This is a genomic window from Chitinivibrionales bacterium, from assembly GCA_035516255.1.
GTDB lineage: Bacteria > Fibrobacterota > Chitinivibrionia > Chitinivibrionales > FEN-1185 > FEN-1185.
The window spans coordinates 1-57,671 of the sequence record DATJAL010000018.1 but is presented as its reverse complement, the minus strand read 5'-3'; the positions used below and the strand labels follow the sequence as shown (position 1 = coordinate 57,671).

At 54.3% G+C, this 57,671-nt stretch carries 40 protein-coding genes (1 of these 40 running past the window's edge); 19 read left to right on the top strand and 21 right to left on the bottom strand.

Going from position 1 to position 57,671, the window contains the following annotated elements; translation table 11 throughout:
- The 8 genes from VLX68_06325 to VLX68_06290 form a co-directional block, all read left to right on the top strand.
- A protein-coding gene (locus tag VLX68_06325) for a DUF362 domain-containing protein (protein ID HUI91849.1) crosses the window boundary here: on the top strand, positions 1–1,419 show its 3' portion. The gene continues 72 nt to the left of window position 1, outside the view; 1,419 of the gene's 1,491 nt are visible here — the last part of the coding sequence; its start codon lies off the left edge, out of view; the stop codon is at positions 1,417–1,419.
- Entirely contained in the window at positions 1,416–1,973 is a 558-nt protein-coding gene (locus VLX68_06320) for a hypothetical protein (GenBank protein HUI91848.1), read from the top strand. Before VLX68_06325 ends, VLX68_06320 begins: the two co-directional genes overlap by 4 nt.
- Before the next feature lie 131 nt (positions 1,974–2,104).
- Positions 2,105–3,010, top strand: a complete 906-nt coding sequence (locus tag VLX68_06315) for a DUF362 domain-containing protein (GenBank protein ID HUI91847.1) — start codon at positions 2,105–2,107, stop codon at positions 3,008–3,010.
- A 296-nt stretch (positions 3,011–3,306) separates the two neighbouring features.
- On the top strand, positions 3,307–5,010 hold the full coding sequence (locus tag VLX68_06310) for a 4Fe-4S dicluster domain-containing protein (GenBank protein ID HUI91846.1): 1,704 nt from the start codon (positions 3,307–3,309) through the stop codon (positions 5,008–5,010).
- A 188-nt stretch (positions 5,011–5,198) separates the two neighbouring features.
- Positions 5,199–5,789: a hypothetical protein gene (locus VLX68_06305; GenBank protein ID HUI91845.1), complete on the top strand. Its 591-nt coding sequence runs from the start codon at positions 5,199–5,201 to the stop codon at positions 5,787–5,789.
- A gap of 241 nt (positions 5,790–6,030) precedes the next feature.
- The gene (locus VLX68_06300; GenBank protein ID HUI91844.1) at positions 6,031–6,615 is read left to right on the top strand and encodes a hypothetical protein; all 585 of its coding nucleotides are present in this window, start codon (positions 6,031–6,033) and stop codon (positions 6,613–6,615) included.
- A gap of 46 nt (positions 6,616–6,661) precedes the next feature.
- Complete coding sequence (locus VLX68_06295) at positions 6,662–8,203, top strand: twin-arginine translocation signal domain-containing protein (protein ID HUI91843.1); 1,542 nt, start codon at positions 6,662–6,664, stop codon at positions 8,201–8,203.
- Between the two features lie 160 nt (positions 8,204–8,363).
- Positions 8,364–9,176, top strand: coding sequence for a hypothetical protein (locus VLX68_06290; protein HUI91842.1), 813 nt, complete (start codon positions 8,364–8,366; stop codon positions 9,174–9,176).
- Between the two features lie 317 nt (positions 9,177–9,493).
- On the opposite strand, the gene VLX68_06285 is transcribed toward VLX68_06290, so the two are convergent.
- The 9 genes from VLX68_06285 to VLX68_06245 form a co-directional block, all read right to left on the bottom strand.
- On the bottom strand, positions 9,494–12,727 hold the full coding sequence (locus tag VLX68_06285) for an immunoglobulin domain-containing protein (protein HUI91841.1): 3,234 nt from the start codon (positions 12,725–12,727) through the stop codon (positions 9,494–9,496).
- A 382-nt stretch (positions 12,728–13,109) separates the two neighbouring features.
- Positions 13,110–14,087 (bottom strand): MoxR family ATPase, encoded by a 978-nt coding sequence (locus VLX68_06280; GenBank protein HUI91840.1) that lies wholly within the window; start codon positions 14,085–14,087, stop codon positions 13,110–13,112.
- The gene (locus tag VLX68_06275; protein ID HUI91839.1) at positions 14,084–15,127 is read right to left on the bottom strand and encodes a lysylphosphatidylglycerol synthase transmembrane domain-containing protein; all 1,044 of its coding nucleotides are present in this window, start codon (positions 15,125–15,127) and stop codon (positions 14,084–14,086) included. Before VLX68_06275 ends, VLX68_06280 begins: the two co-directional genes overlap by 4 nt.
- Positions 15,124–16,431 carry a DUF1015 domain-containing protein gene (locus VLX68_06270; GenBank protein HUI91838.1) on the bottom strand — a complete coding sequence of 436 codons (1,308 nt, stop codon included), beginning with the start codon at positions 16,429–16,431 and terminating at the stop codon, positions 15,124–15,126. The genes VLX68_06275 and VLX68_06270 overlap by 4 nt, the downstream gene beginning before the upstream one ends.
- Positions 16,432–16,435: 4 nt before the next feature.
- Complete coding sequence (locus VLX68_06265; GenBank protein HUI91837.1) at positions 16,436–16,804, bottom strand: STAS domain-containing protein; 369 nt, start codon at positions 16,802–16,804, stop codon at positions 16,436–16,438.
- Positions 16,801–17,478 (bottom strand): ribonuclease HII, encoded by a 678-nt coding sequence (locus VLX68_06260; GenBank protein HUI91836.1) that lies wholly within the window; start codon positions 17,476–17,478, stop codon positions 16,801–16,803. The genes VLX68_06265 and VLX68_06260 overlap by 4 nt, the downstream gene beginning before the upstream one ends.
- Positions 17,465–18,082 carry a phosphoribosylglycinamide formyltransferase gene (purN, locus tag VLX68_06255; GenBank protein HUI91835.1) on the bottom strand — a complete coding sequence of 206 codons (618 nt, stop codon included), beginning with the start codon at positions 18,080–18,082 and terminating at the stop codon, positions 17,465–17,467. The genes VLX68_06260 and purN overlap by 14 nt, the downstream gene beginning before the upstream one ends.
- 1 nt (position 18,083) lies before the next feature.
- Positions 18,084–19,298 carry a glycosyltransferase family 2 protein gene (locus tag VLX68_06250; GenBank protein HUI91834.1) on the bottom strand — a complete coding sequence of 405 codons (1,215 nt, stop codon included), beginning with the start codon at positions 19,296–19,298 and terminating at the stop codon, positions 18,084–18,086.
- A 184-nt stretch (positions 19,299–19,482) separates the two neighbouring features.
- On the bottom strand, positions 19,483–22,455 hold the full coding sequence (locus VLX68_06245; GenBank protein ID HUI91833.1) for an SUMF1/EgtB/PvdO family nonheme iron enzyme: 2,973 nt from the start codon (positions 22,453–22,455) through the stop codon (positions 19,483–19,485).
- Positions 22,456–22,769: 314 nt separating this feature from the next.
- Between VLX68_06245 and VLX68_06240 the strand changes: the two genes are divergently transcribed.
- Complete coding sequence (locus VLX68_06240; protein HUI91832.1) at positions 22,770–24,221, top strand: oligosaccharide flippase family protein; 1,452 nt, start codon at positions 22,770–22,772, stop codon at positions 24,219–24,221.
- Positions 24,222–24,278: 57 nt separating this feature from the next.
- Here VLX68_06240 and VLX68_06235 read toward each other — a convergent pair whose 3' ends face one another.
- Positions 24,279–27,248, bottom strand: coding sequence for a hypothetical protein (locus tag VLX68_06235; GenBank protein ID HUI91831.1), 2,970 nt, complete (start codon positions 27,246–27,248; stop codon positions 24,279–24,281).
- Positions 27,249–27,565: 317 nt separating this feature from the next.
- Between VLX68_06235 and VLX68_06230 the strand changes: the two genes are divergently transcribed.
- A complete protein-coding gene (locus VLX68_06230; protein ID HUI91830.1) occupies positions 27,566–29,803 on the top strand; it encodes a T9SS type A sorting domain-containing protein in 2,238 nt (745 codons plus the stop codon).
- Between the two features lie 66 nt (positions 29,804–29,869).
- On the opposite strand, the gene VLX68_06225 is transcribed toward VLX68_06230, so the two are convergent.
- The 4 genes from VLX68_06225 to VLX68_06210 all read right to left on the bottom strand — a co-directional run bounded on the left by VLX68_06225 (position 29,870) and on the right by VLX68_06210 (position 37,753).
- On the bottom strand, positions 29,870–30,970 hold the full coding sequence (locus tag VLX68_06225) for a glycosyltransferase (protein HUI91829.1): 1,101 nt from the start codon (positions 30,968–30,970) through the stop codon (positions 29,870–29,872).
- Between the two features lie 8 nt (positions 30,971–30,978).
- Entirely contained in the window at positions 30,979–32,145 is a 1,167-nt protein-coding gene (locus VLX68_06220) for a glycosyltransferase (GenBank protein ID HUI91828.1), read from the bottom strand.
- A gap of 150 nt (positions 32,146–32,295) precedes the next feature.
- Positions 32,296–33,045 (bottom strand): hypothetical protein, encoded by a 750-nt coding sequence (locus VLX68_06215; protein ID HUI91827.1) that lies wholly within the window; start codon positions 33,043–33,045, stop codon positions 32,296–32,298.
- Positions 33,046–33,661: 616 nt separating this feature from the next.
- Positions 33,662–37,753: a C25 family cysteine peptidase gene (locus VLX68_06210; protein HUI91826.1), complete on the bottom strand. Its 4,092-nt coding sequence runs from the start codon at positions 37,751–37,753 to the stop codon at positions 33,662–33,664.
- Between the two features lie 242 nt (positions 37,754–37,995).
- Here VLX68_06210 and VLX68_06205 point away from each other — a divergent pair, with 242 nt between their 5' ends.
- Positions 37,996–39,186: a hypothetical protein gene (locus VLX68_06205; GenBank protein ID HUI91825.1), complete on the top strand. Its 1,191-nt coding sequence runs from the start codon at positions 37,996–37,998 to the stop codon at positions 39,184–39,186.
- Positions 39,187–39,190: 4 nt separating this feature from the next.
- Here VLX68_06205 and VLX68_06200 read toward each other — a convergent pair whose 3' ends face one another.
- Positions 39,191–39,457, bottom strand: coding sequence for a hypothetical protein (locus tag VLX68_06200; GenBank protein HUI91824.1), 267 nt, complete (start codon positions 39,455–39,457; stop codon positions 39,191–39,193).
- A gap of 170 nt (positions 39,458–39,627) precedes the next feature.
- A complete protein-coding gene (locus VLX68_06195) occupies positions 39,628–40,017 on the bottom strand; it encodes a desulfoferrodoxin family protein (GenBank protein ID HUI91823.1) in 390 nt (129 codons plus the stop codon).
- A gap of 314 nt (positions 40,018–40,331) precedes the next feature.
- Between VLX68_06195 and folK the strand changes: the two genes are divergently transcribed.
- The 6 genes from folK (at position 40,332) to VLX68_06165 (ending at position 45,548) form a co-directional block, all read left to right on the top strand.
- Positions 40,332–40,730, top strand: a complete 399-nt coding sequence (folK, locus tag VLX68_06190) for a 2-amino-4-hydroxy-6-hydroxymethyldihydropteridine diphosphokinase (GenBank protein HUI91822.1) — start codon at positions 40,332–40,334, stop codon at positions 40,728–40,730.
- 94 nt (positions 40,731–40,824) lie between these two features.
- Positions 40,825–41,565, top strand: a complete 741-nt coding sequence (locus VLX68_06185; GenBank protein ID HUI91821.1) for a nucleoside-diphosphate kinase — start codon at positions 40,825–40,827, stop codon at positions 41,563–41,565.
- 368 nt (positions 41,566–41,933) lie between these two features.
- Positions 41,934–42,818: a TIGR02147 family protein gene (locus VLX68_06180; protein ID HUI91820.1), complete on the top strand. Its 885-nt coding sequence runs from the start codon at positions 41,934–41,936 to the stop codon at positions 42,816–42,818.
- Positions 42,815–43,489, top strand: a complete 675-nt coding sequence (locus VLX68_06175) for a hypothetical protein (protein HUI91819.1) — start codon at positions 42,815–42,817, stop codon at positions 43,487–43,489. Before VLX68_06180 ends, VLX68_06175 begins: the two co-directional genes overlap by 4 nt.
- A gap of 32 nt (positions 43,490–43,521) precedes the next feature.
- The gene (locus VLX68_06170) at positions 43,522–44,109 is read left to right on the top strand and encodes a hypothetical protein (GenBank protein ID HUI91818.1); all 588 of its coding nucleotides are present in this window, start codon (positions 43,522–43,524) and stop codon (positions 44,107–44,109) included.
- Positions 44,110–44,171: 62 nt separating this feature from the next.
- Positions 44,172–45,548, top strand: coding sequence for a carboxypeptidase-like regulatory domain-containing protein (locus VLX68_06165; GenBank protein HUI91817.1), 1,377 nt, complete (start codon positions 44,172–44,174; stop codon positions 45,546–45,548).
- A gap of 172 nt (positions 45,549–45,720) precedes the next feature.
- On the opposite strand, the gene VLX68_06160 is transcribed toward VLX68_06165, so the two are convergent.
- The 5 genes from VLX68_06160 to VLX68_06140 all read right to left on the bottom strand — a co-directional run bounded on the left by VLX68_06160 (position 45,721) and on the right by VLX68_06140 (position 55,418).
- Positions 45,721–46,026 (bottom strand): hypothetical protein, encoded by a 306-nt coding sequence (locus VLX68_06160; protein ID HUI91816.1) that lies wholly within the window; start codon positions 46,024–46,026, stop codon positions 45,721–45,723.
- A 73-nt stretch (positions 46,027–46,099) separates the two neighbouring features.
- Positions 46,100–47,560 carry a T9SS type A sorting domain-containing protein gene (locus tag VLX68_06155; GenBank protein HUI91815.1) on the bottom strand — a complete coding sequence of 487 codons (1,461 nt, stop codon included), beginning with the start codon at positions 47,558–47,560 and terminating at the stop codon, positions 46,100–46,102.
- Positions 47,561–47,705: 145 nt separating this feature from the next.
- A complete protein-coding gene (locus VLX68_06150; protein HUI91814.1) occupies positions 47,706–49,187 on the bottom strand; it encodes a beta-galactosidase in 1,482 nt (493 codons plus the stop codon).
- A 421-nt stretch (positions 49,188–49,608) separates the two neighbouring features.
- Entirely contained in the window at positions 49,609–52,440 is a 2,832-nt protein-coding gene (locus tag VLX68_06145) for a DUF4982 domain-containing protein (GenBank protein ID HUI91813.1), read from the bottom strand.
- Between the two features lie 353 nt (positions 52,441–52,793).
- The gene (locus VLX68_06140) at positions 52,794–55,418 is read right to left on the bottom strand and encodes a sigma 54-interacting transcriptional regulator (protein HUI91812.1); all 2,625 of its coding nucleotides are present in this window, start codon (positions 55,416–55,418) and stop codon (positions 52,794–52,796) included.
- Positions 55,419–55,562: 144 nt separating this feature from the next.
- Between VLX68_06140 and VLX68_06135 the strand changes: the two genes are divergently transcribed.
- Both VLX68_06135 and VLX68_06130 read left to right on the top strand, forming a co-directional pair.
- Positions 55,563–56,081: a hypothetical protein gene (locus tag VLX68_06135; GenBank protein ID HUI91811.1), complete on the top strand. Its 519-nt coding sequence runs from the start codon at positions 55,563–55,565 to the stop codon at positions 56,079–56,081.
- 340 nt (positions 56,082–56,421) lie between these two features.
- The gene (locus VLX68_06130; GenBank protein HUI91810.1) at positions 56,422–57,492 is read left to right on the top strand and encodes an SPASM domain-containing protein; all 1,071 of its coding nucleotides are present in this window, start codon (positions 56,422–56,424) and stop codon (positions 57,490–57,492) included.
- Positions 57,493–57,671: the final 179 nt, after the last annotated feature.

Genomic DNA, 57,671 nt, shown 5'->3' with positions numbered 1-57,671 from the left:
CTCGCAAGCTGCGATAAGCGAACAGTCGTTGAGCCGGATATCCGGCTGCCGGCCGCGCCGACAGGTTTGTCTTACAACTTGGCCACAAGCGATTCCGGAGCCGTCGATTCGGTCATGATCACCTGGGACAGGCCCCTTACCGATGTTACGGGAGCAAAGTTGTGGACTGGAATCCGTGCGTATGATGTGTACCGCGACGACACCCTGCTTGCACAGGTAACCAATCCGGGTTTCGTGGATGCCAGTGGGTTTGCCGTAGGCAGTACCTGCGCTTACACAGTGAGGGCAGTCGACTCCAGTCCCGTTACCGGGCCAAATGGCCAGATGGGAAACCAAAGCCCGCCGTCCGATCGTCTGCTTGTTCCAATTCAGAAGCCGTCGCATGTGTATCCTGTCACCAATGCCACCGTCAACACGGGCACCATTGGAAAACCGAATATTCAGGCGACCCTGTTGAAGTCGATGATTGACGCGGCGGTCGCACAGATGCAGATTGACAACGGCGCAATTCCCTCGGGAAGCACCCAGGATCCGGCGGTCGCAACGGCCGCGTGGGAATCGCTGTTCCCGGGGTTGACTGCATCTTCGCTTATAGGAATCAAAGTCAACACCCTCGGCGGGTCAAATGTGAGTACGAGGCCAGAGGTTGTAACCGCCATCGTAAGCAGTTTGACAGCAATGCTTGGCGGAACGTTCCCGGCGTACCAAATCATTATTTTCGACGACAGGGCTCCGGGCTCTCAGATGGCGGCGGCCGGGTTTCCCTTGCGAAACGTGAAAGGAACCAGCCGGATCGCGTCGGCCAGCTTCAACACCACGCTCAATGATGGTGTTCCTGTAAGTCAGCAGGAGCCGGGTTCCGCTTTGTGGGGATCCACCGTCAACATCGCCGGCACAGACAAAAGGCTAACCGCCATATTCGAAGCCGTTGACTTTCTGATCAACGTTCCGGTGCTCAAGGATCATGCGCAGTCCGGAATATCATTCTCGATGAAGAACCTTTACGGCATTACCGACATTTGGAACGGCCCGGCGACGCTCCATGACACGATGTGCAGTCCGTCGATCCCTGCCCTGTATCAAGCCGTTAGAGCAATACCGAATGCAAGAACCGGCGCATCCAAGCTTGCTCTCATTGTCGGAGACGCGCTCCAGGGATGCTTTTCGGGAGGGCCAGACGGGCCGCCCACATGCCAACCAAATTCTATTGTCGTAGGCACTGATCCGGTGGCGATAGATACATGGGCTTTGAAAACAATTAATGCATTACGGGCCAAATACGCGCCCACCCTTCCGGAAATCTCCTGGACGCAAAGCACTAACCCGAATCAGTCCGATGCGCGGCACATCTTGGATGCCGCCATTCAATACAATCTTGGATCCACCAATTTCGTTTCGGGGAAGGTTTCCCTCGTATGAACGCGTTTGGCTTTACAAGTTTCAGATCTCCCGTTTACCGTATCGCAATAATTGCGCTTCCACTGATATTTCTCTCCCAATGCCGCATCAGCAAGGATCCCGGCGCAGGGGCCGACCCGGCCGACTATCTGCCCATCGACAACGACATAAGCGGATTTGTCAAGAAAGGCAGCGTCTCCACCATGACCGACGAGCAGTCGATTTATGCCGCCATCGACGGCGCGGCGCAGACTTACATCACCTACGGGTTCCAGGAGGGCGTGGTGCAGCTGTACAGCAACGGCAGCATCGACATCAACGTGGCGATTTTCAATCAGGGCACCGAGCAAAACGCGCTTGACCTTTTCAACTTCTTCTACCCCACCTCGCCCGATCTGATAAGCACGAAGAACCCCATCGTCGTGGTGGACCTTTCCCAGGCAACCTCGTACACCATCCAGTACGCCAAACAGAGCATATTCCTCAGGATATCCACCACCGAGAAATCCGACTTCGCGCTCAACATGGCAAAGCAGTTTTACTGGAACATTGACAAGAAAATCGGAGTCGAATGAGCAATAATAATTTTGATTGACAATTGATTCGCGCCTTGTGTTGTCGGATTAGTTTGAGTATGGTCAAAGGATGTATATTTATCAATTCATGGGTAAAAAAGCGTCATTACTTATAAACAAGGAGTGATACCGTGATATCGCGCAGAGATTTTCTCAAAACAGGAAGCGCGGCAGCCGCGGGCGCCGCATTGGCGTCTGTTCCCGTGCTGGCCCAAGACAATAAAAAGCCGCTTGTCGCGGTTGCAAAGGGCAAGCCCGAAGAGCTGGTGAAGAAAGCGGTCGATGCGCTCGGCGGAATGAAGAAATTCGTGAAACTGGGCGACCGCGTGGTGCTCAAGGCCAACATGGGCTTCCCCAACCCGCCCGAATGGGGTACTACCACGCACCCGGAAATCGTCAAGGCAACCGCCCAGCTCTGCCTCGACGCGGGAGCGCAGCGCGTGATCGTGATCGACCATCCCCTGCGCGACGGGAAAGTCTGCAAGGAAAAAAGCGGCATCGGAGCAGCGGTTGAAAGCCTCAAAGGCGTGGTGGTGGCGCTTCTCGAAGACCAGAAGTTCTACCAGGACACCCCCATTCCGAACGGCAAGCAGCTCAAGACCACGGCCATTGCCAAGGAGGTGCTGCGCGCGAACTGCCTCATCAACGTTCCCACGGCAAAATCGCATGACGCAACCGGCGTGAGCCTGGGCATCAAAAACCTCATGGGATTGGTGTGGGACCGCCAGTTCATGCACGAGCAGGTGGAGCTCAACCAGGCCATTGCCGACCTTTTGCTCGTTATCAAGCCGACGTTAACTATTGTCAACGCCGTATACGCGCTGGTCACCAACGGTCCGAGCGGCCCGGGAAAAACCGACGAGCTCAATACGGTAGTGGCAAGCGCAGACCCGGTTGCCGCGGATTCCTACACCGTGGGCATTGCACGCTGGTACAACAAGGAATTCAAGGGCAACCAGGTCAAGCACATTAAGAACGCCTACGCCATGGGTCTCGGCGAAATCGACGTGGAAAAAATGGACGTGAAGATAGTATAAATTCAAAAATAAAAATTTCCTGGTGGGGAAAAGTATCTCCCCTGGGGTGCAGCTTCCTCCCGCCAAAAAACAAAAAGGCGGGAGGTGATCTGTCATTTTTATTCACCTTGGTAATGTATCGGTGCTTCGCACCATGTTGCTATGTCTTTTGCCAAGTGCACCCGCACCCCTCTCAGCGGGGGTTCCACCCCGCAACGCTCCCGGGAGAGAATTGATTTCTTTGATTGTAGATTATAAAAATTTAGCGTAGAATCACATTTTACATTTTATTCATCAAATAATAGGTTTTGAAATCCATGAAACTCTCGACCTTCCGCCGCGTCACGCAAGCCGTTTTCTTCGGCATTTTCATTCTGCTGTTTATTTTCACCATGTACCCCTATGCCGCGAAATTTCCGGTGGACGCCTTTTTGCGGCTCGATCCGCTCGTGGCGACCGTTGCCATGATCGGTTCGCGCGCAGTGATCGCCACCATGCTGTGGGCCGGGGTGCTGCTCGTTCTCACCATCGTGTTGGGCAGGTTTTTCTGCGGCTACGTGTGCCCGCTTGGCACCCTCATTGACGTTTCGGATTTTCTCATTCACGGAAAAAAACACAAAAAGGAGTCCGTTGAACCCAAGCCCAACCGGAGGATAAAATATTACGTCCTCATCGGCGTCCTGTTCAGCTCCCTGCTGGGCGCGAACCTCCTCGCTTTCTTGAGCCCCATGTCCATTGCGCCGCGGTCCTTTGCCTTGGTACTGTATCCTCCCATGATATGGCTCTTCAACGGCGCGATTGATCTTGTCCGCCCCATGCTGCTTGCCATGGGGTTCGACTCCTTTACCCAGTTCAGTTTCCACCGGTATTTTTTCTCAACAGGCGTGGCCTCATTTGTGTTCCTTGCCGCGATCATTGCGGCGAATTTCTGGCGCAAGCGCTTCTGGTGCAGGTACGTGTGCCCCACGGGTGCGTTCCTATCGCTGTTCTCCCGTTTCGGCATCATCAAACGCAAGGTGAACGATGAGCGGTGCATTGATTGCAAGGTCTGCGCCGCGAAATGCGACATGCGCGCCGTTGACCTCAACCCGCGGCACACCGTGCTGTCCGAATGCGTGCTGTGCGGCGACTGCATTGACGGATGCAAGAAAAACGCCATTACCGTTGGGTTTGCCTCATTCGGCGCCGGAACGGGGAACGCCTCGCTCAGCATCGAGCGCCGCGGGTTCATCCAGTCCGCGTTCGCCGGCCTTGTGCTGGCCGCCACGGCAAAAGCCGGCCTCAACGCCCCGCGCAACATCAACGGCCGTTTCATCCGGCCGCCCGGCTCCCTGCCCGAACACGAGTTCCTTGCGCGCTGCATTCGCTGCGGCGAATGCATGAAGACCTGCAAGACCAACGGCCTCCAGCCCGCCGACCTCGAATGCGGGTTCGACGGCCTGTGGACGCCGCACCTGGTGCCGCGCAAGGGCCCGTGCGAGGACAAATGCAACATGTGCGGTCACGTGTGCCCCACGCAGGCCATCCGCGCCCTGCCCCTTCCCGAAAAACAGTTTGTCAAGCTCGGCACCGCCGTGATCGACCGCCACCGCTGCATAGCGTGGGAGCAGGAAAAGCTCTGCCTCATCTGCGCCGAAATCTGCCCCATCCATGCGATCGACTCCATGGTGGTGGACAATTTCAAGGGGCCGTTCAAGCGACCGTTCGTGATGGACGACAAGTGCATCGGCTGCGGATATTGCGAAAAAGCTTGCCCGGTGTACGGCCGGGCCGCGATCGAAGTGTATTCAATCGGTGAAGACAGAAAAAAGAACGGTTCTTACATCACGGAGAAAAGGAAAGTCCTCCGGGAGATCAAGGAATCTGCCGCCGAAAACCAGATCAGCGCCGAGACCATGGGATCGGGCGGCGAGGCAGGAGGCACGGTCAAATCCCGCGGCTCGGAAAACCAGGCCACGCCCAAACCGCAGAACGCCATTCCTTCTTCCGGGGAAGAGCTGCCAAAGGGATTTACTGAATAGCGGGGTTTGGTCCAGCTGATTTTATGCTGTTATAAGCCCCCCTTAAAATCCCCCCGAAGGGGGGGATACGAGAAAAGAAACTTGACAGGTGCTTTTTGAAATTTTCGCCGGACACGACTGATCCGCATTTATCCGTTACTCCTTAAAATTTTCAAAACAAGAATAGGCTGTTTACCAGATGAGGCCCAATGAATAATTCTCGAAAAATCCAGTATTGGGGCGGAATTACAATATTTATTATTGTCTGCGTTGCTCTGGTATGGAATTGCGGCGATAAAGGAACAAATCCGCAGACCAAGCTGCAAGACCTTTATTTTACTTCACAAATATCAGGCTGGGTCCCGGATTCGAGTAGCCATTTTGTCCAATATCCTCCCGAAAGCCTCTTTAACTACATCGATGGCCCGGCCCAGGTGTATAAAGACTCTGGTCTTGTCTCATGGTTCCATGAAAAAATGAATGGGGGGCCAACTGCTTCACCGCTCAATGGTGATTATGCATTCAACGGATATGTCCATAACTATGGCACAACGGCAAAAGCCAAGGCCTTGTATGACGCACAAGTCGCGGTAAATATTACAACTAAGGTCACCCTTGGCCAATATTCCGATAATGAAGCACAGGCATCAGTGGTCGGCGGAGGCATCCATGTATACGCCACATTCGGCGCATTATATTTTGAATTTTATGTCATGGGTTTTACGGTTTCTCAAATTTCCACCATTGCTGTTCCAGAGGCCTTGAAGTTTTTGGATACATACAAGGCAATTGTCCAATAAAAAAAGGCCTTTGATTTTTTAAGAAAAATATGCTCAATTTTGACAGTAAGTGATTATTTTAATCTATATTAATTGTTGAAATAGTTTGGCTGGGGTTGCAATATCGACCACAATATTCTCGAAATATCTCATGCAACCTGATAGAGCAAAGCCGTGTTTTGGTGATTTATCTGAAAAAATCGCTTAAATTCCTTATATTTGTTACAAGAGACAGTATTTTAACAAAAAGGGGGTCGTGTTCATGAAACGAAGGTTATTAAAAGGTCTTTTCCTGGCTCTTTTCGGTACAACCTGCTTTTTAGGACTTAACTTCTCCCTGTGCGGGCCGACCTCGCCTGGAACTACCTCAGTCCCTTTATCGAGTCTTATTATAACAAATCAAATAGCAGGGTGGGTATCCGACAGCATGGACAATTTTGTTGACACATCAATTTACAACTATGTGGATGGCGGTAGCAGTACCTACTGCGGCACATGCCTTAACAGCACTCTTAAAGAAGGATTTCAAAGGTTCATGTTCAAGGCCATGTCAGCAACGGATACCGGGCGTGTCAAGATGCTAGTAATTGAATATGGAACCGCCGCAAATTCCCAGACGATATTTGCCGGAAAGGTGCAGGGCAGTTCATGGGAACCGGAATCCGCTTTGGCGCCCTACTTAATTTCCGATGCGTTTTACACAAATAATGGTTCTTCGATTTACGCATACGGTCATTTCAGCAATTTTTATATTGAGATGCAATTTACAAAGTATACTTCCAGCGGTCTTGCGTTACCGGATGCCAGCGCATTCATGAATTACTTTCATTCGATAATAGTGCAATAGAAAAAACTGTTTATAAATATTAAAACTTTATCTGGAGGGGAAAGATATGAGCAAGAAAACCTTGGAAAGTAGGAGAAACTTCTTGAAGGCATCGGCTGCCAGTGCGGTCGGCTTGGCCATGATTGGACCTGGCGCGAAAAAGGCCGCTGCGGCACCTATCAACACCACCCTAGTGAACCTCAGCACGACGCCGATCAATCAGGATATCGACAATCTTCGCGTCGCGTGGATAACGGACCAAGCCGTGATGAATGCCAACCACCATTGGCCGCAGTGGGATGGATTCAATAATCCCAGTCCAGCCGCAAATACAACTGATGCGGTGGTGAATTACTCAGTCGTCGCAACAGACATGGACAAGCTGGCATGCGCGCTTGCAAATACGCATGACATTACTACCGCATGGAACACAATTTTCAAGATTCCGTCCAGTAAAACGTGGGCAACGGCAAAAGCTGCGATAAAGGTGAATACTTTTTCCGGTCTTTTTCCGTCTGTTGCCGTTGTGGCAAAAGTATGCAACGTGCTTATCGGCAAGGGTATGCTGCCGGCAAACATCTGTATTTATGACGGTGGTAACGCCGGTCCTTTCAACAAGTCGACTTATGTCGGCGCAGGCAAACCCATCCCGACAGGCGTTGTTTTCGGGGGAGGTACGGGCGGCGTGACAGTGCAGTTTCCGGCCGGTCTTCCTAATTTCACGGGCAATCTGAATAACGCCTCTGGAACATCAAGCATCAACGGAGTCGACATCTTAGTGAACTGCGCCGTTAACAAGGGCCATGACCGCTATTGGGAGTACAGCGGCGTTACGATGTGCCAGAAGAATAACAAGCAGACAATCGACTTCGGGCACACAGGTGGAGATCCCAGTAACTCTGATAGTCCTGCCGCCGATCTCGGGATTTGGGCGCTCATGTACGTCAACTCCTGCGACTACGTCGTTGGAAATATTCCCACTTCCTATCCTGCAAAAGCACAGCTCTGCATAGTGGACTGTATGTGGGCGGGCGACCCGGGGCAGTGGAGCGGCAGTGTCAGCGATGGCGCTGACCAGCGTTCCATTGTGATGGGTACCTTTGCGGGCGCCGTTGATCATGCTGCAACAATTAAGATCAGGGATCAAAAATATCATTCGGGTAGTGCGTATCCCGCATGGAATACGGCCATAGTTGATAAGTTCGTAACCATCTACGGCTACACGGCGGCGGACATAACCACGCTTATGACCGCGCAAACCGGCGCCGGAAAAGGGCTTGTTGACGCCTCTACTTGGCCAATTTCGACTGAAGTCAGGGAGAATCCGCATCTTTCCCGCCAAGGCATAGTTCAAGTCTCTGTTTCCGGCAGCGGAATCAGGTCTATCACCACTTCGATAAATCTTTCTGAAGGAGAAACCGTGCAGCATGCCGAGGTCTTCAACGTTATGGGAAGAAGTGTCTGCAAGCTTGCCGTCAATCCGGGTAGCAACCACATCGTCTGGGACGGCAGGACCAATTCTGGAAGCCTTGTTCAAGCTGGCAATTACATTGTGAGGATCAAGGGACAGAAGACCGTGACGTCCGGAGAGTTGGTACTCAGCAGGTAGGAGTAAGATTTCTTGAAATGCGTGTAAAGGCCTTCTCTATGAAGAGAGGGCCTTTTTTGTTTAGCTGTTTCTTAGAATATTTACCAAGTATATATTTATCGTCAGTAGGGATTGTTATGGGAAACACACCTGTTTTTCTGCTAGCAGAGTACCAGGAAAAATGATGAGCGCATCTTCTTTATTACAATTCAAAAACGCGTTAAAAGCTGAATTTAAACAACAAGTCACTTATTTTAAAAAATGGATCAGGCAGCATCCGGATAAAGTTATCCCAGCCCTGAATAATGGGTTTCCCAATAATGAGTTTATGGATTTAATTGCTCCAGGCATAAAGGCTGCAACCTTGTTTAAACAGACTTTGATAAATGCTTTTAGGGGACGGGCGTTACCTGATCCTGAAAACACGACAGCTTTAGTTGTAGCGTGCGGCAGCGGGAGCGATTTACAGGTTATTCATGATTTTGCCCATCATATTTATGCCTTTGATCGCATGCCGATAGCTAATGCTCAAGGTGTAAATAATGGCAAAACCACCATTCATTTGGCGCAATTTGATGGAAAGGGGCCCTATCCGGAGGCTTTCGAACGGACGTATGAAATAATCATTATGCGACATCCTGAAGTTTTTATGCATTATAACATTTCTGATTCTGAGGCTGCCAACACCCCCGTTTCTTTTTCCTGGCAAAATATTTTTGTGCAGGCACTAAGGCATTTACATGAAAACGGTTGTTTGCTCATTACCACTTACTATGAACCTGAAGCTATTGCAATAAAACAATATTTGGCCGATATTGGCATACAAGTGGAGTATCGATTAAATCCGCATAACATGCCGATGCCAAGAAATGCTTTTCTTGAAGCAGTAGCGGATTCTGGCTTTGGGAATTTAATTAATGGGGGGCCTAAAATGAGGAATCAAAGGCGGGATCATTATACGATACTATTCGATTGGGAATTATATACGCTTTAATGAGAACCAATCATAAATGTGTTTTGTCGGCCAAAGACGGAACGAGAACAAGCAATTTACGAAGGCCAATGTAGAATCAAAGGCCAGAAGACCGTTGCATCTGGAGATCTGGTGCTCAGCAGGTAAACGACCGTGTTTCGTTTTATTTGATTGGAAAAAGGCCCTTTCTGGTTTGAGAGGGTCTTTTTTTCAGCAGTAAATCATGCAGAAGTCAAGTAAAGATTTACCAAGAAGAAAGTGCAGGGACTATTTCACACATGCCTCCAAAGCAACCCCGGTTGTCAAGATTATAGTTGTTTTGGTCGCTAACGATTCTCTTATTGCTTAACGTATTTCATCAAAGAAATTACCCCGGAACTTTGGTCCCTTCCCGCAGCATACACGATTCCATTGCCAACTTCAACCCAGGAGTAATTGAAAGTGCCTGCGATAGCGAGTCCATCAGGACTTACTTCAGGCACATTTTTAAGGGAGCCATTAACGATTTTTTTAACATAAACAGGACCGCCAGTATAGTCCGGGTAACTGGCATACGAAACATAACACGTATCTCCGAGGGCAGCTAAGCACGGCTGCACGGACCCACTGGAAGTAATTGTCCCGAGATTGGTCCAACTACCGGCTTTCAGGTTATACACGGTCGGGTTTGCACCATCACTTGAAACCAGAACAAACAGGTTATTGTTTGAAAAGACAGTTTGTAACGGTGCGGAGTAAGCAACATCGAAAATACTGTCCGCGGCGGTTGCGCCGGCGCCAATCCACGATGTTCCCGGCTTCTTTTTTATGGTGAATCCGCCTGGTCCGCGATATGTAATATATGGGGTTCCATCGGAAGCAAAAGCAAGGACATGGTAATCTTTTTCCGTTTGATAGTAATTTCGGTAAATGCCGCCGCTTAGAGTATCTGTCGGCACCATTTGGCCGCTAACCGTATTGTATTTCATCAGGGAAGTAATAACTGGGTTGCTGTTATTTGAGAGATCATTCACCAAATAAATTCCCCCGGTTGGAGAAATTTCCACATCAGCGAAATTTGACCACGTGTAATCATACTGGGATGTAAAAATTGTCTGCCAGGTACCGCCCTGTAACCTGGAGACTATTGTCGCTTTATTGGTTTGAGTGGATACATACCCTATATACGGTGTTGTTCCATCTGACGAAACCGCCAGAGACACCATATTCGCCTCTAATGCGTCGACCGCCCCCCCGCCAACTAAATCCCAGCTATTACCATTGAGTTTCTTCACATACGTTTTGATATCACTATTATCGACATAGGCAATATACAGGTTATTGTTCACCAATTTCATTGCAAATCCATCATAACTATTAATAGTAATTCCGGTATTATTCACCAATTCCCACCCCACAACCCTTACCGTTCTCATCTTTACTGTTGCCGCATTTCCTGCCGTGTCGGAAACGTTGTAGGCCAGTGTGAATTTTCCCGAAGCGGATACAGCAACCGGTCCTCCTGTTACCTTGATCTTGTTCGTAATCACCCCGTCCCTGTCATCCCACGCGGAATCGCCAGGCTCGGTCCAGGTTGAGCCGATCGCGATTGTGGTGTCCAGAGATCCTTTAAGGATAATCACGGGCGGCGTCACATCCTTCACCGCAACCACGGTGCTTGACGTATCGGTCCCCGCCGCATTCGTGGCCATCACCTTGTAGGTTCCCGAATCCGCATATTGCCACGTTTTGGAGTAGGAGCTTGAAGCGGCGCCAGAGATTTGATTTCCATTGAAATACCATTGGTACGTGATCGGCGCCGTTCCCGTCGCGGTGACGCTCAGTTGGCCGGACGAACCCTGGTTAAAACTGGTCTTCGCGCCGAGCCGCGGCGAAATCACCACCCCCACATTCAGGGTAGTATGAGAAGAGTCGCTTCCTGCCGCATTGCCGACTATCACTTTGTAAACTCCGCCGTCGGTTGCCCCCCACGTTTTTGAGTATGCACTCAGGGTCGCGCCGGAAATTGATACATCGTTGAGATACCACTGGTAACTCAACGGTGCGGTTCCGGTTGCGGACACTGAAAGAGCCGTATTGCCGCCCTGCGACATGTTCGTCGTCGCGCCCAGCGTACTCGTTATCACCGGGGCAACGATCAATTGGGTGGACGAAGAATCCTTGCCGATGCCGTTGGTCACCACGATCTTATATATTCCGCCGTCTCCGGCCCCCCAGGTTTTCGAATAAGAAGCGCTTGTCGCCCCGATGATGACAACGTTATTGTAGTACCATTGATACGTTATTGGCGGCGTTCCCGTCGCCACAACCGACAGGGCGAAGCTGCTGCCCTGTTTGACGCCGGTTATCCCGGGCAGCGGGGTCGTGATCGAGGAATTTATGGTAACCGCGGTTTCCGACGAGTCGCTTCCTGCGCCGTTGGAAACTATCACTTTGTAAACTCCGCCGTCGCTTGCGGCCCAGGTCTTGGAATAGCTGCCCGTGGTGGCGCCGGAAATAGCGGTGTCGTTGCGGTACCATTGATACGACATTGGCGGTGTGCCGGCGGCGGTCACGGAAAGCGCCGTGGCGCTGTTTATCGCGATGCTGGTGCTTGGCCCCAGTCCCGCGGTTATGCGAGGGCAAACCGTGACCTGGGTAGTTGATGAGTCCTTCCCCTTGGCGTTGCTCACCACTATTTTATAGTACCCACCATCACTTGCCCCCCATGTCTTTGAATAGCTATTGCCGGTCGCGCCGCCGATTGCCGCCCCATTATAATACCACTGGTATGAAATCGGCGCGGTGCCGGACACGGCGACCGTCAAGGCGGTGCTTCCCCCCTGAGCAACATTGGTGGCCGCCGGCAGCGGAGCGGTTATCTGAAGGGACAGGGACTCGCTCACGGTAATGTACTCGGTCGCCGTGTCCGACAGGGGCGGCGCGCCGTTGTCCGTGACGGAAAACACGGCCGAGTCGGTGCCGGTAAAACCTGCGGGCGGCGTCCATCTGAAGATTGAGTCGGTGAAGGTCGCACCCTTCGGGCCCTTGACAAGAGTAAATAGGTGCGTCTGCCCCGTGTCGGAGTCCCGCACTGAAAGCGACAAAGAGCAAGTCTGTGCGGTGGTGATATTGAGCAGGCCGGTGACCACCAGCGCCGGACGATGGTTGGGCACCGGTTTTGCCGCAATGTCAATTGAGACCGTTGACGTTTTTTCGGTGCCGCCCGCGAAAACAATGATGGTGACGGTACGGGTCCCCGCCGTTCTGAAAATAATGTTGACAATCTGTGTATCGGTCCAGACCGTGCCCTTGTTAAAAACACGGACCGTATCGGTGTCGGCCGTGGTTGTGTTGGCAACAATCACTTTCACGGAATCGATATATGAGGGAAGATAGGCCAAAAGGATGATCTTCACCGGCTTTCCGACACTGTCGGAAATGGTGGTTCCGCTCTGTCCGGCAGAATTTTCAAGTTCAGGCGTCACTGTTGCATCGGAGGGCTTGAACGGATTCTCTTGCCCGGTGCAGGTAAGGAAGACAAGCGAGGCAAAAGAAACGGCAAGTAACGATAAAGACCTGATAGTGCGCATCTGAAAGTCCCCTAAAAAAGTGAACGAACAGACTCTTAATATAACAGTTCGTCTGGATAAAAAAATACATTGTTGTTTTTCCACGTATTGTGATTGCGGTCACATTAGCGAAACGGAATGTGGTCGCAACGCAGTTTAGCTTCTCTATCTGAGGACTATTAAGCTGATAGATTTCCCTTGCGTAAATCGTGGATTGTCGCAATTCGAAAGAAATGCGGCTCTTGACAAAACGACCTTTCGGTGGTATAATAAAACCTGCGGTTTAATAGCGATTGCAGCGTATCTTCGAGAGGCCCCCTTCTTACTACAGAAGGCCAGACGCGAGCGTCCGGCCTTCTTGTATTTTATCATTATAAAATTCAAACAGTTACAGCGATAAAAATCACGGGTTTTCTAGTAATTTACGCACAATTTCGTTCGTGCTTACCCCTTCTGTTTCCGCATGGAAAGAACGCACGATCCGGTGCCTTAAAACGCACGGCGCGGCGCGCTTTACATCACTCGTATCGGGCGTCGGCCTGGCATCAAGTACGGCATAAGCTTTGGCCGCAAGAACAAGGTATTGCGAGGCGCGCGGCCCTGCCCCCCAGGTGATGAACTCCTGCATGGCTTTTGGGCATTCCGGGCCGTCCGGCCTGGTTGACCGTGCGAGCTTTACGGCGTGCTGCACCACCGAGTCGGCGACCGGCACGCGCAGCACGAGCTCGCGGACCGCCTCCACCTGCGCCGTGTCAAGCACCGGTGAAATCGCCGCAGCGCGCGACATGGTGGTGGTGCGGACTATTTCCACCTCTTCTGCAAGGGTGGGATAATCGATCTCCACCGAGAACATGAACCTATCCAGCTGCGCCTCGGGCAGCGGGTAAGTGCCTTCCTGCTCAATGGGGTTCTGGGTGGCGAGCACCCAGAAGGGCCTGGGCAGGGGGAACGTCACGCCCGATGAGGTCACCTCGTGTTCCTGCATGGCCTGCAAAAGGGCGGACTGCGTTTTAGGCGGCGTACGGTTGATCTCGTCGGCAAGCACGATGTTGGAGAATACCGGACCGTTTACAAACCTGAATTCACGAAGGCCGGTGGCACGGTCTTCATGGAGAATCTCCGAGCCGGTGATGTCGGACGGCATGAGGTCGGGCGTGAACTGGATGCGGTTGAACTTGAGGGAAAGGCACTGGCCCAGGCTCCTGATGAGCGTGGTTTTCGCAAGGCCTGGAACGCCGATGAGAAGGCAGTGGCCGCCGGCGATGAGGCAGGCGAGAAGATCGTTGATCACCTCGCGCTGTCCAACGATTTGTTTTGACAGCTCTTTCCTGATGTTCCCCACGGCCTGCTGAAAGCCGGACAATAATTCTTTATCGTTCATTGTTCTTCCTCTTTTTCAATCGTCTTTTCGGCTTCGGAAATGTCTTTGAATGAAATATTCATGCTGAAAAAATAATACAGTCCCAACAGAGTCGCCGTGATATACGATACCGCGTGAAACAGGATGGTGATGGCCTGGGCCTTGTCGTGCGCCATGCCGCACAGAGCAAGGCCCTCGAGCATCATCGCGTGGAGCGTTCCCACGTACCCCGGCGCCAGCGGGATAGCGGCGCCAAGCGCCGCGAACGCCTGGGAAAAAAGGCCGAATAAAAATCCGAATTTCCCGGGTCCGGCAAGAAAAACGATCATGAGTGCGTAACACGACACGATCATGCAGGAAAAAAAGAGCACCGCCAGCCACTTTTTGACCGAGAATGTCCAGTCGAGCGAGGAAATCACGTCGCGGCCGATGCGCTTGAGGCGGGGATGCATCTTGACAGGAAGCAATTTCAGGCATTTTCCGCCCAACCATGCAACGGCCTGCGGCGCGCGGGAATAGGCAAATAGCAGCGCCAGCGACACTGCTACGCCGGCCGCCAGGATCACCGCAAAGGTGTGCAGCGTCGCCGTTTTGTAACCCGACTCCGATGCCAGGCCGCCGCCCGGGCTGAAAATAGGCGCCAGAAACACGGGCATAAAAAAGCATGCGCTGAACATGAGAAGGTCGATCCCCCGCTCCATGATGAGGGTGCCGATGCTTACCGCGATGCCGTATCCGTTCCTCTTCCATAACAGGACGACCCGCGCCGCCTCACCCATGCGTGCGGGAAGGATGTTGTTGATCATGAACGCGACGGAGACAATGGAGAACAACCGTTTTTTATGCGCTGCCTGTTTTGCGGGAAGCAAAACGCGCCACCGCAGCGCCCTGAACCACAGCGTGAACACCGTTAACAAGGCGCAGAGGAGGATAACAAAAAGGTTGGTGTGGAGCAGCTGCTCGGCCAGCCGGTGCGGCTCGACATTCCTGAAAAAAATCAAAAGACCCGCGGCCGCGAGGCCGGCGCCCAACACCCACTGGATGGCGCGGGACAGTCTCACCCGTTCTCCATGCGGTTGAAAACAAGGCCCGAAAAGAACTTCGGAAAAAAATTGGTCGACTTCTGCGGCATGCGCTCGCCGCCGGACACGATCGCGTTGACCGTTTCGATGTCGAGCGGCCGGATGAAAAACGCGCCGCGGTACGCGTTGGCGTCGCGCATGGCCTCGTCATAGGCGGCTTCGGGGTCGTTGAGATAATCGATGAGGTCGTGGAGCACGGTGCCGTCGAGCGGGAGTGACAGGATCTTGTTGACAACAATGGAATTTATCTTCGAGACGTCGAGGAGGTTCCACCGTTTCGACATGCCGTGCGGGTTCTTTGAGAGGTACTCGCCGCCGGCCCGGCTCAGCGTGAGCCCGTAGAGCCGTTGGTCCGACGAATCGAGAAAAAGTATTTCGGGCAGCGCGCGTTTCTCAAGAAATTTCTGCACCGCACCGAACGCCGCGGGGCCGAGGTCCTTTACATCGAAGAACTGCTTCAGCGCTTGCATGAGGGGCACGTCGAGCGAGCCCGGCGATGAGCGGACGAGACGGTGAAAGGGCCGTATCACGAGGCCTGGGTCGGCCATGGAAACGAGCGCCATGACCACGTAGGCATGCTCGGGGTTGGCCGTGTCTTTGAAAAATGTGAGCGCGGTTTCGTAGCGGTGGTGTCCGTCTGCGATGAGCACTTTTTTTCCCGCAAGGGCGTCGGTGAGCCGTTTAATGGCGGCGCCGTCCGCGATGCGGAACAGGGAATGCCGCACTCCTCCATCGGACTCGAACGACCCCACTACAGGTCCGGTTGCGCATGAGGTTATCACCTTGTAAAGCAGCCCCTCGTCGGGCACGATACCGAAGATGAGCTCGGAGTGGGTCCGCGTTGCGGACAAAAGCTCGTAACGGTCTATCTTGGGACCCGAAAGTGTGTATTCGTGCGGCAGGATGAGCCTTTTTTCATAGTCAACGAGCTTCACCAGCGCGATCACCGACGTGCGCTTGTACGAAACGGTTTTGCTCCCCTGCCGCACCGCGAACTCATGGCGGTACACGTACAGCGATGGCTCCGCGTCCTTTTTAAGCACGCCGGAGGAGATCCATTCATTGAGGAACGCTGCCGCCCGGTGGTGACGGTCGCGGTTTTCGGTGTCGGACCTCTCCTTTTTGTTCTGGATCACCCGCACCACGTTGGCCGCGTCTTTCTCGTACAGCCTCGCTACCATGGCAGTGTCGATCATATCGTACGGCGGGGCCACGAACCTTCCCAAATCTTCCGGTTTGTCAAGTGCGTACCGATAACCGTTAAAGGGCCTGGCGTCGGGCATTGTCTTATCCTTGTCCTTCCGGGTGCTTTTGCTTCCGGCGCCATGCCTCCTCGGAGTCGAATATCTCGGCGAGACGGTCGAGGCCGAGCAGGGCGAGCCAGCTGTAAACATCGGGGTGCGATACGAGCACGCTCACGCGGTCAACGCCGGTCATGCGCACCGTCTGGACGAGCACCGTGATGAGCGAGCTGTCTATGGTGTCAAGCGCGCTCAGGTCGAACAGGATCCGCGCACCTTTCTTTTCCGCGAGCACGGTCTTTATCCGCGCCAGCACGCTGTCGAGCTGGGGAAAGAACGTGGAAGGCGTCCAGGTATTTTTTTCGAGGACCTTGAACCGGTACCACGTCCCCTCTTCGGTGACCTGAAGGTTCATTGCGGTTCCTTCCCCGGAGACGGCGCCGTTATGGCCAGGTCCATGGCGGTCTGCGATACAAGATTAGCGCAGAAGCTCTTACGGTGTATCTCGCACAGACCGAGTTGCCTGATCCTCTCGCGGTGCAGCGCCGTGCCGTATCCCTTGTGCAGGGAGAATTCGTACGCCGGATACCGGCCGTGCCAGGACGCCATGATCCTGTCGCGGGTCACCTTTGCGATGATCGAGGCCGCCGCTATGGACGCGCTTTTGCCGTCGCCTCCCACCACGGTGAGCTGGCGGCCGTTGTCAAGGTCCGGGATGCCGCGGTTGCCGTCGACCAGCGCAAGCGACCAGGGGCGGGACATCGCGTCGAGCGCCCGTTTCATGGCAAGGAGGCTCGCCTGCAGGATGTTGTGTTTGTCAATTTCCTCCACCGACGCCTCCCCGACCGCCCAGGCGGCGGCGCCGGCAATGATGAGGCCGTACAGTTCGTCCCTTTTTTTCGCGGAAAGCTTTTTCGAATCGTTGACCCCGGGGATCGGCCTGCCGAGGTCGAGCATCACCGCGGCGGCGACCACGGGTCCAGCCAGGGGGCCGCGGCCCGCCTCGTCAAGCCCAGCAACGCGGCAGCCGAGCCCGGCCTCGATGCGAAGGTCGAAATCGTACAGCAACTGCGTGTCACACCGCGCCATACACCCTGCGGCCTTTTACCGAAATGCGCCCCTGCGTGAGGGCCTCGAGAACCCGCCAGTAGCTCGCGTGCTCAACCTTGAGCACGCGCTCCGCGAGGGTGTGGCTGTCGTCGCTGTCAAGCACCTTCACCGTGTCCTGGAAAATGATCGGGCCGTGATCGTATTCTTCATCGACGAAATGAATCGTGATGCCGGAAATTTTCGCCCCGTAATCGAGAACCGCCTGATGCACCTTCTCCCCGTAGAGCCCCTTGCCGCCGAATCCGGGCAGGAGTCCCGGATGGATATTGATGATTTTTTGCGGATAGGTGGTGATGACGGAATGGGGAATTTTTTTCATGTATCCCGCAAGCGCGATGACATCGATGCGGTATTCCCTGAGCACGGCAAGCAGTGCCTCTGCGTAGCTCTGCTCATTTGTAAAATGCGACGGCGCGATGTGGCGCGTTGGTATGCCATGCTTTTTTGCCCGTTCAAAGGCAAACGCGGCGCTGTTGTTGCCGACGCATAACGCCAAGGTGCAATGGAGATCGCCGGCCTCCGCCCGGTCGATGAGCGCCTGAAAATTGCTTCCGCCGCCCGACGCGAACACCGCGACGTTCATGTTACAGCCTTTCCAGGCGGATGACTTTTCCCGAAAACGAGAGATAATATTTTATGCCGCTCCACACGATGGTTCTTCTGAAGGTGGTCCGTATGCAGCTGAAGAGAAACACGCACAGCGCCGCCGGCTGAAAGAACATGAAAGAGCCCAGCCGCGGTATAGTCCCCAGGAGGGGGTACATCAGGTCGGAGATGAATTTCCCTAAAAGCAACATGAGCGAGGACCCGCCCGCCACGGCGTAAAAAGAGCGGGAGGTGCAAAGTCCCACGGCAGCGGCGCACGGAAGCCACACCAGCGTGACAAAGGTGATGATAATGACCGGCATGGCAGCGATCCACAGGCTCTTCTGATACAGCTTGAGGAACATCATCTGCCGCTCGAACCAACGCGTGGCGTCCCGCACGCTGTCGATGAGGTCGTCGGTGTGGGTGATGCACGTGGGCACGAGAATGGATTTTTTCCGGTGCTTCTTGATGAGCTGCGAAAGGCTGCTGTCGTCCACCACGGTCTCGGACCAGCGGCCGGCCACGTTAAGCTCGTCAAAATCTTTCTTGCGTATGGCCATGGAGCCGCCCCACAACCCCACGCTGCCGACAAACGACGCGGTGCTGTAGAGCGTGTACAGGAATGAGTTCATGTAAAAATGCGCTTGCTGGCCGAGCGTGCCGCGCTCCGCGTTAAGCCACCGGAAGCCCGTGGTCACGGAGATTTTCGGGTTGGAAAGCGGCAGGATGATCTCCGCAAGCCATTGCGGCCGGGGCGAGATGTCGACGTCGGCGAACACGTACACGTCGGGGTCGTTCGCCCGCGCCACTGCCGCAAGCTGGTTGAAGTTCTTCTGCGCGCATTTTGTTGAAAGTCCTGCAATAACGAGCGACGCTTTCGGATTGCCTGCGATCACCTTTCGTATTTTCGGAACCGCTCCGTCGCTTTCGCTCTCCACCGCGAACAGCACTTCGTAGCTGTCGTAGTCGAGCCGCAGAAACGACATCAGGTTTTCCTCGAAATTTTTTGGGGAGCCGCCCTTGCAGGGCACGATCACGGAGCATCGCGGATGAAAGGATGGGTCGTATTTCGAACGGTAGTACTTTTTATAGAAAAGCCGCTGGTACAACACGGTGAAGAAGGTGCTGAGAAACACGCCCGCAACCACCAGGCTGCAAAACACGAAGAGCGCCCGCGTCCAGAAAAAGGGGCCCGCCATCCCATGCAGCATTATACTTTCTCCCCTGAAGAGCAATTAACGAGGATAATCAATTTCCGCGATTACAATCGGCGCCATCATTTTTTATCAGCGTAATCCTGGTTAAAAATACGTTGTAGCGCCGGGGTATCAAAGCAATGAGACTGTGAAAAAATGCCGGAAGGGCTATCTTAAAAAGACCGCGTTCAAGCACGAATTATTTGACGTACATTTTAAGGAGGCTGTCAAGCCTCGGGCTCAATTTGCGCGCGCCGAGATAGTTCAGGTGGTTGGCGTCCTCGGCCTCCGAATCGGCGTAATCGTGGTTTCCGTAGTTGTTCGCGTCGTAGAAATGGAAGAAGGGGTTTGCCTGTGAAAGGCTGTCGAGCCATTGAGCAAGCAGGCCAAAGGTCTGCCGCGACGGGCCGTAGCGGCCGATGGAGGTGGTTGTTTTGTACGCCGGGTTTTCAGGGTACTGCACCATGAGCACCTGAATGGAATGCGAGGCGAACGTGTCCGCCAGGGCGGCAAGGTGTTTCAGGTTCACCTGCACGAAGGTGTCCGTAATCGCGTAATCCCCTTTGTCAATTTCAGGCTGGCCCCAGGACCCCGAAATCCGTTCAACGGTGTAGCCGGTGGAATCAAACCCGTCCCATGACGCCGGGCCGAAGCCGTTGATCTTCGACGCCACCGGCGCCGGAACGCCCGCCCTCCAGAAATTGTTGCTCTTGTCAAAACGGTATCCTTCCGAATCGTAAAGCCCGTTGAGGAACGGGTCCGCCCAGTGGGAATCGAGGTTGAGAAAACCGGGGTCGAGCCCCAGCAGCACGGCTTTCAGGTTCGGATCATGTATTAAGGCATACTGCATCGACAGCACCTCGGAAAGCAGCATCTCGTCCATGAACACGGCCATATTGACGGCCGAGAACGAGGGCATGTACGACGGGTCGACGCCGTAGTAGGCGGGCGAGCTCCCGCATACCGCCACGTTGAAGGCGGTGCACCGCTTCCAGAACAGTTTGAGCTTCTTGGTGATCTGGAGCTGGGAGCCGTAGTTGACCTCCATGGGCACATCGTACTGCGCGAAATCGGCGTAGGGATCGGGCACCTCCGAAACCTCAGCAGGATCGATCCAGCAGTAGGGGTCGCACAGCCCGTCGCCGTCCGCCACCCGCAAGTACGAAGAATCCTTGAGATTGATGATGAACAGCGACGATGCGCTCCCGCTGCCCGACGGCTTCGCCGCCGCGGCGGCGAAGTCCGGGTGGTTCGACCATTTTACGCAGTCCCATTCGTCAAATCCGGCAGGCACTTCGTACCACCGCTGCACGTGCGTGTTGCAGAGCACGCACGAGTTGCAGATGAAGATGATGGAATGGAACCGGTAGGGCTTTCCCACCACGGTACTTGCCTTTAACGGGTAGCCGAAGTCAAGGAACATGATCTCGTCGGGACGGGCAATGCCCGGCGTTATGGACACGTTGCACACCTGGGCGGTGTCGTCGCGTCCGGAATACGGCGGAAGGAAATATCTGATCCGGTTGTTGAGCCGGACGTCGCAGAGATAGGCGTTCGGATACCCCGTGGCGGCGAAAAAGCCGTTTTTCGACGCCCCACCGTGGTACGATCCGGTGATGCCGACCGCTTCGGCCGGTCCGGCAAACGAAAGTCCGCTCATGCGAAGCCGCATGGTGCGTTCCGAAAGCCACTGCGGCAGATTGTTCATGGACGCGCCTTCGGCATAGATGACGCAGGTGTCAAGCGTTGCCGGGTCCACCCACCACGACGGCAGGTAGGCCGCGCTGCCGGCCGGCGTGCGCACGCAGGTGGACGTCGCGTTGTTCAGGAGGCGCACCGTGGTCTGGGACGGCGAGAAAAAACCGATACTCTGCGACCCGTACGCCACAGAGGCGCCGTTGGGCGACAGCGCCGGGCCGTATGCCGGCAGCGAGTCCGCGATGGCGCGCACTGCAGCGTCCGTCGCGGAGAAATCGATGTAGCACAGCCTGCGGCGCACGTTGTCTTCCTTGACGAAAGCAATTTTCACCTTCGACGTGCCGATAAGCGAGATGAGATCCGATTTGGCGCAGGTCACCGTGACGCCGAGCGTGTCGCTTTCATGCACGTTGACGCGGACTCCCGTGTCCGCGAAAAACACGCCGAGCACGGTACGGAACCCGGTGTGCGGGCCGGCAATGAACGCCGGCGCCGGATACGGTTCGGAACGGCAAGCCGACCTGAGGAACTCAGGGCCGAGACTGTAGCAGCCGCCGCGCACGGGCCGGTTCCATTTAGCCTCATACTGCTCGAGGGTGAGGCCGGTCGGGCCGATGGGGTTGACGGCAAGGGAATCGCCGTACGTGCCCAGCCAATCTCCCACGAACTCCGAGACGTTGCCGGTCATGTCGTACAGCCCGAACGGGTTCGGTTGCGTCGTGCCGACGGGATGGCTGGTATAGTTGGAATTGCCGCTATACCAGGCGTATTTCTGCGCCTGGGCGCCAGCGCTATCGCCCCAGAAATACTCGGACGAACTGCCGGCCCTACATGCGTATTCCCATTCCGCCTCGGTGGGCAGGCGGTATCCCCTGCGGTCGTAATGCGCAGTGAGATTTTCGAGGACATAGGGACATTGCGTGCCGGAGGCGCACACCGCCGTGTAGGAGTACACCGTGTCGTATCCGTCAATTTTACTTCTGCGGTTGCAGTACAGGGCCGCGTCGTAGAAGCTCACATAATACACGGGAAACGAATCACCGACCCCGAAAGTGCCCTGTGTTGCGTTGTCCACCGCAGGGTTGACGCCCATTGCCGCGCGGTATGCGCCCTGCGTCACTTCGCATTTGTCCATAAAATAGTCGTAGGTGAACGACACGAGGTGCGGCGGCCGCTCGTTGACCTGCGAAGGCGCGGCGCTGGATCCCATGGTGAAGGTCACGCCCGCCGACCGTATTTTCGCCATGCGCGAGGAGTCCGGCAGCTTTACAAAACGGGCGGTGTCGGCAATGTTCTCGGTTACAAAAAGGTGCAGCGGATTTGTGGTGGAGCGCAAATCTCCGAAAAACCCGGCAAACACATATCCGGCGTTTGCTTCCGCCGTAATATATACCTCGCTGCCCGAAGACATCTTTCCGCCGCGGGGCACGATGGACACGGTCCCGTTGCCGTCGCTGACCACGGAAAGGTTCACGTAGGTAAGCTTGCGAGGAAAAAAGGGATCAAAGGCGCAAGTAAACAGCATCAATACTGGAAGTAAAACGATACACCTGCGGTATATACGCTTTATTTGATGATCAAGGGTCATAGCAATACTACGGCTAAAATCCACTTTCATTTACATGGCCGACAACATTTTATCCAGTAAAATATATTGCAGAAAGCTAAAATATATCGCCGGACAAGTGCCTGGTAAAAAGTATTCCCCTTAAAACCGCCTGAAAATCCGTTAATCCGTAATAATATATTTTAATTCAATGCGTACCTTGTAAAGCCCTGGACCTTACCATGGATGAGCATAAAAAACTAAACCTGATGTACCTTTTCAAGGGAAGCGCCCTGTACGGCGCGGCGGACGTTTTTACCGCCGCGGTGCGGTTTGTCCTCATCGCGGTTTACACGCGAATCCTTGCGCCCGCCGATTTCGGCGTTTATTCACTTATCACCGCCACGCTCTCGCTGCTGTGTGTGATGGTTCCTCTTGGCCTGCCGTCCGCGATAATGATGAGTTTCAAACCCAATGATCCTTTGGGGAATACGTCGCTTAAAAACACCGCCTTTTGGCTTTTATTCAGAATGTGCGCAGGCGGCGGTATCGTGTTTTATCTGTGCGGCCTTTTCTTTTTCAAACAGAACATAGCAGGCCAGATCTCGTTGTGGCTTATTGTGCAGGCCGCATCCGAAATGGTGAGCATGGTGCCCAAGTCCTCTCTAAGGTTCAACCAGAAAATCGTGCAAAGCGGCCTTGGCAGGGTGCTTCGGGTCATTATCATGGTTGCAGTGCTCCTCACGCTCCTTTGGAACCACAGGACCGGATTAAAGGCAATTTTCATCTCAGAGGCAATTGCCGCGGCGGCGGAATTTCTGTTATGCTGCGCTTTTGACAAGTTTGTCCCTTCATTCGCCCCAAAGACCGCCATCGCCCCGCTTCTCGGCATCGGCCTGCCGGTTACCGCAATGTCAATCGGAATTATTCTCAACGATCTTTCCAACCGGTACGTGGTGTTTTTCATGCTCGGCGAACAGGCAACCGGCTACTTTGCCGCCGCGGCCAAAGTTGCGATTATCGGCTCCTTTTTCGCCGAGGCACTCAATGCCATGTGGTTTCCGTATTATTTCATGCTCAGCCGCCAAAAAGAATTGCCCGAGGATGAAATCAGGGATTTTTCGCGGAAAATCGTTCTATTGTCATCTCTGCTTATTTCGCTTCTCGCAATATGCCTGCCGCAGCTTGTGGCATTCCATGCGTTCGGCAAATACTTCATCGCCCCGCAATATCACGCGGTGGCCGTGCTTGTCGCGCCGCTTGTCCTTGCCTATTTTTTCAAAATGACGCTTTTTACGGCGACGCCGGTCATGAGCTTCCAGAACAGGATCTGGCGGCTCGCCCTTATCATTACCGTTGCCGCAATTGTCAACATTGCCGGGACCATCGTTTGCGCCCGGCTGCTTGGAACAACAGACCTTTTTCTCACGCTGTTTGCAATCGCGCTCATGACATCGGCTTCATACTGCCTGTGCATGGCGTGGGCGTCACGTGAGGCGGGATTGTTTCCCTTGCCCTCGTGGGTTTTTTCCGGATGGGCGGTGTTTTCGATTGCCGCGCTGGCAACGGCGTTTTTGCCCGTGGGTGTTATTTATAAATTGGGAGGGTGGGTGGTGGTTGCGGGGGTGGTGTATTGGAGATATTTTCTGAGGAGTAATGTTTGGGTGAGATTGTTTAGCGTAGGGGTTAAATGAAAATGCTGATGAATGAGTTATTGGGTCTATCGCCATGGATCACGACCGTCTCTCATCTCATTTAAATATCCTCGTATTCGCCCTTATCACCTGCGTAATCTTTGTCCCCATCAGGTCGTACCCCTTCTGGTTCGGATGGAAGAAATCCGAGAAGTAAACTGGGTTGTACACCGAATCCGCCGGCAGCATCGACATGGGCGTAAACACATCCACCAGCCACACACCCCCCTCTTGACTTCCCAGCCAGGTCTGGCGCCGATCGGTGACGACCGAATCGAGCATGCGGTTGAAAGTATTGAGGTTCTGGCGGAACACCGAATCTATGGTGTAAACGCCGTCCGTCGTGTCATGCGGCATGGGAAGGTTGTTCAGCACGTAAATTTCACCCTTGGGGTTTCTGGCGTGCATGAAATCTATTGTGGACATTGTGTAATACCATCCGTAATAGGAATACCCATCGTTGGCGCCCATCATGTACACCCATGCGTCAGCGTTTAAAGACGGATGATTGAACAGGGAATCAAAAATATCAACGGCCTTTCTTCCACCTTCGGCAAGGGAGGAATCGTCCTCGGGCGGCTGAAGCAGGTGGGAACACAACGGGCCGACAATCCGCAGCAATTTTTTTGACGGACAAAGACTTCGTAGCGTGTCAATGACCATGCGCCGGAAACCGCCGGAATCAGGGCTGCCCAACATGCCCGTGACTATGGAATGGCCGATGAAGCAGAGCTGCCGCTGCCATACGCCGACGACCGAATCCAGGATCTGTGCGCTGTCGTTGTGCGAGCTCACGGCAATGATCCTGAAATAACTCCTGCCCGTGTCGAACGCCGGCACCATGACCGCGGTGTCGTTTCCGGAATAACGTGAGACCAGCTCAGCTGCGGATTTTCCGCACGAAATATCATAGGTAAAGGTGGCCGGAACGGCGTCCTTGCGCCGCGCCGAAAATACAAAATCGGCCTTTCCAAGGGGCAGATCAGCGCTGTACAAGTTCAACGTATCGCGCCATAGGGGGCGCGTCAGCGAAATGCTGCAGGCGACCGCCGTAAAAGAAATCCTGAACGAGTCCGTGGCGATGTTCCCGTCGTCGTCGCGCGCGCCGAAAGCAACGGTCACGACCGAATGCACGGCCGTGGTGATGGGGTGAGAAGGAGAGTCGCTGCTGTCGGTCCATTCTTTTCCGCCGGTGCCCCAGTAATATTTTTTGATCGTGCCGTTGGTATCGCTCGCGACAATGGTGGCCATCACCGTGTCGCCGCGCACCACGGAGGTGTCGGCCTTGTGCTTGACAACAGGCATGCCGAGCCGCACGGTGACGGTCATGGAATCGGGCGGCGACGCGAGCGTATCGTCGTCGATGGCGATCACCTTCACCTGGTGCCTCCCGACGCCCGCTTTTCCCCACACCGCTTTCAGTACGCCGGCGACGGTCGTGTCGCTGAATGCCGCCCCGTCAAGCGCCCATGCATACGCAACCACCCTGCCGTTCGTGTCTGTGCCCGCGGCGTGCAGGAACACCGTGTCGTTGATAAAAACAACTGTATCCTGCATGACGCGCACCTTGGGCGGGCCGAGCGCCACGGTGATGACCACGGAATCGGCGGGCGATTCCAGGGTGTCCCGGTCCACGGCCTTCACCTTGACCGTGTGCTTTCCCACGCTGTTCCGGGGAAAACGGAGCGCGAGGCTCGATGCTGTTGTCGTGTCGCCGAACGGACCGCTGTCCTTTGCCCACACATAGAAAACGATGGGGCTCTTGCTCGCACTCTCCGAACCTGTGGCATGCACCATTACGGTATCGTTGATGAACACCGAGGTGTCTTTCATGCACTTGACCGAGGGCGGCAGTTTCATGCGTATGGTAAGCCGGACCGAATCCGGGGCCGACTGGAGCGTGTCGTCGTCAACGGCAATTACCTTTATAACCTGCAAGCCCGTGTCTGCCCTGGTGAAATGCAACGATAGGTCTCCCGACTTGGTCGTGTCGAGAAACGCGCTGCCGCTCCGGAACCATACGTACGACACGATACGGCCGTTGGTATCCGACCCTGTGGCATGCAGAATGATGGTGTCGTTGATCGCAACCGCAGTGTCGTGAATAATCGTGACAAGCGGGCGGTACAGATGAACCGTTATCCGGACCGTATCGACATTCGATACGAGCCGCCGGTTGTCTACGGCCTTCACGAGCACCTGCCTGCTGCCAGCCGAAAGCCTGTCGAAAACGACGGGGAACGTACCGGTGGCTGTTGTGTCAAGAAAATCCCGGCCGTTCTTGGCCCACACATATCGCACTATGGTGGCAAAGGTGTCGGTCCTTTCCGCCATAATACGCAAGGTGTCATTGATGGCCACTGCGGTGTCCGGCATTGCCCGTATGGCTGGCGGCGTCACGCGCACCGTCACTAGCACAGACTCCGGCGGCGACAGGATGCTGTCGTCGTCCATGGCTTTTGCACGCACTACATGCACGCCGCCCTGTTCGCCCCATCCGACCATAAGCGTCGCCGAATCCGTGGCAAGGGTGTATCCTGTGGTGTCGACCGACCACAGGTAGCGAACGACACTGCCATTTTTATCCGAGGCGGACGCGCGGATAGCCAGGGAATCATTCGCGAAAATGACGGTATCGCGGGTAAGCAGAAAAAGCGTTGGCGGGTTCAGCAAGACGGTGACTTGGACCGTCACCGGATCAGATGATACGCCGCGGTCGCTGTAGCCGGTGACGGTTATCGAATGTTTCCCGGTGTCCTGAATGCCAAAATACAAAACACAAACGCTGTCCGTGTCGCGGAGAACGGCGCTGCCGTCCAGCCGCCATTTGAAAAAAACTGCCTGGCCGCCATCTGCCCAAACTCGCACATGGAGGCGAATGGTGTCTTTGACAGAAACCGTGGTGTCCGCGGAAATAAGCAGGCGCGGTTTTCTGTCCCTGTCGTTCTCCGGATTAGTGCAGTGTAAACCACCGGCAATCAGCGAAATGACCAGGGTAAAAAAGACGCAACGGTATAAAACTCTCATGACAGCAGCTCTTTGGCTTGTTGACAAGGTCTATGAATATAATACTATCGAAATGAGGTTAAAGCAGGATTTTTTATGAATTCACCTGCCGTTTTTTCAATAATTTATAAAAATAAACACCAAAAGGTTTTTCTTAAACGTAGTAATCCTTGTGGTTAACAAGCAAATCCGAGGTATTGAATTCCTTTTAGGGGAGAGCACAAATTAATTTATCGTTTCTTTAATAGGGTGACTTCCCTTTACACATTTTAAACAGCTTCATGAAAAAAAACTGGCCATTACGGACCTCTCTAAGAGCCCTATGCATTGGGGTGGTGATGTGTGCCGTCACCCCCGGCCATTCCGGTATCATTCTCAAGCAATTCGCCTCTTTCAAAGCGGTCAATGCGATTATTGACGGCGGCAGCGTGCTGTGGCTGGCGACGTCGGGAGGCGTCGTCCGTTACGATAAATCAAGCAAAACCATGAAAACGTACACCGAGATGTCCGATCTTCCCGACCTCAACCTTACCGCTGGGGAAAAAGACGCATCCGGTGACCTGTGGTTCGGCAGCGCCGACGGGTACCTTGTCAACCTCCATCCCCAGACCGGCGCCTTCACCTCATTCAACGCGCTGCAGGCGACGGGATGGAACATCGAATGTATATTCAGGTCCGGCAACAGCCTTTTCATCGGGACATCCAAGGGGCTCAGCGTTTTTTCCCTCACGCAGAAAAATTTTCAAAATGTCAAGAAATTCGGCTCGTTTTCGAGCACCGACGTTTCCGCTATCCATGTATTCGGCGACACCATTGCAATCGTGTCAACAGATGGGGTCGCCACCGCCGTCATCCCGGACATCAAAACGGCGAACTTTTCCGATCCCTCCATCTGGACCTGCAATTCCGGCAGCGGCATTCTTGGTATCATCAAACAGGCCGACACCTTGGTGTTTGCAAACGAGAAAATATCACAAATCGGCGCTACCACCTGGCAATACGGCGGCGTAGACACGGTGGTGATTGGCGGCAAGCCCTATTATCTTCCAAGCGGACGGCTCTTTGCCAACAGCGGCCTTGCTCACCAGTTTCCTTCCCCGGTCACGTGTGTGGAGCCCTTCACCGGGCCATGGGTGGTCGTGGGGACGCAGTATTCCTATTTTTTTCTTCTGAACACCGCCACCGGCGAGGTCGTCAATAACGCCATCAGCGGCCCTGTCGCTTCCGTCATTAACGCGTGCGCTGTTGACCAGAACGGCATGCTGTGGTATGTGCCGAGCGACTTGACAAACGGGATAGGCGGTTTTGACGGAAAAACGTGGAACGCCGTCACCATGGACAACACCCCTAGCATCGGCAGGTTGGAGGCCTGTCCGCCCCAGTATAAAAACTCAATAACGGTCACTTCAAAAAACGACCTCTGGGTCGGCACGTTTGCCGACGGGGTCAAATGGTATGACCGTTCCCAAAACACGTGGGCTTCCTACCAGGACTCAGCCGATCCGAACCGGGGCGTTCTCACTCCCATTGCGCGATATGCCAATGTTCTCGATCCTAACGGTATCGTTACGTCGTATTGGAGCCTTATCTCCGGCACATGCGAGGATTCCCTGGGCAATATATGGATTGCAAACCAAAAGGCTTACAATGGTAATATCCTTCATGTCCGTAAGCCTCGCGACAATAGTATTTGGCGGTCCTTCAATCTTGCCGACAGCAGCCTCGGATTCTGGACAAGCTATACAGGCCTTGTCGCAGCCAATAGGAACAAACAGGAAAACAAACAATACATTTATCTGGGATATAATAAAAAAGAAGATTTTACCGGCGGCGGCATGACCATCCTAAGTTATAATTCCTCAGATGACCCGACGTCTCCGTCCACCCAGATAACAACCGATCACTTCGGGAAGAGCTCTTCGGGCACGAGCATCATGATCCAGGGATTTGCAGTGGCAAACGATACCCTTGTCTGGATCTCTGCGGAGGACGGCATCTACCATGTGACTAATAATAAAACATCGAACTTGACAAAAATCGACAAGATCACTTCCAGCAGCTTGTTCTCCGCTATTACCTTGGGAATGGACGGAAAGCCTGTTTTCTGCAAGGACAACGATATCTACTCATACAGTGATCCTGATTCCACCCTCACCAACCTCACCAACTGCGGTTGCTTTACCGCCGCCGTCAAATGGATTTACCTGGACAAGAACAAGAACGCCTTCTGGATCGCCAGCGACATAGGGCTGTACCGGCTCGAAACGGGCAGCGGCCCGCTTGCGCCCGGCGCCTCGGGTTCGAGCGTCACCGTGTTTCCCAACCCCGTGTCGCGCACCACGCTGAAGAACAGACATACCATCAAGTTTACCGCTTTGAACCCGCTTGCGCCGCGCGTACGCATCTATGACGCGTCAGGCACGCTTGTCCGCGTCCTTTCGGATCAAAATACATCCATCATCATCTGGGACGGAACCAACAATGCCGGCAGCATTATTATTCCCGGCACCTATTTCTATCAGGCCGCTGCGGCCAACGGCAAAAGCTGTAGGGGCAAATTTTTGGTGATTCCTTAGCAGGATTACGCCGCTCCCAAGTACGCGGATTTAAAAGAGGAAATAAGACCCGTTTGCCAGGCGTGATCAGGTTCGGAGCCGTTTCGCGACTTCAGGGAGTTCCTTGTCCATATATTCCAGCATAGTTTGCCATACCGCGGAAAATGAATGATGTTCCTCCACCCATCTCCTGCCTTTTGATCCCACTGTGGTCCGGTATTCCTCATCGTCAATCAGTTTTACGAGCACCTCGAACAGCGAGCGCCGGTCGGCAAGCACAAAGGGATGGCCGGTGAGAAAAGCCGCGTACTCCGGCGTGAATTCGGTCACGGTGGGCATGCCCATGGCAAGGGTCTCGAGCGAATTGACGCCGTAACCGGTACCGCCGAAATTGCCGATTTGCTCTATGGCGATATGCGAACGCATCTTTTCCTCAATCACCCGCTGGCGGCTCGCGCCGGTGACAATCGCGTATTCTATGCCGCGCTCGGCTGCGAGCCGCGCAAGCACCGGCTCGATGAGATGCGTTCCCTTTGCGGCCGGATTCGACGGTGTATGGATGATGCGGATTCTTTTTCCCAGGCTGGTCTTTGACGGCAGGTTCGAACAATCAAAGGGAATGGCAAGGTACTTCAGGCGGGGATGCAAGCCAAGAAGGTCGAATTCGCTGGTGAGGTTGAGGCCGCTGACGTCATCGACCGCCCGGACGATGCCGCGGGTGCGCATGTCGGGGCCGTGATAGTGACAGACAATGGGTTTGCCCATTACGGCAAGCTTTCTTGCCCAGCGGGAATCACGGAAAAAATCAATGCCGCCGTGGAAATGGTAAATGTCAAACCCGAATAGATCATACCGTTTCGCCAGCCCGCCGAATTCCAGGGCCCGCCAATTGTCGCGCAGCGCAACATAAACGCTCTCAAGGACCGTGGCGGGTTTATATTCATGAAGTGCGCCGCGTTCGGCCTCCTTCGCAATTAATTTTTCAGCCGTTTTTTCCCGCTTGCCCCGCAGCTGATGCAGCCACCACGGATCAAAAAGCTTTTTATTGAGGCAGATGTCTTCCGGGATGGCGCCGCGGTGCTTGTAAACGGTCAACAGCCTTGCGCCGTGCCCCATCGCCTCATAGACTTTACAGAACGTCAACGGGACGTTCACCGTATTGAAAAAGGAGAAGTGAAGGCTTTTCACGGCAATTCCTATCCCATTGCCTCTTCAATGAATTGCAGATATGACTTTTTTTCGTTTTCCCAGCAATATTTCTGGGCGGCCCTCGCGCAGTTTTTCCGGAATTTTTCTGCGTCGGAAAGCGAAAGCAAAAACTTCTTGATCGCCTGCCTGATGCTTTCGACGTCCGCCCCGGAAACCACCCATCCAACGTCCCATTCCTTGACGATGCGCGACATCTCGGGTCCGTCGCCCGTGAACACCGGAATGCCCGCGTTGATGTAGTCGAACAGCTTGCTCGGAAGCGTGATGGTCATGTTGACGCCTACGGCTTCGTGGATGGCGTGGCCGGCGTTGGCATCCTTAAGGTAATGGACGAACTCGTTGCTTGGCACCGGATTGATAAAATGAATTCTTTTGTCAAGGCCCCGTTGTTTTGCTTCACGGCCGAGCCTTTCCTGGTAGATGCCGCCGCCCACCAGAACGAAATGCAGTGGCTCAAACTGGTCCATGGCGGCGATAAAGGGCAGAAGCCCCCGGTTCTCCGATATCTCGCCTTTGTAAATCACCAGCGGCGTTTGCGGGGGAATGCCGATGCGCCTGCGCAGCCGGCCGTCCGCCGCAGCAGCATAGTCGAGGCGGGCTGGAACATTGAGCACCACCGAGGTCCTGAGCAGGCCGAAGTCCCGCCTGAGGAGCTGTTCCGTCGTTTTGCAGACCGCTGCGACATTGCGCGCCCTTGCCACACCGAAACGCTCAACCGATCGCCAGATCAAGCGCATGATTGGCTTGGCAACAAGCTGTTCAATGCCCTGGAAATATTCAAGGGAAAAATAATTGTACCTGCTTTTTTGGCGCCGTGCCGCAAGCCGCGCAGGAAGGAGGGCCAAAGGGTCAACGGCCTCGTACAGCCTCGCCTTTAAACGGCATAAAACAACTGTGAGCGAAAAAAAATATCGTATAAAATACCATTTTCCGCGAATCGAATCCGAACGTATGCAGATCGGATATACGTCGATGCCGGGCCATTGGGGGTCCGCCTCGCCTGGATTCCGTTCCCATGACACCAGCGCCACCTTATACCCGTTTTCAGTGAGCGCCTGCGCCTGCCGGTGAAAAAAAGGATAAAACCGGGCATCGGCAAGGTGGATGATGCAGACATCATAGGTGGTTTTCGCGATCGGCTTGTAAACAATCATATCTCTATTACGAAAATACTTTCCAAAATGATAAATTGCCATTTTAGATTGAATGTTGGGTGACCCGATTTTTTGAGCATTTTTCCAATAAAAAAGGCCGGAAATTTTCTCCGGCCTGTCAACCCATCGATCAAATGCTATTACTGCTTATTATCTCCCGAAATTGATGCTCTGAACTTCGCTTTCCGGTTCAGCCGCCGCCTGCGGCGCCGTTGGTTCCGAAGAGCGTTCCTTGCCCGCATTTTCACCTTGGGGCATGCTAACTTCACCGATAACCGGTTGGCTTGACTGCTGGGAATCTGCGCCCGCCTGACCACTCTTCGCCGCCTGCGCCTGTTCTTCTTCGGTTAAAATCCTCCGGCGTACAAGCACTTTTCTGCCGTGCAGGATCTCGGTATTTTCCGGAACAACGGCAATGGGTTCTTTTTCAATTGAAGGCAGGATTACCGCAGGATTTTGCGGCGGCCTGACAGCATCTGCGGCGACGCCCGGTGCGGTTCCCTGGCCGGAAACCGGCTCACCCTGCGGCCTGGAATTCTCCTGGCCCCTGTTCTGGTCCCGGTCCCTGAAATGGCCGCCATGATGCCTTCCGTGTCTGTCCCGTCTCCTAAAATCGTCTTCTCTTCCCCTATTGGGCCTGCCGCTGTTCTGGTCAATCCGTCTCTGGGAATCCTGGTTCTGGGGATTCTGAATGACGTCCCTAATTTTCCTGCGAGCGTTCTCTTGGTCGCGCTCAGCGTTTTTAAGCTTGAGATTAATGTCCCGCAGGGATTTCTCCACGTGATCAACGGCCGGGGCCTGCGGTGGAGTGAAAGGCTTTGGCCTCTGTTCAAAAACAGGTTTTTTACTGAAGCGGTTTTCGTCGTGTCTCTTCCTGAAGTCCCGGTTATCGTTATTCACAGGATTCACCCCTGAATCGGGCTTCGCGACCGCTTTCTTCTTGTTTGTCACAATCAAAATTATTGAAACAATCTGCAAAATGATAATTATAGCTGAAGCTGTAATTACTATTGGTGCTAAATCCATAATAAAATGACTCCATAAGGTTTAATAATTGGTTCTTGCGCTTCAAGGTGTCTGATCCAAGTTGTCGCATTTTTACTTTCTTGTTTGTGCTTAACATCTTTGTAGTTTTCTTACGTTTTTCAATATCACCTCGTTAATTACTAAAATTTCATTGCTTTTTTCTATATACTAATTTCCTCCTTTCAATCCATTAAAAACGACGGCATTGACGTTATTGCCGCACCGACCAATGTCAAAGAACTCGTATTTCCTTTTTACCAATTACGTTTTACTTGATAAAGACAGGAAGAATTGGAAGGTAAAAAAGGAAGTTGGCTGCTTGAAAAATCCCGACATTATGAAACGTTAATAGAAGTTACTTGACTTATTTGAAAGATATGTCATGCGCTCTTGATAAAGCAAGAATTCATTGATTCTAAATTAAATAAATAAATATCTTAACCACCGCGAAACCAGCAAACACTCCAAAAATCCGTTCATGACTATCTTTTTATCTCGGCGGATTGATCGCCAATTTTTCTATCTTGCTTTTCACCACTTTCTGCTGCACCTTGTCCACAGCGATCATCTGGTACAGGTAGACGCCGGGCGACAACGGGTTGTTAAAATTGTCTTTCCCGTCAAAAAGCTCCCCGCGCTGTATATCGTTGAAAACGCGCACAAGACGGCCCGACAACGTAAAAAGCCGTATGGACACCTTTACCCTGTCGTCTGCCGATTGACTGGTTGTCTGTGAAAGGTCGAAATAAAACCTGCACGACTCGCCCATCCGCATCGGGTTGGGGTAATTAAACACGTGATACAGGGCCAGTTCCTGCGGCGCGGATATTTCTATGGTGATGCTCTTCCTCGAAACGTTGCCCAGCAAGTCCCGCGCGCTCAGCTTCAGGGTATAGGTGCCCGGCGATATCGCGCCGTCGTTGAATGTCCAGTTCGCCTCCCCCTTGCGGAATTCACCTTGGTCGAATTGGAATTTATAGTTAATATTTGTACGCGCCACCACGCCAGGTACTTCAAAGGTGATGCCTTCGTCAGGGCCGGTGGATACGATGTCGATGCCGTTTGAATCAAACAGCATGATTTCCAGAGTCAACGGGAGCGGGCCTATTATCCGGTCGGTGGAAGATGCGCCCTTGCTTGCCGAAGCGTCGGTGACGGCCGACCCGCTGCTATACACCGGCCGAACCGAAATGGTGGGCCCCGTGGTGTCGTTGACAGGTAATTGACCGAATCCGTGAAAAATAAAATCCTTTTTATCTCCCATTGCAATGGTCGGCCCGTTCCATGCATATGCCGTAAGATTGGCCCCGTTCTGATCCAAGGTCACGCTTTTTGGAATTAGGATGCGCTGCTCAAATGTCCCGTTAATCACCCGGGCCTGGGCGGCAAAAAGCTCCGCTCCAGGCCATTTATAGGTCTGATTGTTAAGGGATACGCCTGGAAGGCTGTTCATGCTTTGCCAGTTATCTTTACGCGAAGTAATGAACGCCGGATTGAATAAGCTGATAAGCACCGTTGCGGGCTTTTCAGCGGTCCCGAATTGCAGGTCCGGAGTTCCGCTGTTCTGTGAGACGGTGCCTTTGACGGTCACCCGCATGAGGGCCTTTACAGTGTCAATTGTCTTTCCGCTGTCGTTGGAGAGGGAAAGAAAAATTTTGCGGGCCGGCCGCGGTGTCTGCAGGGATGGGTCTCCAAGATACGAATACACCTTTTCATTGTCGTCCCTGCACTCGCTTTTTGCCAGCGCCAGCGCTTCGCCGTAGGTCCGCGCCGCAGTGTCCGTGGTATCATACACGGAGGAGAAGAAATTGCCGGCAAGTTTCTGGTTGTCCGATGCGTAGGCTTCCCGCATGGCGGAAATGGTTGCTATTGCAGCGCTTTTTTGGGCCATCACCAGATATTCCGATAAAGAGCGCTGTTGCCCCGGCTGGTCAAACTTCCCCACCGCGCAGGAAAAGGACGAGATAAGCGGATACTGGCCGTTATTCTGCATATTGCCGATATTTTCCGGCAATAAAATATGCTCGTCCGCCCAAACCTCTGCGGAACCATGACCAAAATAGTTCACAATTGATGCACCGTTGTTGATCCCGTTGATGATCGCCTGGTTGGCCTCTGGTTTTTCCATGAGGCTGTTCCATTCGTATTCAAACAAGTAAATCTTCCTCAGGTCAACCGCGGGCTGGAGGTGCGAGATAATGGTGTCCATATATTCGGACGCTTCCATATGCTGGTTGCCGAGCTGGTCTTGCTTTAGGCCCTGCATGTCGTCGTCGGCGACGAGAATCACGCGGTTGCGCCATCCGGTAAAGTCCGCGAACGTGGGATCCTCCATCTGGATAATTTTGTCCACCACTTGCGCGGCTCCCTGCGAGGTCTGGCAGGGAATCCGGCCGATGAAACAATCGGGCGTCGTTAAATCGCTTTCCGGATCCTCGCCGGGCTGCAGGTACACGAAAAAATCCTCAAGGCATTTGTCCCTGAATTCCGCAACGGGAACGAAACTCGTGTCCGACGAGGCGATGTTGCGGTAATCGTAATGGCCGAGCCCCATGAGCACCACGTAATCGAACGACGTCCCCCACCTGGTTGCCACCTGGTTGCGTACATACATGATGGCGTTGCGCACCGCGGCCGGGTCGGTGTTGCCGCCCGAAAACTGATCATTAATGTCGCCGATCGAAATGGCCATTGGATTCAAGAAACGTCCGATGTTTTTTTTGTGCGCCGCCAGCCGTTGCGCCTGCACTATGAAATTGGGATGTGTCACGATCAGGTAATCAACGGGAACCGTAAGATTTCGAAGGTCGCGTAGGGTGAACGTGGTGTTGCTTTTGGGCGCCACTTGCGCCAATGGCGGCGCAGCCTTCACGGCCTGCTCCTTGCACAGAAAATACCGTACGCCGATTCCCGTCGTGTCGCTCCACTCATAGGTCCCGGCGGTGCGAACGGTATCAATAAGCATCATGGAAGCGTCATTGTTCGCTATCCGAAAGATGTAGAGAAGGTCTCCGGTCAGGCCGCTTAACCGGTACCGCGCAATGGTCCCCAGGCTCTCCTCCGGAGAGAACACGGTCATGGCCGTGGTATTGCTCATGTCAAGGTTCTGCGTGTACCTGAACTCGACTTGCTTTAGCTCGAGCGTATCGCCCCGGTCGACGGGGTTTAAGGAAATCGTGAACGGTTGGTTGGCTGCCATGGTGATGGGATACCATCCGTTAAACTGGCATCCCTGGCATGCCGCCGTGCCGCCGACCAAAATGTTCATTGACGGTGCGCCGGCATTATACCCCACTCCCACAAGCACGCTGCACGGTGCGGCATAGTTGATGTTCTGCAGGACGAAATTGTCGAGCGTAAAGCTTGGCATATAGTAACTGAGCCTTGTCCAGGCCCAATCCAGGCCTCCGTTAACCCCCTCGGTCAAGGACGGCGACACCGACTTTTTAAGAAGGTAATGACCCTTGGTCGAAGTGAAAGTGGCGGCCGGCGCGGCACTGACCGGCGGCATTTTTGAAAGGGTGAGGCCCGGTGATGTTTTCACCGTGATCCAATAATGCCGGTAATCTTCGTAGGGGTCGATACTGTAAAAATATTGGATGCTTGACGTATCGTAGTACCAGTCCGATATGCTGCTGACATAGGCGAGAAAATAATCCGACGAATCCGCGATGCCGTTGTTGTTGACGTCGACGCGGAGCATCGGCACTTCGCTCATCCCGTCGGGGAGCTGTGAAAGCTCCGGGACGTCGGAGGCCATTGCTCCCTTGTACGACGCGTACAGGGCCACGTTGCCGATGGGCGCGGCCCCCAGGATGCGAGTGACGTCGGAGGCCATGATCCTGATGATTCCGTTTTCGTCAATGGTACCCTCGCCGAGGCCGTTGTGACCGTCGCCGATACGAAAAGAAATCGCGCTCTGTGTCGGGTCCACCGGAAATTGCTTGATCGCGGCGCGTTTGGCCATCCCGGCCGCAGATGCCCAGCCGGCAGCCACCGAATAATTGAGCACGAGCCTTTTCGCCATGTGGCCGAAATCGGAGGAAGGGGGAACCGGCGCTGCCGCAGTCTGTGCAGCGGCCGGAAATTCAATGGTGCATTGGGCCTTGTCAAGCACGCGGATGGTATTGCTCGCCTTGTCGTAAAGAACCGGACGCAGGATGAAGCGTCCGCACCGCAGCCGTCCGATTTTCACGTACTCCGGTTCGGAGATCCAGGGACCGGTAAAGCGGAGACCGGGATAACGAGGCCCGAGGCCCGGCGCCCTCCGCACCCTCAGGGGGCTTGTGAGCTGCTGCGTGTGCGTGGCTGTTACATCCAACTTAACCGATACCGTGCCCTGCAAAGGTACACCTATATGCAAAGAATAGGCGGGGACAACAGGCTCCCCGTTGTCGCCGAGGTCAACGTTGGCTCCCGTAAAAGAAACGGACGCAGCGCCCTCTCCCTGGACAGTCCGGAGGTTGTCGGTTGACCATTCAAACGTAAATTTCTTGGAAGTATTCTCAATGATCCGGATCCCAGAAAACGAGGATCCCACCCACCCGCAGCACATGAGCAATATGACGGCGCTTATTCGCATTATATTATGAAAACCTTTTAACGGCTGGCGGCCAACCAAAATGATTTTTAAACCAATTATCAAGTTTCCTATGGTATTACGTTTATAAAATACTATTTAATGCGGGAAAATGGAGATTATGCTGAGTTCATCAAGCGCATGACAGCGTGGAACTGCGCAAAAGGCAATATAAAGTTTGTCTCGCAATCCGCCCCTGATCAAATAGATAAATTATTTTTCTCCCATAGTCCTTTTGTCGCCTTATGGAAAAAATTCTCTTTATAGAAAAACTAGTCCATGGAGGGTTTGGCCTCAGCCGCACGGACCAGGGTATTGTTTTCGTTTCCGGGGTGGTTCCGGGCGAGACCGTGCGCGCAACGGTGCAGCCTCATGCTTCCGGTCATGCGCCTGCCGCGTGCACGGGAGTCATAGAGTCCTCGTCATCACGAAGAAAACCGCCCTGCGCCCTCGCCGGCGTGTGCGGGGGATGCGACTGGCTCCATATCGAGTACAGCAGGCAGCTCTCGATAAAAGAGGAAATCTTCCGGGAATGCCTTGCCCGGATCGGCAAGATAGGCAATGTTCCCGATATTGCGGTGACTGCGTCGCCTGAATTCGGATACCGCCGGAGAATACAGGTAAAAATCGACCGGGAAAAAGGAATTGCAGGTTTTTTTAAAAAGAAGTCAAACGAGATCGTCTCCGTTTCGTGCTGCCCGCTGCTGTGCGATTCATTAAACCATTTTCTTTCAGGATTACCAAAACACCTTTCAACATTTCCAAAAAATACAAAGCAGGTTAAGGTCGTTGCGGGAACAGAGCCGGATCCTCAAAAAGGGTCCGAAGGATTTTCATCGGTGGCCACGCTGCCGGTGATACAGGGTGTTACCCGTGCATCCACCGCCGTCCAGGTGGAGTCTTTGCGCTTTTTAATATCAGGAAGCAATTTTTTCCAATCGAATCTTTTTCTGTGCGGCCCGCTGGGACGTTATGCCGCCGCATGTGTGCAAGGGGAATGGTTCTGCGACCTTTACGGCGGAACCGGTTTTCTTTCCGCCTTCGTCGCCCCTCGTTTCTCACGGGGGACGCTCGTTGACAACAAAGAAAACCATGTGGCGGAGGCAAAAAGGAACCTTTCTGAAAACGGCATCACCACGGTATCGGCTGTCGCCCAGACAGTGGCCGCATTCGTCGAGGGGCTCGCCCACGGCGAAAAAAGACCCGACTGCATCATCGTGGATCCGCCCAGAACCGGCATGGATGAGGAGGTCAGGCGCGGGATGGCGAAAATCCTTCCGACCGTGGTTTTTTACGTCTCGTGCGACCCGGCGACCCAGGCGCGCGACGCGGGATTTTTCGTCAACAGGTGCGGCTACCGGATCACAAAGGCGGCGCTGTTCGATTTTTACCCGCAAACCCATCATCTGGAAACGGTGCTTGTGCTGCAGCGGTAAGCCGCTATTGCGCCATTCGCTCCAAGCTTATCGGATGGACAACAGGATGAGACCGGCAGGCGGAAGGTTCATCGGGAAACGTTGAAAATATCGTCTTGACAAAATAACCGTTTTCCGGCAATGGGTCGCCTTGTTCCAGAGCGGAAAAATATTCCAGACTTTGGCTCGCTTTCGGTTCAAGCTGTACGTTTGGTAAAACCGGTCCACTACTATTAAAAAATCCAGCACAGACAATAAGTGCCGCATTCAGAGAAAGCCATTTCGTATTCATTGCATTCCCCTTTTCTCTAAAATAAAGATCAAATCATATGCCAGTTCCTGCAATATTGATTTTTTTATAATTTGAGAGAGGTAAAGATAGACAAATTGATGGAAACAACGATCGCTCGCTCACGTTAAATCATACCGTCAAGAATATCTTTCGCTATTGGATTCAATGCATCAAGACTGTTTTACCGCCCAGAGACCGTGAAGGTTGCAAAATTCCCTTGCAATAACCGGCACATTTTCTTCAACGAGGAATTCCGCCTCGGCAACACTGTCGCCGTCGGCAAAATCATGCCGTAAAACCTTTTTACCGGCAATCAGCTCGATAAAAAGAATGTAATGTTCCTTTGTCATGGGGTGGGGAACCGAACCGATCTTCACCTTGATTTTAGCGCCATTGCGTTCGATGACCGGGACATGTTTTTCCCTTGCAGCATCGGTGGTGTTTGCCACCAGGGCCTTCATTTCCTTTCCGCAGCAAAAAACGGATTCCTCGCCGTTCCATAACGATTCAATGATCACGCCGCAGCCGTCGCATTTATAAACCGTCTTCTTTTGTACCATACCTGCTCCTTCCTGCTGTGACTTTAATTACGCAAATTGTATGCCTTGGTGATGCATTAAATAATCCAGAAGCTGAAACCAGATTGATAGAATGTTCGTTTTCACTCTTTTCCTCCGCGGATTCCGTTAATAAGCCAAATTTTAATGATGAAATTTATTACCATTTTGTATTGTTTTATTTTTTATGATCAACATGGAGCACCATACATTTGTGTATTGATAGACGGGTGAGATAAAAATATGTTTGCTGTCAACCCTTTTTTATTTTATGAATAAAAGAATTCAACCGGAACAATTTTCCATCAAGCACCTCAATGAATTTTGCCATCATCAGCGCAGGCTCGAACATCAATCCTGAGGAAAACCTGGAAAAAGCCCGCACTGTATTTCAAAAGGAACAGCGCCTCGTCGCGTCTGCAATACCGCGCGCGACAAAACCGGTGGGATTCGCCGAGCAGCCGGATTTTTTGAACACCGTTTACTTCATTGAGACCGGCCTCGACGTGACCTCGCTCAACGCGTACTGCAAGGCCGTGGAGCGGCGCCTCGGCCGCGTCCGCGGACCGAACAAATTCGGCCCCCGTGCCATTGACCTTGACATAGCGGTATTCAACGGCGCGGTCATTGACAACGATGTATACGAACGGGAATTTCTGCGGGATCTGATACTTGAAGTTGCGCCCGGGATGAAGGACGCGCTTGTCAAAAAATAATACGGTATTCATCGCGCGCAATTCTTAATATCATCTATTTTATTGTTCCGATAAAATTTCACGTTTACCACCAATCACCAAAAGGACCTCCTGCATGGACCGTAAAGACCTTGAACAGACCCTTGTGCTCATCAAGCCCGACGCCCTGAAAAATTCCCTCACCGGCTACGTGTTGTCGCAGCTTTCCGAATTCCACACCGGCCTCAGGTTTGCGGGCGTAAAAGTGGTGCATGTGAATAAAATGCTCGCCGAGGAACACTACGCGGAGCACCGCGGCAAGATTTTTTATCCGTCACTCATCGAATATATTTCCGGCAAGCTTCATTATCCCGACGAACCGTGGAAGCGCAGGGTGATCGCGCTTGTATATCAGGGGCCGGGGGCGATAAAAAAAATCCGCGACATTGCGGGACCTACCAATCCGCTGCAGGCCAGGGAAAAAAATCCCGGTTGCATACGCTCGCTGGGAACTCTTGCGCCCATCAAAGATGAAGCGGGCAAGATCCTCGGCGAGCGGATGGACAACCTGATCCACGCCTCCGCCAACGCCGCCGACGCCGAGCGCGAGATAAAACTCTGGTTCAGGCCCAGCGACATCCCGCCCGCCATGCACCCCTACATGGCGGGCGAAAGCGACGAGCATTATTACTATAAAGAAGGCAAGCTTTTCACCACGCACGAGCGGGGCAGCGCTTGCCTGCTCGCGCCCGGCGACTTTGCGTGGAAGAGCGACCTTGACGCGCTGCGGTTGATTTACAAAGGCCAAAAAGCCGCATGTTCGGTGGAGACGGTGGTGGCGAAGTATTTGATTAATGAAGAATGGGAAAAAGAGTGATTGAGTAGATAATGAAATTTGAGCGCCCCCTCTTCTTCGTCTGGACTCAGGCTCGGGTCGGTCTTCTTCCGGTCCACGCGAAAATAAAAATCGCGTAAGTCAATCATTTTCTTCCGCGCCGCTCGGATACCAAAAAATCCAAGCAAATCTCTAGTCGATCATTAAAAGATTTTCACCTATCGCCCTTCGGACACCCCCGCTCAACCCCCAATCCTGTGCCTGCGCGAAATGGCGCTCACCGCGTTGAGCGAAATTTTGCCCACCAATAGATAAATTCATTGAAATTACATTAATTTAACGGTATTTTATGAATAGGCGCTCACTAGAATGACAGATTTTTAAACGCAGACAAACAAGATCAAAACTTTATGAAATCTCTCACCGACTACACAGACTTCCGCGCTTATCTGAGCGATTGGGTGGAGAACAGGAAGTCCCAGGGCCTTCCAGGTTCCAACCGCTGGTTTTCCATGAAAATGGGCATCAACTCCACGTCATGGCTCACGTCGGTGCTCAAGGGCGTCAAGGGTCTGTCAAAGGCGACTGCGAACAAGCTTTCCCTGCTGCTGAAGCATTCTCCGATCGAGTCACGGTACTTCGAGACGCTTGTCTATTTCAACCAGTCCAAAACGCTTGATGACCGCAACCGCCATTACCGCGAACTCGTCGCCCTGCAGAAGCTCAAGGACGTGCGCACGGTGAAGCCGGGCCAATACGATTTCTATTCCACATGGTATCACAGCGCGGTCCGCTCCCTCATCGGCATGCATTCGTTCGGCAGTGGCACAAAGGATTTCGAGCGCCTCGCATCGCTGGTCACGCCTCCGATTACCGCTTCGCAAGCAAGGAAATCTGTTAAATTGCTCGAACAGCTCGATCTTATCACCCTGAACGGCAAGGGGGTATTCGAACTTACTTCATCCGCCATCACCACGGGTGAAAACATCCGCTCGCTTTCGGTTGCAAACTTTCAGCGGGAAACCATGCGCCTTGCGCAGGAGGCTCTGGACAGATACCCCCGCGACCAGCGGTATATCGGAACCGTCACCGTGGGAGTGAGCGCCGCGGCGTTCGAGCAGATTCGCAAGGTGCTCATGGATGCAAACGACAAGATTGCCGAAATCGCGAACGCGGACGCCGATGCGAACCGCGTATTTCAGGTGAACGTGCAGGCGTTTCCTATGTCGAAAGCGGGCGATCGTCCGGCCGCAGCGGCACAACTCGAAAATCCTGATGCAAAAGGGGCTGTATGAAAACCAAGCTTGACTTTAACATCAAGATACTGCTGAGCGGTATGGTTGCGCTGTTCTGCGCATGCTCCTCCTCGCAGCTGGCGGGCGGAAACAGTTCGCAGACCGGCAACGCCGGCATCACCGTCGCGGCAGTATCGAAATCGATTAGCGGCACCGCGCGGCCCGGTGCACGTATCTCCATTTACAGCCAGTCATATCTCCCCTGCTCTGCTATTCCGGGGTTCTGTGATTCAACAACGGCGGACGACAGCGGCCGCTTCGCTTTCTCCGATACTTTCATAGGATACGTGAACCTTCTTGTCAAAGACGAGCCTTCGCAATCAGCGGCATTTATTAAAAAAATCCCCGTTTTCACCGACTCATCATACGCCGACACCGTTGACACCCTGAAACACCAGGGTCTTGTTAAAGGCACGGCAATCGATTCATCAGGACTTGCCCTGGCGCTTTCATACGTGTACGTGCAGGGTTCGCCGTTCTACGCGGTCACGAAAAACGACGGCGAATTCCTGCTCGGCCCTCTTCCGGCCGGCGGTTACACCATCGGTCTGTACGCGAATTTCACGGTAGTTCCTAATAATCCGGGGTTTCTCATGCCGGCATTCACTGCAGAGGCCGACACGAGTTCGATCACCGTGTATCCGGACAGCATTTCAACGTGGCACCGTTAAGAAATGGTTGACAATAAAAAAAGGAGGTATTCATGATCGGAAAAACATTGTTTGCAGCATTGATCCTGGCGGCCGCTCTCTCACCGGTGTTTGCGGATTCCCTTTCGGTAAGCCCGCCGCACCCGACAACTGCCGACAAAATCACGTTCACGATCATCATCCCGAACTGGGACTGCTGTACCCGGTATACCTGGGACTCAACGGCGGTGGCGGTCGTGAACGACACCGAACTGCTTCTCTCCTACCAGTACAACCTGCCGCAGATGTGCCCCATGATCGCCTGCATGGATATCGACAAGCTTCTTCCATTTCACAGCGCCCCGCTCAAGGCGGGAACCTATGCGGTGTATGAGCTCCGCGCGCCCTTGTGCACCACGCAAATCTGCCCTGCCATAGCATTCATGCCCGTTAAAATCGGGTCCGTGACCGTGACGCCCTCGACCGGGATCGTTAATGGCATCACGGCAGCCTCTGTTCCGCATGTCGCCTTGGCAGAAAAACTGTATGACGTCAGGGGCGTTCTTATTTCTTCCACCGGCAATCGTGCGGCAGTACGGACACCGGGAGTTTATCTGATCAAGAATGGTTCTCAATCGTCAAGGCTCATTCTCGAACCATAATGCTCCCTGGACGATCTGCCGTCTGTATTCGCGGGGATTGAAAGGATTTTAAAGGAGGTTTTATGATCAGAAAGGCATTTTTATCAGTCGTCGCAGCGTTATTGACGCTTCACGCTGTGTTTGCCCAGACCCTGCCGCCGGTGAAGCTGGCGGTGATAAGCGGCACGGTCATGGACGATCCGTACCCGATGAAGCGCGCTTCAATGCCGATACCCGGGGTCAGGGTCAGGTTGTGGCAGCAGCTTGCGATTGTAAATCCCCTGTCGGGCGCAATCATATCAAACCCCGGCCAGGTCCTTATCGACTCGACGACCACCGCCGCGTCCGGGACGTTTGCGCTTACACCCATCGCGCCGGGCTCGTACCAGGTCTCATTTGACAATCCCGCATACGTAAGCAGGCAGATCCCGGTGTACGCCCAGTCCGACACCTCGCTTACCGTGCTCCTGGTCGCCGCCGGCGCGCACGGCCGCGTTGCGGGAACGGTATGGGCGGCGTGCTCGGGTTTTCTCGGAATGCCGTGCGTCCTGCAGCCCATTGCCCGCTGCACCGTGACTGTCTCCACAAGCACTCTCGTGCCGATTGTGCCCGTCGGCCTCAACCAAGCCATCTCTTATCCAATTATTCCCGTGGCTTATACGGCGATCACCGACTCCCTCGGCCGCTATGCCGTTGACAGCATTCCGCTCGACGTGAACGGAGAACGTGTATCGGTTTCGACGGCCGTCGGCGGTTATGTCGCGCAGACCATCGACACGGCGGTCAGCAACGGCGTCACCACCACCGTTGATTTCTCCCTTGCAAAGACCACCGCGGGTCCGCGGGACACCGTTTATGTCACTCCGCAGAACCCGACCGCGGCCGATTCGCTGCACTTCACCCTGTACAATGCGAACCACTGCTGCGGGACGATTTACCGCGGCAACGCGGTCTCCGTCGCCGACACCATCATTTACCTTTCGTACACCTACGACGACTCGCTGTGCCCGTATATCGCCTGTTTTGCCGCCGGCTCGACCACGGGCTTTTCCAGCGAGCCGCTCGCCCCGGGCCGCTATGCAATTTACAAAGTGGAAAGCCTCTACTGCCCGCCGGGACGCATGTGCCCGCTGTTTCTGCTCGCGCCGGAGCGCGTGGGCAGCGTGACCGTGTCTTCCGCGGCCTCGGTGAGCCGGGCGCCCGCGACCTTTGCGGCGGAAAAAATCCTTGGAATTTCCGGTAACAGCGCCCTGGTGAATCTTGCGTCGGGCGGCCGGGCCGTGCTTCGCGTCTTCGACGTGGGTGGAAAACTGCTCGCCGAGCTTCATAATGGCCCTTTGACCGCCGGACTTCACCGGTTCGCAATCGGCAGGACCGCGACCGCTTCAAGGATGATCATGGTCAGCCTCACCGTCAACGGGAAAAGGTACGTGGTGAAAACCGCGGCGATGGTACGCTAATCCCGAGTGAGCGATGACTGATTTCTCGTAACCGGGTGAATATAAAAAGCCCCCGACGCTTCTCAGTGCCGGGGGCCTTTTCATCGTATGTTTGAAATCCGGACCAGGGATTGAGACTCTACGGAACCTCGACCGCTCGCTTCCATACGCCACCCAAACGCGCTGACTTCTTCTAATGCGCCTTTCCCGCAAACGCAAATGCCAGCTGCACGCTGATGAGCGCCACGCCCGCAAAGAACACGATAAGCGCCCAGATGTTCGACCTGAATGTTTTACCGAGGCGGGCAAGAACATAGCCGACGACCAGGTTCGCCAACCCCCATAAAACATTGACAAAAGGGGACGAAAGGCCCCTGCCCGGCGGGTTTGCAAAGGGGCTGGGAAAGCTGTCACCGGAAATGCCGTGGACAAAATGCGGGACCGTGTTTGCCAAAAACACGCCCGCGAAGAAGCAGGCGAGGTAGTGGTACCATTTCATGGAACCTCCTGGAAATGTTGAAGTTTTACCATCGAAAAATCACCGCTATTTTCTGCGACAGGCCCCTCTGTTGTCAAGGAAGACATACGACATGGTTCGCAGCCGTCTGGCCCGCCGTTTGGACATGCATCAAATAAACACCTTTGGGAAGGGCTTGCCGGCGCATGTCCCGCATGACCGATTCCCTGCTTGTCTGCCGAATGAGCATTTGACCTCTCATGTTGTAAAGAGCAGCAATGTCCCCTTCCGCAGCCTGCGCAGCGCGCGCCGCCTTTGGCCAGTTTTGACTGACGGCGGCAGGGTTCATGTTTTCAAGCAGGATGGGTTTTATTCCGATCGTGACCGTTCCGCCCGCAGTACCGGAGTTTCCGGCAAGGTCGCGGTACTGGACGCAGCCGTTGGGAACCGTGAATGTGGAGGTCGCGGCGCTGTTGGTGTCCCACACCGCAAGCGCCTGATAGCCGCCCGGACGGGTGAAGGCGCATGTGTAAACCGAACCCTGGGCCGTACATGGCTGGGTCATTGTCGCGCCGACCATCCAATTGAATAATTGCTGATACGCGATCCCCGCGGCGCTGCGGGTGCCGGAACTCAACAGGTCCCCCCAATTGACGCAATCCCAGCAATACCACGCCGACATCGATACGCCCGACGACCATTGGAGCAGGTAGTGACGTGCCAAGAAAGCCACCTTGCCGTCATCGGTGGGCTGATTCCCATTGTTCCCCCACGAGCATTCGGTGTCGAAGATCGGTTTTGCGCCCTGGCCGTTGGAATTCATCGCGGCCTTAAGCGCCGTGACGATGCTTAGGATTTCTTCCGCCTGTGTGCGCACATTAATGCCGGCCATGGAGGGGTAGCCGTGAAACGCGACAATGTCCGCGTACGCGCCGCCGCCGGCGGCGAAGTACGCCGGGTAAAACTGCGACATGTTGTACGCGCCGCCGGTCGCGTCCGGAGTCAGAACCTTGACGCTCGTATCGATTGATTTCGTTATGGTGTAAAGATGCTGGGCAAGTTGCGCGAGCTGCACGTATGTCCCGGTAAAAAAGCCTTCCTGCGGCGCGGACTCGTTCCAGCACTCCAGATACTTGATGCTCGAATGGTAACGGTTTACAAATGCAGTGACGAAATCGTCCCAGTCCTGGATGTTTGCGGGAGGATCAGTTTGTTGTGCGGCCGCCCACGAAGGCGTCTTGCCAAAGCAATACAGAATATCCACGCCCTGCGGTGCGAGCGCATTCACCAGGTCGTCAAGCGCTCTCCAGACATACGTTCCCTTTGAAGGCTCCAGGTCTTTCCAGTTGTGGTCGCCGGTGTACGGCCCGGCAGAATAATAGCAATCCCACGTTCTGAATAAACCATAGGGCTTGGCGGGTATTACCGCCATGCTGTGCATGCCGAAAAAACGCGGGGGAACAGGATCTGTTGATGCGGCAGAGATCTCTTGAACGCACAAGGCAAAGTAAAAAGCTATCTGGATGGAAAATGCCATGGCCATGGAGAAGTTAAAAGGCCGGAATCTTTGAAACATAAAAAATCTCCTTACTTTCCACTCTTCACGACGGGATACTTTATTTACGCTCTTCCGGACTTATCACTTACGCTAAACCCAAAAATCTGTACCGGGCATTAGCTCTCAAGCAGCCGGGAATTTCTGCGACATGCACTTGCTAATGTCAAGGCAGACACACGACACGGGTTGCAGCCGTCCGGCCCGCCGTTTGACCGCGCATAAGATAGACACCTCGCGGCAGGGCCTGCCGGCGCATGTCCTGCATGACCGATTCCACGCTCGTCTGCCGGATGAGCATTTGACCTCTCATGTTGTAAAGAGCTGTAGGTTGCTTCATTGCTCCCTGCGCGGCATAGGCCGCTTCTGGTCTGTTTTGGTTGATGGATGCAGCGGTCTGATTTTCAAGCAGAATGGGTATTATCCCTATGGCAACCGTTGTTTGGGTTAGGCTGTGAATGCCGCCTGCAAGGTCCCGGTACTGGATATAACCGTTAGGAACGGTGAACGTCGAGGTCGAAGTCCTGTTGGTGTCCCATACCGCAATCGCTTTATAGCCGCCCGGCCGTGTGAAACCGCAGGTGAAAACCGAGCCCTGCGTTGTGTATGGCTGGCTCATCGTGGCGCCGACCATCCAGCTGTATAATTGCTGATACGCGATTCCAGCGGCGTTGAGGCCGGCGGACGGCGTCCACAGCTGCCCCCATTGCCAGTCGCCGTTATTATTGTCCCAGCAATACCAGGCATAGCTCGACACTCCCAGCGACCATTGGAGAAGGTAATGACGGGCCAGGAACGCCACGCAATCATCATGAGTGGGCATATTTGAATCATCACCCCAATTTCCCTCGGTGTCAAAGATTTGTTTCGAGCCCTGGCCGTTGGCGCTCATCGCGGCCTTCAGGTTCCCCACGATGCCTATTATCTCTTCCGGATACGTGTACGTGCCTGCGCCGGCCATTGAGCAATAGCCGTGAAACGCGACAGCGTCCGCATAGGCGCCTCCGCCGGCGGTAAAGTAATCACCGTAGAATTTCGACATGTTGTACGAGCCGCCGGTCGCATCAGGCGTCAGGACCGTGACCGTTGAATCAACGGATTTCGTAACGGTATAGAGGTGCTGCGCAAGCTGCACGAGCTGGGCAATGGTGCCGGTATAAAACCCCTCCCCGGCCATTGACTCGTTCCAGCACTCCAGAAATTTGATGCTCGCATGGTAGCGGTTTACAAATGCAGTTACGAAGTCGTCCCAATCCTGGATGTTCGTCGGGGGAGCGGTGTGACTGGCCGCCGCCCACGACGGCGTCCCGCCGAAGCAGTAGAGAATGTCGACGTTCTTGTCTTTGAGAGAATCCACGAGCTTGTCCATGGCATTCCAGCTGAAAGTTCCCCGCGACGGCTCGCATCCTGCCCAGCTGATGTCGCCGCATCCCCAGTGGTCCCACGTTCTCAATAAACCGTAGGGCTTGGACGGCGTTGGAATTCCATTGGACCCAAACCCCATGCCATGCAGGCCGAAAAAACGCGGCGGAACAGGATCTGTCGATGCGGCGGAAAGTTCATGAATGTTTATGACTAAACAAAAAGCGGTCAGGACAGATGCTGCCAGGACAATGGAGAATTTTGAAGGATGGAATTTTTGGGACATGTGAAATCCTCCTTACCTTCTTAACGTGGGATTTACCTACAAGGCAATATAAGGCTTCCTGCGATTGTTGTCAATAGTGGGGAAAATTTCCATTATGGCTTTTAGTCAAGCGATAAAAACCGGGACGGCCTTGGCATACGGAGGGGGCGTATCTGGAATGACCGTTACACAAACCACCCTTTTGCGGAGACAAAAGGACATACTCGAATGATTTTTTTCTTGTTATAAGCTTAACTAAAAATCCGGTCAAAATGTTTAAAAAGGTGGCCCATATCACGGCCCGGAGTGCCGTGACAATCGGCGGCGTTATTCTTTATTTGTTTGAGAGGGCATACGGGCCACCCGTCGCCCGCCGGATATGAACAGAACAGGCAAGGCATCTTATCGTATGCCTTGCCTGTTCGAGCACAGCGGAGCGGCTTTACCGCACCATGAGCACGCGCTTGACAAATCGCTCGCCGCCCACGTCAAGACGGACAAAGCAAATTTCACCGCTTGCGGATTTACCGTTACCAAGGGTTCCCTTCATCGCGACCGGGTGCCAGCCGGCTTCCACCCTCGAAGCGGCCGTCCGTTCCAGGACTCTTCCTCTTGCGTCAAGAATCTCCATGGAAACGAGCGAGGGACCGCTTACGTAATACTTCACCACGCCGTTGATGGTCCGAATGTCGAGCGCCGGCATGGTTAAGGCCGCATTCATACGCGCCGCCGGCCTCACCGCGGTTACCACCCCGTTGTTCGGCACCGGGACAACGGTGAACGATGCCGTGCCGCTGCCGAGCCCGGGCGAGGTTGCCGTCACGGTCACGGTACCGGTCGTGAATGTCGACCGCACCGCAACCTTGCACATGCCGCCTTCCGCGGAAAGCTCGGGATCAAGCGGCGAATGATAGCCGAGAGGCTGGCCCGCGGTCACGAATTGGTCTGAGCCGCCGCGATAATTGCCGGGGCCCGAAACGGCGAACGTTACAAGGTTGCTCGCGGTGGGACACAAAATGCCGTTGGCGTCAACCACCTTGGCAAGGATCAGCGCCGCATCGGTGCCGTTGGCGGTGATGGCGAACACGTCGCCGTTCGGCTTGACAAGCGGCGTGTCCACGACCAGAACCACGTGATCGGCGGCGCCCGCCGTTACTTTCTGGTCGGTGCAGACCACTTTTCCGCTTGCGTCAAGGCCTTGGGCCAACAACGTACCCGAGCCCCAGGCGACGTCCCAATGGCACTGGTACGGCATTGAGGTGGGATACGTGGGAGGTTGATCGGTGAAGTCGTTCTGGCCGGCCACTCCGGAATCGGAGTTGGGCTTCTGGTTACCAAGATCGGTGCCGTTGAGCAGGAGCTTGACCGTGGGGCAATTGCTGAACACATTGACCCGTACCGTGCCCGAACGGTTCCAATGATGGGCGATGAAGACCACGGGTTTTACGGAGAACGGCAGCCACGCCGCCGAATATATTTTGTAAAGCATCTTTGGAATCCGGTTGAAATCCATCATCGAAGACCCGAACGACCTCGGCGAGCCTCCCTCCGCAAAGTTGCCCACTTCACCCGGCGTTTCGGCAAGGTACCATTGACAGAGGCCGAACGGGTGCGTGGTGTTGGTTATATCGGCCGACCAGTTCCGCAAAAACTCCGCGGAAAACCATATCTCCCAGTCGTACGCGAACCTCGAAGACTGCCGGCCCCAGGATTCGGCTCCCCACCAGGGGCATTGCGGATGAAACGGCTTCTGCTGCGCGTCACAGCCGGTGAGGGTGCACGCGATCAGGTCGCCGACCACGTATCCTGGGCCGCCGCGGCAAGACTGGGCACGAGGAGCAAGAGAGTCCCAGGTAGTGGAAACGCCCCTTGTCAAATCGGCAAAGGCGGGGTCTATGTCCCCATTGCTCGCTTCCCAAGCAAGAATGGAAGGATTGTTCCTGTCCCGAACGACCATGTCCCTGTGCAGTTCCAGCTTGAGGCCTTTGGTGTAGGCGGACGCGTTCGCGCCGGTGGAAAACGCTCCCTCACCCTCGCCGCTGGGCTGGATGAGCATGATTCCATAGGCATCGCAGGCCGCGACGAATCCCGGGCTGCACGATGAATGCCCGGGTCTCCAGAGTCTGCCGCCGGCGTCCGCGAGTATCTTCGCGTCGCGGTACTCGATCTCGGGAGGCAGCGCGGTGCCCAGCGCGGGATAATCGTAACGCGAGGCCGCGCCCCAGAGCAAATGCTTGTGGCCGTTGATATAGGGGAAGTCCGAGTCCCACGTGATCGTCCGTATTCCCAGGGGGGTCTGGGCGACGTCGAGCGTCGTGCCGTTGACCTTGACTATGTGGTACACCGAGTACATATACGGCGTGCCGTAGGTGCTGGCGTTCGGGTACCACAGGTGCGGATTGGCGATGTCGCCCTTCTGGTCGAACACGTAGCTCTGCCCCGCGGCAACGCTTTGCGTGCTTGTCAACGACAACACCACGTTGCTGTTCGCGTCCACCACCTTGGTGTTGAGCGATACGCTCGCGTCCGCGGTCCCGTCGTTCTGGACGTTGGTGAGCATGCGCACGGTGGCGGAGGCATCCGATGCAGCGGTGGTGGCCACGTAGGTTCCCCATTTATTGAGAACAGAGTACACGTTCATCGGTATGTGGACGTTGTCGGTGATGTGCATCCATACGGGCCGGAAAATACCGCCGTCCGACTGGCCGAAGCGGAACCCGAGGGAAAAACCGGGGTCGGCGTACGTTGCACCGTTCTTGCTGAGGCGCACCGCGAGAACATTGTCGGCGCCGCCGAAATGCACATACGGAGTTGCGTCAATGACGAACCCTATGAACCCGATCACATGGGTGCATTGAGGATTATACGCGCTGTTGCCGGGAATGAACGTGCCGTTTACGTAGACCGAGGCGCCCACATGCGCTCCCTCAAATTCTATGAAAATCTTTCTTGCGGCATACGCGTTGTCCAGGGTGAAATGTTTGCGATACCAGTTTGTTCCGCCGTACATGGATCCATCACCGCCGCCGCTCGCCTGATTGATGAAGGTGTCGGTGTCGTTCCAACAATGCGGAATCCCAACATCTTTCCATCCGGCATCGCTGTAGGTGGGCGCCTGAGCGCCGCCCGGATCGGATTTTGTAAATTTCCAGGGTGTAACACCCATGTTGACCGTCACCCTATTGCTCGTTTCGCCTGTGTAGGTATCCGCGAAGCCGGAAACGGCAGCCAGCATCGTGACAACCAGCATTCCCAAAAGAATTTTGCATTTCATTGTAATGGCCCCCCCTGAGTAGATTTTTTTCGTGGCTCAGAATTTAACCGCACAAATAATGGATTCTAACTTTGCTTTGCGCACCCCCTCTTCCCTAAAGTGGTTACAAAACCAAGTTCCACCCAACACCTATTATAATATACCATGCATTTGCCATTATTTGCGGAATACTTGGGCCACACGCCAAGAATCACAGCCAATAAAAGGCAATTGTTCTTGTTTGCTATTGAAGAAATAGAGACACGGCCGGGACGGCCATGGCACACGAAAGAGATTTATTTAGGATTTAAGGTCATGCTGGACAACTGTCCGCGCCATCCATCCGTCTTTTCCGACATGTTTTTAATCTCGAATTACTCCTCCTCATCCTTCTTCGTTTCAATCCCCAACTTTTTACATTTACGGAACAGCGTCGCCTTGTGCACCCCCAGCTTCTGCGCCGCCTTGATCTTGCTCCCGCCGGTCTCGGCGAGCACGCTCTGCAGGTACAGTTTTTCCAGTTCGTCAAAGTCCTTGACATGCGAGATCGACTGCAGGCCCGCGGCGGCGGCGCCGCCGCGGAACTGCTGCGGCAGGTGCGCGACGCCGATCGTGGGCTCCTTGCAGAACACGAACGCGTGCTCCACGGCGTTTTCCAGCTCGCGGATGTTGCCGGGGAAGTCGTGCGCGAGAAGGGCGTTCGCCGCCTCCTGCGACATGCCCTTGATCTTCTTGTTGTACCGCGTGTTGAACCGCTCGATGAAATGGTCGCACAAAATCGGGATGTCGCAGCGCCGGTCGCGCAGCGGCGGCAGCTTTATCACGAGCACGTTGATGCGGTAGAACAGGTCCTCGCGGAAGGCGCCCTTCTTCACCATGGCCGAAAGGTCCCTGTTGGTGGCGGCGATGATGCGCACGTCAACCTTCACCGCCTGCGACCCGCCGAGCGGCTCGAAGGTCTTGTTCTGCAAAACGCGCAGCAGCTTCACCTGCATGGCGGGCGAGATGTCGCCGATCTCGTCGAGGAAGATGGTGCCGCCGTCGGCGCGGCTGAACGTGCCGGGCTTGTCCTTTTTCGCATCGGTAAAGGCGCCCGCCTTGTAGCCGAACAGCTCGCTCTCGAGCAGGTTGTCGGGCAGGGCCGAGCAGTTGATGGCGACAAAGGGCTTAGCCTTGCGGTTGCTCATCTCGTGCAGGGAGCGGGCCACGAGCTCTTTGCCCGTGCCGCTCTCGCCGGTGACGAGCACGGTGGCCGGCGTCTGCGCTACCTCGGGCAGGATGTCGAAGATGTCCTTCATGAGCGGGCTTCTGCTCACCATGTCGTGGAAGCTCGCCCGGTCCATGATCTCCCTGCGCAGGCTGGCGATCACGTGGCGCGCCTCCTCGGTTTCCTTCTGCGCCTCGGCCAGCCGCGCCTCGTCCGCCTTTTTCTTTTCGGTGATGTCGTGCACCTGGACAATGAAAAGCTCGCGTGAGTCCCGGCTTTTTTCGAGCGGGGTGATGTTCCACATGAAAAACCGGTCCCCCTCGGCCTTGCCCTTTTTTCCCTCAAGCCGCAGGGCGGTCTCGTGCTCCACGCTTTCGCCCGCGTCAAGGCGCGCCTGTTTATCGGCCGGCAGCGAAATCGCGTTGAACACCGAAAAGGGAACTTCGGCCGGCGCCGCGCTCGCCGGGATGTCGAACAGGTCGCAGAACGCCCGGTTCATCTCGGTGAGGCAGCCGGCCTTTTCGCACAGCGCGATGCCGGTGGGCGACCACGCAACGATGCTCTTGAACCGCTTCTCGCTCTCCCGGAGCTTCTGCTCCGCCACCATGCGGTCGGTGATGTTGATCACGCACATGCGCATGCCCGTGATCTCGCCGCCCTCGGTGATGGGAGACGAGTTGACGAGCAGGTGAAACACCATGCCGTCCTTGCGCGTCACGGTGTATTCGGCAGGGTTGCCGTAATCGCCGCGGTAAATATTGGCGATGTCCTTTTTCGCCCGCTCGTGGTCCGCGGGCTGGATCAGGTCGAACAGGTGCACGCCGCGTTTGAAATCGTCCTGGGTGAGCAGGAAGGTCTCGAGCCCTTTCTTGTTTGTATAGGTGAGCTTCATGGCGTTGTCCCACTCGCAGATGATGCCCGGCAGCAGCTGGGCAGTGTCGCGGAACCGGTGCTTGCTTTCCCTGAGCTTCTGCTCGGCCACCACGCGGTCGGTGATGTCGATGATGCACATGCGCATGCCCATGATCTCGCCGCCCTCGGTGATGGGAGCCGAGTTGACGAGCAGATGAAGGAGGGCGCCGTCTTTCCGCCTGACCGTGTTTTCCACGGGATTGCCGTAAATGCCGTGGTAGACATTGTAAATGTCTTTCTCCGCGCGCTGCCGGTCTTCCGGCGAAACGAAGTCGAACAGGTTGATTCCCCGCTTGAAATCCTCCTCGGTGAACAGAAAAGTCTCAAGCCCCTTTTTGTTGGCATAGGTGAGTTTCATGCTGTTGTCCCACTCGCAGATGATGCCGGGTAAAAGCTGTGCCATGTCGCGGAACCGGTGTTCGCTCGACCGCAGGTCGGTGATGTCGATGAGGGAGATGAGGCTCCGTTTTGTTCCCGGAATCATGCCTACGTTGATGAGGATGCTGCGGAGGCCCTTGTCCTTCTGCAGGAGCTTGAATTCGTATTCGGTGGGGACGTCGGAACCGCCCTCGCGCCTGCGCTTGAAATAATTGAGCATCCGCTCCCGGTCCTCGGGCGCCACGTATTCGGTGAATAGCTTTTTGCTTTTAATCTCGTCTTGGCTGTAGCCGGTGATGAGCTCCATTTTATGGTTGCCCACCGAGATGGTCATGTCCTCCTCGAGGATGAGCATGGCGGTGCCGGTGTATTCGAACGCGGCCCGGTACAGCTCCTCGTTCCTGCGCACGGTCTCGCGCATCTGCTCGAGTTCCTGGCACGCCGTTTCGAGCTCGCGAAGTTTTTCCACGCATTCGTCTTTTGACAATTGTTCGTAGTCCATGACGTCTCCTTGCCGGACTGTTAGGCCGATACCCTAAAATAGAATGTCTTGTACACTTTGACAAGGTTCAAAACCACGGGAGGCGCTTATTTTTTCCCCCGCCGAATAGTATTTTTCTTATAAACAAACGCCAGCGGAGGCTGCATGGATAAAAGGATCGTGGACCTGCTCGGCACCATACACGCGGAGGCGTCGTTTCTCCTGCTTGCCGGCAAGGACTACTGCGGCGGCGATTTCGTGCTCGAGGCATGCGCCGGCTGCCAGTGTTTTTTCGCGTGCGAATCCATCACCCGCGGCAACCGCCTGCTCGCCGACCTGCGGGCCGAAACCAGCGCAAAAGGAACCGACATGAACAGGGAAGTGTTTGAGACCAAATGCCAGCTTGTGCTTGACTGGGCGCGCGCCGAGGTGCGGCATTTTGCCGAGTTCTCGTCCGCGGCCGCCGACATTAAAAAGGCGCAGTCGTTCGCCAAGGACATCGCCGAGGTGGAGCCGTACATCAAGGCCTCGTTCGAGCTCGCCGGCGCCGTCAAGGCCATGATCGGCGAGTACCGCATCATGTTCCAGCTGCTGGACAAAAAGATCCCGGACTGGCGCGAAAAATTCCCGTTTGAAAAGACTTGCCATGAGGCCGAGGATTTGGTGAACAAGATACTGAGTTGATTTCCATGCAATAATTTTTTGCGGGGGAAGTCCATCCTGTTTCATAACCATGTCAATCAACATGGCGCCTGCCGGTCACGGCACTGGTTCTCACTCCGGTCTCGGCTAACGCCTCGGGCCGCCACGGCGCTATGCCGCTTCGCGGCTGCGTCCGGGCGGCACCGCGTTCTAACGCGGCCTCCGTTCGCCCCTGGCGCGGAACATCCTCCTTTCTTTTTGTAAATTGAATGGACCCCACAACAAGCCCAGTAAAGACAAGTCTTATAACCAGCACGTGTCAAGCTGTGTCATTTTTTTCGATGCTATAACGCAGGATGAGAATAAAAATGGCTCTTGACTAATGCCAAGCGTTAGGCAGGACTGGAGGCCGTCGCCGGAGCGCGGTGCTGCCCGGCCCTCGCCGAAGGCATATGGGGGCCGTGGCAGCCCGAGGGCTTGCCCGAGACCGGAAGGACGGCCGACCCCGTCGCGTAGAGCGGCCGTGAACCGCTTTTACGCGACGGGGGAACGCCCAGATTTATTTTTTTTTAATATTATGAAACCTTTTAAACGAACCTATATTGAAATCACTAATACCTGCAACTTGTCTTGTGAATTTTGCCCGGGCACGTCGCGTACCACGCAGTTCATGAAGCCGGAAACGTTTGAAAAAATTCTGGTCAACCTAGGCCAATATTCCACCCATCTCTATTTCCACGTGCTCGGCGAACCGCTGCTGCACCCGGAAATCGCCGCCTTTCTTGACATTGCGCAGAAGCATAAGAAACTGGTCAATTTGGTCACCAATGGAACGCTTATTTCGGAAAAAGGCTATCTTATCGTCGGGAAACCCGCATTGCGGCAGGTGACGTTTTCGCTGCATTCGTTTGTGGATGCCGGCAAAGTAGCGTCTGTCAATAATTATCTCGGTCAAATTATTGATTTCGCCAAGAAGGCTTCTCAAAGTCATATCATTTGCCTCAGGCTCTGGGACACCGACGCGGATGCCGGAGGCGCCGTCGGCGCGGCGATGATCAGGCATGTTCAAGATGAATTTGATTTGTCCTATTCTCTCATGGAAAGATTACAAACGTCTTCGGGAGTCAATCTTGGAAAAAATATTTTCATCAACAAGACAAAACGCTTTGAATGGCCGGACCTCAGCGGCCCTGATTTCGGTGAAACCGGGTTCTGCCTCGGCCTGAGGCAGCAGATTGCGATACTTGCGGACGGCACGGTGGTGCCCTGTTGTCTTGACAGAAACGGAGATATGGTTTTGGGAAACATCCTGTCCCAGAAAATCGAGGACATTATTGGATCAAAACGGGCTCAGAGGATATTAAACGGGTTTTCGCGGAGAAAAGTTGCAGAAATATTGTGTAAAAAATGTTCTTACCGTCTTAGATTTAATCTCCCTTCTGGTCTTGACTGATGATCTCGCCGCCCCATCTCCCCATCAAATGAACTACGCCGCAGCAGAGCTGACGGGGTATCTAAGTCAAAACAAAAATAACTGAACCGCTTCTTTATGCAAACACTCGTACTCTTTTTCGACACCTTGTTCTCGAACATACTTTCGAACCGTATCTTCACATCCTTTGTGACCTACGG

Excerpts from the sequence above, each read along its gene's own strand:
- VLX68_06320 (HUI91848.1), top strand. The coding sequence starts at position 1,416 with ATGAACGCGTTTGGCTTTACAAGTTTCAGATCTCCCGTTTACCGTATC.
- VLX68_06310 (HUI91846.1), top strand. The coding sequence starts at position 3,307 with ATGAAACTCTCGACCTTCCGCCGCGTCACGCAAGCCGTTTTCTTCGGC.
- VLX68_06305 (HUI91845.1), top strand. The coding sequence starts at position 5,199 with ATGAATAATTCTCGAAAAATCCAGTATTGGGGCGGAATTACAATATTT.
- VLX68_06300 (HUI91844.1), top strand. The coding sequence starts at position 6,031 with ATGAAACGAAGGTTATTAAAAGGTCTTTTCCTGGCTCTTTTCGGTACA.
- VLX68_06295 (HUI91843.1), top strand. The coding sequence starts at position 6,662 with ATGAGCAAGAAAACCTTGGAAAGTAGGAGAAACTTCTTGAAGGCATCG.
- VLX68_06290 (HUI91842.1), top strand. The coding sequence starts at position 8,364 with ATGATGAGCGCATCTTCTTTATTACAATTCAAAAACGCGTTAAAAGCT.
- VLX68_06285 (HUI91841.1), bottom strand. The coding sequence starts at position 12,727 with ATGCGCACTATCAGGTCTTTATCGTTACTTGCCGTTTCTTTTGCCTCG.
- VLX68_06280 (HUI91840.1), bottom strand. The coding sequence starts at position 14,087 with ATGAACGATAAAGAATTATTGTCCGGCTTTCAGCAGGCCGTGGGGAAC.
- VLX68_06270 (HUI91838.1), bottom strand. The coding sequence starts at position 16,431 with ATGCCCGACGCCAGGCCCTTTAACGGTTATCGGTACGCACTTGACAAA.
- VLX68_06265 (HUI91837.1), bottom strand. The coding sequence starts at position 16,804 with ATGAACCTTCAGGTCACCGAAGAGGGGACGTGGTACCGGTTCAAGGTC.
- VLX68_06260 (HUI91836.1), bottom strand. The coding sequence starts at position 17,478 with ATGGCGCGGTGTGACACGCAGTTGCTGTACGATTTCGACCTTCGCATC.
- purN (HUI91835.1), bottom strand. The coding sequence starts at position 18,082 with ATGAACGTCGCGGTGTTCGCGTCGGGCGGCGGAAGCAATTTTCAGGCG.
- VLX68_06250 (HUI91834.1), bottom strand. The coding sequence starts at position 19,298 with ATGCTGCATGGGATGGCGGGCCCCTTTTTCTGGACGCGGGCGCTCTTC.
- VLX68_06240 (HUI91832.1), top strand. The coding sequence starts at position 22,770 with ATGGATGAGCATAAAAAACTAAACCTGATGTACCTTTTCAAGGGAAGC.
- VLX68_06235 (HUI91831.1), bottom strand. The coding sequence starts at position 27,248 with ATGAGAGTTTTATACCGTTGCGTCTTTTTTACCCTGGTCATTTCGCTG.
- VLX68_06230 (HUI91830.1), top strand. The coding sequence starts at position 27,566 with ATGTGTGCCGTCACCCCCGGCCATTCCGGTATCATTCTCAAGCAATTC.
- VLX68_06220 (HUI91828.1), bottom strand. The coding sequence starts at position 32,145 with ATGATTGTTTACAAGCCGATCGCGAAAACCACCTATGATGTCTGCATC.
- VLX68_06210 (HUI91826.1), bottom strand. The coding sequence starts at position 37,753 with ATGCGAATAAGCGCCGTCATATTGCTCATGTGCTGCGGGTGGGTGGGA.
- VLX68_06205 (HUI91825.1), top strand. The coding sequence starts at position 37,996 with ATGGAAAAAATTCTCTTTATAGAAAAACTAGTCCATGGAGGGTTTGGC.
- VLX68_06200 (HUI91824.1), bottom strand. The coding sequence starts at position 39,457 with ATGAATACGAAATGGCTTTCTCTGAATGCGGCACTTATTGTCTGTGCT.
- VLX68_06195 (HUI91823.1), bottom strand. The coding sequence starts at position 40,017 with ATGGTACAAAAGAAGACGGTTTATAAATGCGACGGCTGCGGCGTGATC.
- folK (HUI91822.1), top strand. The coding sequence starts at position 40,332 with ATGAATTTTGCCATCATCAGCGCAGGCTCGAACATCAATCCTGAGGAA.
- VLX68_06185 (HUI91821.1), top strand. The coding sequence starts at position 40,825 with ATGGACCGTAAAGACCTTGAACAGACCCTTGTGCTCATCAAGCCCGAC.
- VLX68_06180 (HUI91820.1), top strand. The coding sequence starts at position 41,934 with ATGAAATCTCTCACCGACTACACAGACTTCCGCGCTTATCTGAGCGAT.
- VLX68_06175 (HUI91819.1), top strand. The coding sequence starts at position 42,815 with ATGAAAACCAAGCTTGACTTTAACATCAAGATACTGCTGAGCGGTATG.
- VLX68_06170 (HUI91818.1), top strand. The coding sequence starts at position 43,522 with ATGATCGGAAAAACATTGTTTGCAGCATTGATCCTGGCGGCCGCTCTC.
- VLX68_06165 (HUI91817.1), top strand. The coding sequence starts at position 44,172 with ATGATCAGAAAGGCATTTTTATCAGTCGTCGCAGCGTTATTGACGCTT.
- VLX68_06160 (HUI91816.1), bottom strand. The coding sequence starts at position 46,026 with ATGAAATGGTACCACTACCTCGCCTGCTTCTTCGCGGGCGTGTTTTTG.
- VLX68_06155 (HUI91815.1), bottom strand. The coding sequence starts at position 47,560 with ATGTTTCAAAGATTCCGGCCTTTTAACTTCTCCATGGCCATGGCATTT.
- VLX68_06150 (HUI91814.1), bottom strand. The coding sequence starts at position 49,187 with ATGTCCCAAAAATTCCATCCTTCAAAATTCTCCATTGTCCTGGCAGCA.
- VLX68_06145 (HUI91813.1), bottom strand. The coding sequence starts at position 52,440 with ATGAAATGCAAAATTCTTTTGGGAATGCTGGTTGTCACGATGCTGGCT.
- VLX68_06140 (HUI91812.1), bottom strand. The coding sequence starts at position 55,418 with ATGGACTACGAACAATTGTCAAAAGACGAATGCGTGGAAAAACTTCGC.
- VLX68_06135 (HUI91811.1), top strand. The coding sequence starts at position 55,563 with ATGGATAAAAGGATCGTGGACCTGCTCGGCACCATACACGCGGAGGCG.
- VLX68_06130 (HUI91810.1), top strand. The coding sequence starts at position 56,422 with ATGCCAAGCGTTAGGCAGGACTGGAGGCCGTCGCCGGAGCGCGGTGCT.